50 protein-coding genes and 2 pseudogenes (2 of these 52 only partly in view) are annotated in these 57,316 nt (G+C 61.9%); 15 read left to right on the plus strand and 37 right to left on the minus strand.

Annotation, left to right across the window (positions count from 1 at the left end; all coding sequences use genetic code 11):
• The 4 genes and pseudogenes from C4J88_RS01910 to C4J88_RS01920 form a co-directional block, all read right to left on the minus strand.
• Positions 1-18, minus strand: the beginning of a protein-coding gene (locus C4J88_RS01910; protein ID WP_124406068.1) for a methyl-accepting chemotaxis protein. It extends 1,890 nt beyond the left edge of the window; only the first 18 of its 1,908 coding nucleotides appear in the window; it begins with the start codon at positions 16-18; its stop codon lies off the left edge, out of view.
• 133 nt (positions 19-151) lie between these two features.
• Entirely contained in the window at positions 152-1,024 is an 873-nt protein-coding gene (locus C4J88_RS27965) for a methyl-accepting chemotaxis protein (RefSeq protein ID WP_372237489.1), read from the minus strand.
• A pseudogene (locus C4J88_RS27970) lies at positions 1,010-2,068 on the minus strand (methyl-accepting chemotaxis protein); the annotation flags it as partial. The gene C4J88_RS27965 and the pseudogene C4J88_RS27970, both read right to left, overlap by 15 nt.
• Before the next feature lie 288 nt (positions 2,069-2,356).
• Entirely contained in the window at positions 2,357-3,547 is a 1,191-nt protein-coding gene (locus C4J88_RS01920) for a murein transglycosylase A (protein ID WP_124365514.1), read from the minus strand.
• 127 nt (positions 3,548-3,674) lie between these two features.
• Here C4J88_RS01920 and C4J88_RS01925 point away from each other — a divergent pair, with 127 nt between their 5' ends.
• A complete protein-coding gene (locus tag C4J88_RS01925) occupies positions 3,675-4,124 on the plus strand; it encodes a cytochrome c (protein WP_124406070.1) in 450 nt (149 codons plus the stop codon).
• 5 nt (positions 4,125-4,129) lie between these two features.
• On the opposite strand, the gene C4J88_RS01930 is transcribed toward C4J88_RS01925, so the two are convergent.
• From C4J88_RS01930 to C4J88_RS01945, 4 genes are all read right to left on the minus strand, one after another.
• Positions 4,130-4,525 carry a DUF1090 domain-containing protein gene (locus C4J88_RS01930; RefSeq protein WP_124406071.1) on the minus strand — a complete coding sequence of 132 codons (396 nt, stop codon included), beginning with the start codon at positions 4,523-4,525 and terminating at the stop codon, positions 4,130-4,132.
• Positions 4,526-4,564: 39 nt separating this feature from the next.
• Positions 4,565-6,226: an NAD-dependent DNA ligase LigB gene (gene ligB / locus C4J88_RS01935; RefSeq protein WP_124406072.1), complete on the minus strand. Its 1,662-nt coding sequence runs from the start codon at positions 6,224-6,226 to the stop codon at positions 4,565-4,567.
• 270 nt (positions 6,227-6,496) lie between these two features.
• On the minus strand, positions 6,497-7,687 hold the full coding sequence (gene metK / locus C4J88_RS01940; protein ID WP_124365518.1) for a methionine adenosyltransferase: 1,191 nt from the start codon (positions 7,685-7,687) through the stop codon (positions 6,497-6,499).
• Between the two features lie 19 nt (positions 7,688-7,706).
• Positions 7,707-8,702, minus strand: a complete 996-nt coding sequence (locus C4J88_RS01945; RefSeq protein ID WP_124406073.1) for a metalloregulator ArsR/SmtB family transcription factor — start codon at positions 8,700-8,702, stop codon at positions 7,707-7,709.
• A 259-nt stretch (positions 8,703-8,961) separates the two neighbouring features.
• Here C4J88_RS01945 and tkt point away from each other — a divergent pair, with 259 nt between their 5' ends.
• From tkt to fba, 6 genes are all read left to right on the plus strand, one after another.
• Positions 8,962-10,959, plus strand: a complete 1,998-nt coding sequence (gene tkt, locus C4J88_RS01950; RefSeq protein ID WP_124360904.1) for a transketolase — start codon at positions 8,962-8,964, stop codon at positions 10,957-10,959.
• Positions 10,960-11,128: 169 nt separating this feature from the next.
• Entirely contained in the window at positions 11,129-12,184 is a 1,056-nt protein-coding gene (gene epd, locus C4J88_RS01955) for an erythrose-4-phosphate dehydrogenase (RefSeq protein ID WP_124406074.1), read from the plus strand.
• A 17-nt stretch (positions 12,185-12,201) separates the two neighbouring features.
• Positions 12,202-13,365, plus strand: a complete 1,164-nt coding sequence (locus C4J88_RS01960) for a phosphoglycerate kinase (protein WP_057014011.1) — start codon at positions 12,202-12,204, stop codon at positions 13,363-13,365.
• A gap of 31 nt (positions 13,366-13,396) precedes the next feature.
• Positions 13,397-13,624 (plus strand): hypothetical protein, encoded by a 228-nt coding sequence (locus tag C4J88_RS01965; protein WP_124369295.1) that lies wholly within the window; start codon positions 13,397-13,399, stop codon positions 13,622-13,624.
• Positions 13,625-13,684: 60 nt separating this feature from the next.
• Positions 13,685-14,017, plus strand: coding sequence for an MliC family protein (locus C4J88_RS01970; protein ID WP_124406075.1), 333 nt, complete (start codon positions 13,685-13,687; stop codon positions 14,015-14,017).
• 274 nt (positions 14,018-14,291) lie between these two features.
• A complete protein-coding gene (gene fba, locus C4J88_RS01975; RefSeq protein ID WP_003177554.1) occupies positions 14,292-15,356 on the plus strand; it encodes a class II fructose-bisphosphate aldolase in 1,065 nt (354 codons plus the stop codon).
• Positions 15,357-15,415: 59 nt separating this feature from the next.
• Here the strand turns inward: fba and C4J88_RS01980 are convergent, their stop codons facing one another.
• Positions 15,416-15,709, minus strand: coding sequence for a fructose-bisphosphate aldolase (locus tag C4J88_RS01980; RefSeq protein ID WP_124406076.1), 294 nt, complete (start codon positions 15,707-15,709; stop codon positions 15,416-15,418).
• A 494-nt stretch (positions 15,710-16,203) separates the two neighbouring features.
• Positions 16,204-16,869 carry a polysaccharide lyase family 7 protein gene (locus C4J88_RS01985; RefSeq protein ID WP_124360908.1) on the minus strand — a complete coding sequence of 222 codons (666 nt, stop codon included), beginning with the start codon at positions 16,867-16,869 and terminating at the stop codon, positions 16,204-16,206.
• Positions 16,870-17,179: 310 nt separating this feature from the next.
• Here C4J88_RS01985 and C4J88_RS01990 point away from each other — a divergent pair, with 310 nt between their 5' ends.
• From C4J88_RS01990 to C4J88_RS02000, 3 genes are read left to right on the plus strand one after another with little or no spacing between them, the layout of a single operon-like run.
• Entirely contained in the window at positions 17,180-19,285 is a 2,106-nt protein-coding gene (locus C4J88_RS01990) for a bifunctional diguanylate cyclase/phosphodiesterase (protein WP_124406077.1), read from the plus strand.
• A 42-nt stretch (positions 19,286-19,327) separates the two neighbouring features.
• Positions 19,328-19,828, plus strand: coding sequence for a M48 family metallopeptidase (locus C4J88_RS01995; RefSeq protein WP_124365525.1), 501 nt, complete (start codon positions 19,328-19,330; stop codon positions 19,826-19,828).
• A 17-nt stretch (positions 19,829-19,845) separates the two neighbouring features.
• The gene (locus C4J88_RS02000; RefSeq protein ID WP_124406078.1) at positions 19,846-20,142 is read left to right on the plus strand and encodes a helix-turn-helix domain-containing protein; all 297 of its coding nucleotides are present in this window, start codon (positions 19,846-19,848) and stop codon (positions 20,140-20,142) included.
• Between the two features lie 115 nt (positions 20,143-20,257).
• Here the strand turns inward: C4J88_RS02000 and C4J88_RS02005 are convergent, their stop codons facing one another.
• Entirely contained in the window at positions 20,258-20,710 is a 453-nt protein-coding gene (locus tag C4J88_RS02005) for a GNAT family N-acetyltransferase (protein WP_124406079.1), read from the minus strand.
• A 199-nt stretch (positions 20,711-20,909) separates the two neighbouring features.
• Here C4J88_RS02005 and C4J88_RS02010 point away from each other — a divergent pair, with 199 nt between their 5' ends.
• Entirely contained in the window at positions 20,910-21,647 is a 738-nt protein-coding gene (locus C4J88_RS02010; protein WP_124360912.1) for an ABC transporter substrate-binding protein, read from the plus strand.
• A 26-nt stretch (positions 21,648-21,673) separates the two neighbouring features.
• Here the strand turns inward: C4J88_RS02010 and yccS are convergent, their stop codons facing one another.
• From yccS to betI, 10 genes are all read right to left on the minus strand, one after another.
• Positions 21,674-23,857 (minus strand): YccS family putative transporter, encoded by a 2,184-nt coding sequence (yccS, locus tag C4J88_RS02015; RefSeq protein WP_124369304.1) that lies wholly within the window; start codon positions 23,855-23,857, stop codon positions 21,674-21,676.
• A gap of 221 nt (positions 23,858-24,078) precedes the next feature.
• Positions 24,079-25,257, minus strand: a complete 1,179-nt coding sequence (locus tag C4J88_RS02020) for an NAD(P)/FAD-dependent oxidoreductase (RefSeq protein ID WP_124365530.1) — start codon at positions 25,255-25,257, stop codon at positions 24,079-24,081.
• A gap of 159 nt (positions 25,258-25,416) precedes the next feature.
• Complete coding sequence (gene dbpA, locus C4J88_RS02025) at positions 25,417-26,754, minus strand: ATP-dependent RNA helicase DbpA (RefSeq protein ID WP_256657486.1); 1,338 nt, start codon at positions 26,752-26,754, stop codon at positions 25,417-25,419.
• A gap of 130 nt (positions 26,755-26,884) precedes the next feature.
• A complete protein-coding gene (gene mdtD, locus C4J88_RS02030; RefSeq protein ID WP_124406080.1) occupies positions 26,885-28,312 on the minus strand; it encodes a multidrug transporter subunit MdtD in 1,428 nt (475 codons plus the stop codon).
• A gap of 35 nt (positions 28,313-28,347) precedes the next feature.
• Complete coding sequence (locus tag C4J88_RS02035; protein ID WP_124406081.1) at positions 28,348-29,238, minus strand: alpha/beta fold hydrolase; 891 nt, start codon at positions 29,236-29,238, stop codon at positions 28,348-28,350.
• A gap of 243 nt (positions 29,239-29,481) precedes the next feature.
• The gene (locus C4J88_RS02040; protein WP_124406082.1) at positions 29,482-30,798 is read right to left on the minus strand and encodes a TldD/PmbA family protein; all 1,317 of its coding nucleotides are present in this window, start codon (positions 30,796-30,798) and stop codon (positions 29,482-29,484) included.
• Positions 30,798-32,240: a TldD/PmbA family protein gene (locus C4J88_RS02045; RefSeq protein ID WP_124406083.1), complete on the minus strand. Its 1,443-nt coding sequence runs from the start codon at positions 32,238-32,240 to the stop codon at positions 30,798-30,800. Before C4J88_RS02045 ends, C4J88_RS02040 begins: the two co-directional genes overlap by 1 nt.
• A gap of 208 nt (positions 32,241-32,448) precedes the next feature.
• A complete protein-coding gene (gene betA / locus C4J88_RS02050) occupies positions 32,449-34,155 on the minus strand; it encodes a choline dehydrogenase (RefSeq protein WP_124406084.1) in 1,707 nt (568 codons plus the stop codon).
• Between the two features lie 160 nt (positions 34,156-34,315).
• Entirely contained in the window at positions 34,316-35,788 is a 1,473-nt protein-coding gene (gene betB, locus C4J88_RS02055) for a betaine-aldehyde dehydrogenase (protein ID WP_124360921.1), read from the minus strand.
• A gap of 110 nt (positions 35,789-35,898) precedes the next feature.
• Positions 35,899-36,492, minus strand: coding sequence for a transcriptional regulator BetI (gene betI / locus C4J88_RS02060; RefSeq protein ID WP_124360922.1), 594 nt, complete (start codon positions 36,490-36,492; stop codon positions 35,899-35,901).
• A gap of 389 nt (positions 36,493-36,881) precedes the next feature.
• On the opposite strand from betI, the gene C4J88_RS02065 reads away from it, so the two are divergent.
• Positions 36,882-38,816, plus strand: coding sequence for a BCCT family transporter (locus tag C4J88_RS02065; protein ID WP_256659121.1), 1,935 nt, complete (start codon positions 36,882-36,884; stop codon positions 38,814-38,816).
• 143 nt (positions 38,817-38,959) lie between these two features.
• Here C4J88_RS02065 and choV read toward each other — a convergent pair whose 3' ends face one another.
• From choV to C4J88_RS02080, 3 genes are all read right to left on the minus strand, one after another.
• Positions 38,960-40,138, minus strand: a complete 1,179-nt coding sequence (gene choV / locus C4J88_RS02070) for a choline ABC transporter ATP-binding protein (RefSeq protein WP_124365537.1) — start codon at positions 40,136-40,138, stop codon at positions 38,960-38,962.
• Entirely contained in the window at positions 40,135-40,980 is an 846-nt protein-coding gene (gene choW, locus C4J88_RS02075; protein WP_003194913.1) for a choline ABC transporter permease subunit, read from the minus strand. The genes choV and choW overlap by 4 nt, the downstream gene beginning before the upstream one ends.
• A 69-nt stretch (positions 40,981-41,049) precedes the next feature.
• Positions 41,050-41,997 carry a choline ABC transporter substrate-binding protein gene (locus C4J88_RS02080; RefSeq protein ID WP_124406086.1) on the minus strand — a complete coding sequence of 316 codons (948 nt, stop codon included), beginning with the start codon at positions 41,995-41,997 and terminating at the stop codon, positions 41,050-41,052.
• A 416-nt stretch (positions 41,998-42,413) separates the two neighbouring features.
• Between C4J88_RS02080 and C4J88_RS02085 the strand changes: the two genes are divergently transcribed.
• The gene (locus C4J88_RS02085) at positions 42,414-43,790 is read left to right on the plus strand and encodes an L-serine ammonia-lyase (protein WP_124406087.1); all 1,377 of its coding nucleotides are present in this window, start codon (positions 42,414-42,416) and stop codon (positions 43,788-43,790) included.
• A gap of 35 nt (positions 43,791-43,825) precedes the next feature.
• On the opposite strand, the gene C4J88_RS02090 is transcribed toward C4J88_RS02085, so the two are convergent.
• The gene (locus tag C4J88_RS02090) at positions 43,826-45,100 is read right to left on the minus strand and encodes an MFS transporter (protein ID WP_124406088.1); all 1,275 of its coding nucleotides are present in this window, start codon (positions 45,098-45,100) and stop codon (positions 43,826-43,828) included.
• 123 nt (positions 45,101-45,223) lie between these two features.
• Between C4J88_RS02090 and C4J88_RS02095 the strand changes: the two genes are divergently transcribed.
• Positions 45,224-46,117, plus strand: coding sequence for a LysR family transcriptional regulator (locus tag C4J88_RS02095; RefSeq protein ID WP_124406089.1), 894 nt, complete (start codon positions 45,224-45,226; stop codon positions 46,115-46,117).
• Positions 46,118-46,205: 88 nt separating this feature from the next.
• Entirely contained in the window at positions 46,206-46,592 is a 387-nt protein-coding gene (locus C4J88_RS02100) for a type II toxin-antitoxin system PemK/MazF family toxin (RefSeq protein ID WP_124406090.1), read from the plus strand.
• A gap of 192 nt (positions 46,593-46,784) precedes the next feature.
• Here the strand turns inward: C4J88_RS02100 and C4J88_RS02105 are convergent, their stop codons facing one another.
• The 12 genes and pseudogenes from C4J88_RS02105 to hutH all read right to left on the minus strand — a co-directional run.
• Positions 46,785-47,180, minus strand: coding sequence for a hypothetical protein (locus C4J88_RS02105; protein WP_124360929.1), 396 nt, complete (start codon positions 47,178-47,180; stop codon positions 46,785-46,787).
• A gap of 26 nt (positions 47,181-47,206) precedes the next feature.
• A pseudogene (locus C4J88_RS02110) lies at positions 47,207-48,432 on the minus strand (beta-ketoacyl-ACP synthase).
• Positions 48,432-49,160 (minus strand): 3-oxoacyl-ACP reductase FabG, encoded by a 729-nt coding sequence (gene fabG / locus C4J88_RS02115; RefSeq protein ID WP_124406091.1) that lies wholly within the window; start codon positions 49,158-49,160, stop codon positions 48,432-48,434. Before fabG ends, C4J88_RS02110 begins: the two are co-directional and overlap by 1 nt.
• Positions 49,157-49,618, minus strand: coding sequence for a hotdog family protein (locus C4J88_RS02120; protein ID WP_124406092.1), 462 nt, complete (start codon positions 49,616-49,618; stop codon positions 49,157-49,159). Before C4J88_RS02120 ends, fabG begins: the two co-directional genes overlap by 4 nt.
• A complete protein-coding gene (locus C4J88_RS02125; protein WP_124406093.1) occupies positions 49,615-50,781 on the minus strand; it encodes a beta-ketoacyl-[acyl-carrier-protein] synthase family protein in 1,167 nt (388 codons plus the stop codon). The genes C4J88_RS02120 and C4J88_RS02125 overlap by 4 nt, the downstream gene beginning before the upstream one ends.
• Positions 50,778-51,260 carry a hypothetical protein gene (locus tag C4J88_RS02130; RefSeq protein WP_124406094.1) on the minus strand — a complete coding sequence of 161 codons (483 nt, stop codon included), beginning with the start codon at positions 51,258-51,260 and terminating at the stop codon, positions 50,778-50,780. Before C4J88_RS02130 ends, C4J88_RS02125 begins: the two co-directional genes overlap by 4 nt.
• Entirely contained in the window at positions 51,257-52,006 is a 750-nt protein-coding gene (locus C4J88_RS02135; protein ID WP_124365547.1) for a class I SAM-dependent methyltransferase, read from the minus strand. Before C4J88_RS02135 ends, C4J88_RS02130 begins: the two co-directional genes overlap by 4 nt.
• Positions 52,003-53,250 (minus strand): NAD(P)/FAD-dependent oxidoreductase, encoded by a 1,248-nt coding sequence (locus C4J88_RS02140; protein ID WP_124365548.1) that lies wholly within the window; start codon positions 53,248-53,250, stop codon positions 52,003-52,005. The genes C4J88_RS02135 and C4J88_RS02140 overlap by 4 nt, the downstream gene beginning before the upstream one ends.
• Before the next feature lie 33 nt (positions 53,251-53,283).
• Positions 53,284-55,602 (minus strand): MMPL family transporter, encoded by a 2,319-nt coding sequence (locus C4J88_RS02145; RefSeq protein WP_124406095.1) that lies wholly within the window; start codon positions 55,600-55,602, stop codon positions 53,284-53,286.
• Entirely contained in the window at positions 55,586-56,269 is a 684-nt protein-coding gene (locus C4J88_RS02150) for an outer membrane lipoprotein carrier protein LolA (RefSeq protein ID WP_124406096.1), read from the minus strand. The genes C4J88_RS02145 and C4J88_RS02150 overlap by 17 nt, the downstream gene beginning before the upstream one ends.
• Positions 56,266-56,691, minus strand: coding sequence for a thioesterase family protein (locus tag C4J88_RS02155; RefSeq protein WP_124365551.1), 426 nt, complete (start codon positions 56,689-56,691; stop codon positions 56,266-56,268). The genes C4J88_RS02150 and C4J88_RS02155 overlap by 4 nt, the downstream gene beginning before the upstream one ends.
• Positions 56,684-57,316: the 3' portion of a histidine ammonia-lyase gene (gene hutH, locus C4J88_RS02160; RefSeq protein ID WP_124406097.1), read on the minus strand. It continues 909 nt past the right edge of the window; 633 of the gene's 1,542 nt are visible here — the last part of the coding sequence; its start codon lies beyond the right edge, outside the window — the gene reads right to left on this strand; it ends in the stop codon at positions 56,684-56,686. Before hutH ends, C4J88_RS02155 begins: the two co-directional genes overlap by 8 nt.

Raw genomic sequence — 57,316 nt, forward strand, 5'->3', positions numbered from 1 at the left:
GGTCAGCCGAGAAAACATGGCACACCTCCCAATCAGAAAAAGCGTTTCGCGACAGATGAACGCTAATCCGATTCGAGGTGAGGGCTGGCTGATAACTGTGTAGGAAATTTCACAAGATGCGGCGGCCTCAATCGGCCGCCGCTCAAGTCAGTCAGATGCGGAAGCGCCCGACCAGGGTTTGCAGGTAGATGCCCAGGCGTGCCAGCTCTGCACTGGACGCCGCCGTTTCTTCGCTGGCTGAAGAGGTTTGTTCGGAGACATCGCGCACATTCAACACGCTGCGGTTGATCTCTTCGGCTACCGCGCTTTGCTGCTCGGCGGCCGTGGCGATCTGCGAGTTCATCGCCTGGATGGTCGAAACGGTACGTGTGATGTTCTCCAATGCGCTGCCGGCGCGGCGGGTCAGTTCGACACTGCTGTCGGTCAGGCCGCGGCTATTGTCCATGATGGTCGCCACCTGCTGGGTACCGTTTTGCAGGCCGACGATCAGTTCCTCGATCTCCTCGGTGGACTTCTGTGTGCGCTGGGCCAGGCTGCGCACTTCGTCGGCTACCACGGCGAAGCCACGCCCGGCTTCACCGGCACGCGCCGCTTCAATGGCCGCGTTCAGCGCCAGCAGGTTGGTTTGCTGGGCCACGGACTTGATCACGTCGAGCACGCTGCCGATTTTGTCGCTTTCGCGCTTCAGGTCTGCCATGGCGATCGTCGAATTGCCGACTTCGGTGGCCAGGCGCTCGATCTGGGCGATGGCTTCGCCAACCACCTTGTCGCCTTCACGGGCCTGCAGGTCGGCGGCCACGGCGGCTTCCGAGGCTTCTTCGGCATTGCGCGCAACTTCCTGCACGGTAGCGGCCATCTCGTTCATGGCCGTGGCGACCTGGTCGGTCTCGATCTTCTGACTGTTGACCCCGGCGCTGGTCTGTTCGGTCACTGCCGACAACTGCTCGGCGGCGCTGGCGATTTGCGTGACGCCATCGCTGATGCCGCCAATCAACTCGCGCAGGCCCACGGTCATGCTTTGCATGGCGCGTTGCAGTTGGCCGAGTTCATCCTGGCGGGCGGATTCCAGGTTGTGGCTCAGGTCGCCCGAGGCTACGCGTTCGGCGACCTTGAGGGTTTGATTGAGCGGAATGATGATCTGGCGAGTGATGGCCCAGGCGGCGAAGAGACCAAAACTCAGTGCCAGCAGGGCAGCCAGCAGCAACAGCCGTTTGGCTTGCGCGGCATCACTGTCGCGGACCACGGTTTGCGAGGCGGTGAGTGTGCTGCTGCGGTCCAGCAGAATGTCGCCTTGGACGTTCATGAGTTTCAGCGCAGCGGCGCTGGCCACCTGCGAGTCGCGGTACTGGCTGACAGCGGCGCGGTAGGCTTGCAGCGAGGCGCTGGCCTGTTGCAGGTTGGTCGAGAATTGGTCAGGTAGCTGGCCGTCAAGGGCGGCGATTTTCTTCAGCGCATTGTCGATGGCATCCAGCGCAGGCTGCTCGGCCTCGACTTTGCCGCTGTAGGTGTAGCCGCGAACCTGAAACCGCGCCTGCTGGATCAGCTTGCTCAGGTCGACAATGCTGTTGAACTGGCTGACGCTATCGCCCTGTAACAGGGCCTTTTCCACTTCGCCGACTTTGAGCACCGCGTTGTCGGCGGTATCGCCGAGTTTGCTGCGCGCGTTTTCGCGATTGGCTCCTGCCTGGACCATGGCGTCGAATGCACGCTTGTACTGGTCAACCGCCGCAAGTTGGTCATCGACCAACGCGATATCGGCGGGCTGTTCAATCAGCGCCCGCGCAGTTTTCAGGCCGCTTTCCAGGTGGTCGAGAAGGCCATTGACGGTTGCCGGGCCCTGTTCGCCACGACGCATTTCAAAGTCCAGTCGCGCGATGCGCAGGTCCTTGCTCAAGTCGTTGAGGCTGGCGATGTAGCCCAGTTTGTCGCCACGGCTTATCACGCTGGAAAGCCCGGTCCAGCCGGTGAGTGTGATGATTAACGTAAGCAGCAACACCAGGCCGAAGCCTAAGCCCAGTTTGGTTTTGATGCTCACATTTCCGAGCTTTTCGGCCGACCAACGATACATGCTGCGAACTCCCCTGGAACAAGGCTTGGACTTATTCACAGGCTATCGGCATGTGCACGGGATTCTGTAGCGCCACCGATTCACTGGGGGAGGAGGCTTGCCCTAATGCCAGTCAGTTAAGGCTTTTTGTAGGAGCGAGGCGGGCGGCTAGCCCTTGCTCGCGAAGAACTCAGAGCCCCCGCGTTTATTCAGAATGAACGCGTTGCCTAGACGTTTTTCGCGAGCAAGCTCGCTCCTACAGTGGAGCACTTTCGTTTAACCGACAGGCATTAGGGCTTGCCCCGATCATCATAGAGCGTCCGTGACAGGCGCCTGAGGCAGCGCCGCACCCTTGGGCCACAACATCCAGATCTGCCCCTGTTGCTTCATGTTCCCCGCCAACTCGCCCGCTGCCTCGCCTGTGCCCCAGAACAAGTCAGCCCGCACTTCGCCGGTGATTGCGCCCCCGGTGTCCTGGGCTGCGACGGGTCTGGTGATGGCTGAACCGTCAGGTTTGGTGGTCGACAGCCACAGCAGGCTGCCCAGCGGAATCACCTTGCGGTCCACCGCCACGCTGTACCCCGCCGTCAATGGCACATTCAGCGACCCGCGCGGCCCTTCGTTGCTGTCGGGGCGGGCGCTGAAGAATACATAGCTGGGGTTGCTCGCCAACAACTCTGGAATACGCTGCGGATGCGCCTTGGCCCAGGCGCTGATGGCACCCATGCTCACCTCTTCTTTTTTCAGCTCGCCTTGCTCGACCAGCCAGCGGCCGATAGGGCGGTAGGGGTAGCCGTTCTGGTCGCCATACCCCACGCGCAGTTGACGCCCACCGGCCAGTTGAATACGCCCGGAGCCCTGGATCTGCAGGAATTGCAGGTCCATCGGATCGGTCAGCCAGGCTATCGGCTTGGCGGTCGAGCCCTGGCCGTTGATGGTGCTGGCATCGTCATACGGCTTGAGCACGCGGCCTTCCAGGCGGCCGCGCAGGCGTTTGCCCTTGAGTTCCGGGTAGATTGCTTCCAGGTTGACGATAATCAGGTCATCCGGCACGCCGTACACCGGCACATGCGCGGTGGCGGTTTCGGTCAGGCTGCCGGGGTAGACCGGCTCGTAGTAGCCGGTGATCAGGCCGTTCGGGGTGTTGTCGGCTGAACGCAGGCCGAATACATCCAGGCGCTCTTTAAGAAACCCGCGAACCGCCACGGCATTGCCCGGTACGCTGGCTGCCGCTGCGCAGGTCGCGCTCCAGATCGGGTCGGCCTTGAGGCGCTGACAGGCACTGCGCCAGGATTCGAAGCCCGCCAGCAAGTCGCTGTCGGAAACCGCCGGCAGCGCTTCCCACGGAGCGCTCACGTAAGTGGCGACGGCATGGGGTTTGGGCGCCTCTTCTTTGGCTGTCTCTTTGCCAGCGTCTTTGCCCACGTCGCAGCCGGCCAGCAGCGCGATCATCGGTAGAGCCCACGCCAAGCGGCTCCAGGGTTTCCAATTGACATTCATGCACGTAATTCCTGAAGCGATTGCCCGTGCTTTTTCGCGCTTGGGCAATCCTTATTATTAATAGGGCTATTGGTCTTTGCGGAGGGGGCGGGGATACTGACCGCCGTTTCCGTGACCCTGAGCCACCATGACTTTAAAAAATATGACCGTTGTAGTGTTGGCCTGCCTGGCCTTGTCCGCCTGCGGCGGGGTTGACCCCAATTCCCCCCTGGGCCAGCGCAAGGCGATCTTCAAACAGATGCTCAAGACCGCCGAAGGTCTGGGCGGCATGTTGCGCGGGCGCATCCCTTTCGACGGCGCCCAGTTCGCCGACGGCGCGGTCAAGCTGGACGCGTTGTCCCATCAACCCTGGCAGCACTTCCCGAACGTGCGTGAAGAGGACCACACCAGTGCCAGGGACGAGGTGTGGCAAAAGCAGGCGCAGTTCCAGCAAATGGCCCGCGACCTTGAGGCGGCCACCGGTGAATTGGTGATCGCAAGCCAGGTCCAGCCCTATAAGGCCAGCAATCTTCAACCTGCAGTGCAGAAAGTTGAAGATGCCTGCAGCGCCTGCCATAAGCAGTTTCGGGACCACTGACCGGTTTACTGGTCGAGTTCTTCCACCGCATCCTGCAGTTCTTTGCGCGATTCGGCGAGCTTGTCCTTGCGCTTGTTGATCTTGTCCGGATCGCCTTTTTTCATGGCCTTGTCGAGGTCGGCCTGACGGCGGCTGACTTCGTGCTTGGCATCCAGCACCTTGTTTTCGCGTTCTTTCTTCAGCGATGCGTCAGTGCAGTTGGCGGTGACCTCGCTCAGGGCTTTTTCCAGGCCGGCCTGTTGGGCGCTGTTGCCATGGGCCTTGGCCTGTTCAATCTGGGTGCTGATGGCCTGGCGCTTGGCGGCGCAGCCGGTCAGTTCGGGCGCTTCGTCGGCGGCCAGCACCGGCGTGGCCATGAAGCTTGCGACAGTCAGCAAGGCAAGAGGGGCAAAAAATTTCATATAAGGACTCCAAGTAGCATTCAGAGGGTCGGGCCGGACTCAGAAACCGTCTATGCCGGCTTCACGTAATGTTTCAGCCAATGCCTGGACCTGCGGGTCGCGGAAAAAGGCGCTCAGTTGCGCTGCGCGGCCCGGGCCGATGCCGTCCGAGGCCAGCCAGGCTTGGGTGTCTTTGGCGACCAGGGTATGCCAGTCGCCCTCCAGGTTGTTGCGCGCCGCAGGCGGTACGCCAAGGGCTTTGAGCCATTGTGCAAACGGGCGTTGCCGGGCGCTGTGAATACTGTCGAGCACCCGCGCGCGGGTGCGTTCGCCGAAGCCATCAATGTTAGCAAGCTCTGCCGCATCCAGGGTCAACCAATCGAGAAAGCCTGCGATTAGACCGGCCTGGATCAATACGTTCCAGGTTTCCCGCCCCATATGTGGCAAGGCCAGGCCCTGGTTGCTGCTCAGCCAGGTGAGGCGCGAGAGCAGTTGCTCCTCGCAGCCAGGGTCCAGCTGCCAGCAGCTCAAGGCGTGAAAGTCTCGAGTATCGGGTACTGGCACTTCCACTCGGGTGTTGTTGCGCAGGATCACCTCGTCGAGCCGGGGAATGACCTGGCCGGCAAGGCTGATGGATACCTGATCGCCGGGCCGGATGTCGAGGGCCTGCCAGTTTCTCAACGAACCCGCGCTGACTCGGCTGATTTGCCGGTCATCCAGTCGCACCGGTTCCAGTTCGAGAATCGGTGTGATACGCCCGGTACGCCCGATCCTGAACTGTACTTTGCGTACCAGTGCCAGCGCTTTGGTCGCAGGGTACTTCCAGGCCACCGCCCAGTAAGGTGCGCTGGCTTGCCAACGTTTGGCGGGTGCGCGCGCAGCCTGGTGCAACACCACCCCGTCGCTGGCGAATGGCAACGGATGGTTGTACCAATGTGTACGCCAGCGCGTGGCATCGCTGATGCTGTCGATGGACTGGCTATACCGCTGGCTGTCGGTGAACCCCCACCGTGCCAGCGTGGCCAGGCGCTCGGTGAAGCTCGCCGGGCCTTCGGGCCAGGCCCAGACGAACAACCCGATCCCGCCCGCCTCGGTGTCACTCAATTGGCGTCGGTTCATCAAGCCGGCCACTTTGCTACGCGCGTTGAGCCCGCCGTTTGCCGACTGTACGTGACCGTCGAGGCGCCAGTAGAGCTCGCCTTGCAGCACGGCGTCGACGGGGTCCGGCAGTTGCTGGACGATACCCGGCATCTTGCGCGCGGAAGCTGTCCAATCGTGACCGAGCAGGCCATCGCCGCGGCTGATGAGTTGGTGCAGCTGGCCCTTGCGATACACCAGGGTCACGGCTACCCCGTCGACCTTGGGTTGAATCCAGACGTCCTGGCGGGTGCTGAGCCACTCACCCACATCGGACGCGTCCAGCAGCTTCTCCAGGCCGGTATGCGCGACCGGGTGGCGTAGCGTGCCGCGTGAGCTTGCCAGCGGGTTGTAAGCCCTGGGTGTGGGTTGAAGGTCACATTTGCGCCAATGAGTCAGGCGTTGGCGGGCCTGGTCGTACAGTTCATCGCTGATGGGGGATTGACCCTGTCGATGGTAGACGTCATCCCACTGGCTGACCTGCCTGGTCAACGTGTCGATTTGCGCTCGGGCATCCTCGGGACAGTCTTCGGCCCAGGCCCAGCACGGTAGAAAGCCAATCAGGAGAACCATTGACGCGCGCATCGGGAGCATCCTTGCTCGAAAAGGGCGTTCAGCCTAAGTGATCCGCACGGCCACAAAAAAGCCCCGACCGAGCGGGGCTTTTTACCGGGTGTTTCTGCCTGCTTGAACCAGCCGTCCAACGCCTCCGGCGCGTCGTGGTTATCAGCCTCGGCCGCCCGATTTTGCTGGCCGCGTCGACTTCGGCCTCGGTTTCAACGATTTTGTTGCAATCTTTGAAAATCAAAAAGCCCCGCCGGGCGAACCTGGCGTGGCTTTGTCAGCCGCGAACGATTACAGACCGGCAGCGGTACGCAGGTCGTTGGCGCGGTCAGTTTTTTCCCAGGTGAAGGTGGTGAAGGTGTCGTCGCCGACCGTCTTCTGCGCAGGGGTACGACCGAAGTGGCCGTAGGCTGCGGTTTCCTGGTACATCGGGTGCAGCAGGTCGAGCATGGTGGTGATCGCGTACGGGCGCAGGTCGAAGATCTCGCGCACCAGCTTGACGATCTTGTCATCGCTGATCTTGCCGGTACCGAAGGTATTCAGCGAGATCGAAGTAGGCTGGGCCACGCCGATGGCGTAGGACACCTGAATCTCGCAACGCTCGGCCAGGCCGGCGGCGACGATGTTCTTGGCCACGTAACGACCGGCGTAGGCAGCGGAACGGTCGACCTTGGATGGATCTTTGCCGGAGAACGCGCCACCGCCGTGACGGGCCATGCCGCCGTAGCTGTCGACGATGATCTTGCGGCCGGTCAGGCCGCAGTCGCCCACCGGGCCGCCGATGATGAACTGGCCGGTCGGGTTGATGTGGAACTGGGTGTCCTTGCTCAGCAGCTCGGCAGGCAGTACGTGCTTGACGATCAGCTCCATCACGCCTTCGCGCAGGTCTTTGTAGGAGACATCCGGGTTGTGCTGGGTGGACAGTACGACGGCGTCGATACCCACCACTTTGCCGCCTTCGTAGCGGCAGGTGACCTGGGACTTGGCGTCCGGGCGCAGCCACGGCAGCAGGCCGGATTTACGTGCTTCGGCCTGGCGCTGTACCAACTGGTGAGAGAAGGTGATCGGCGCGGGCATCAGCACCTCGGTTTCGTTGCTGGCGTAGCCGAACATCAGGCCCTGATCGCCAGCGCCTTGATCTTCAGGCTTGGCCCGGTCGACGCCCTGGTTGATGTCGGGGGACTGCTTGCCGATGATGTTCATCACGCCGCAGGTCGCGCCGTCAAAGCCGACGTCGGAGCTGTTGTAGCCGATGTCGGTGATCACGTCGCGCACGATCTGTTCCAGGTCGACCCAGGCCGTGGTGGTGACTTCGCCGGCGATGATCGCCACGCCCGTTTTCACCAGAGTCTCGCACGCCACACGGGCGAACTTGTCTTCAGCAATGATGGCGTCCAGCACCGCGTCAGAAATCTGGTCGGCGATTTTGTCCGGATGCCCTTCAGACACGGACTCGGAGGTGAAAAGGGAGTATTCGCTCATCTCGATGTTTTCCTGATATTTACCGATGGTGAGTGTCGCCAGCCGGTCGCTGAAAATGGCGGACCTGAATCTGGAAACCATTACGTAAACCTACATAGAGGCTTTCCCCGGGAACGAGTCCCGCAGCGGTGGCCCAACGGGCCAGATCGTCCTGTTCAAAACCCAACCAGAGATCACCGCAGGCCTCCCTGGCCCAATTCTGGTTGTGGCTGCATAAATCCGTTACCAGCAGGCTACCGCCGGGGTGCAGCAACCCGGCCATTTGCTTGAGCGCGTCGGCGGGGGCGGCAAAGTGGTGCAAGACCATATTCAGCACCACGCAATCGGCCCGCAGGCGGGTGTCGCTCAGGGCGTCGGCCAGTTGCAGGCGGACGTTGCCCAACGCCTCGCGTTCACACAGCTGGCGCGCCAGTTCAAGCATCGCCGGGCTGTTGTCCAGCGCCGTCACCTGGCCAAAGCGCCGCGCCAGGTCCGGCAGGAAACCGCCGTCGCCAGGACCGACTTCCAGGGCCGTGGCCTCATTGCTGAAGCTCAGCTTGTCCAGCAGCGCCAGTACGCTTTCGCGGTACTGGGGCAAGCCGGCGATCAGGTCTTGCTGAGCACGAAATTTCTCGGCAACCCGTGCGAAAAAATCCTGGCTGGCAGCGGCGCGTTGCCCATGGACCTGACTGACGCGCGACTGTACGTCGCTCGGCAGGTCCAGGCTGTCCACTTCGTCAAGCAGGGCGGCGTGCAGTTTGCCGCCGAGCAACTCGGTGTGGGGCAGGGCGCGACGGTAAAAAATTGCATTGCCTTCGCGGCGGGTCGCCACCAGGTCGGCCTGGGCCAGTACCTTCAGATGATGGCTCATGCCGGACTGGCCGATGGCGAAGATCTGCGCCAGTTCCAATACGCCGAAGGAGTCGTTGGCCAGTGCGCGCAATACGTTCAAGCGCAACGGATCACCTGCAGCCTTGCAAAGGGCTGCCAGTTCATCGCCGTCGTCAGGACGCAGGGAGGGCACGGGTAGGTTCATAAGGCCAGCAGTCTAGTGACGGGTGGTAATCGCCGCAAGGCCAATATCAAAAAGTTTTGATATTGATCGATAAGTGGCAGTTATAAGCGGGCGCTATAACCTTTGGACGAACCGGCATCCGGGTTCTGCAAGGGATTGGCGGGCAAACCGCAGGAAAAACCGCTTCAAGTGACTATCTGTCATTGCCCGCAGGCGGTGGCTGAGGGAAAATGCCGGTCCTTTTTTCCGTTTCTTTGTTCAAGCCCCCAGGAGATCAGCGATGCCCAGCCGTCGTGAGCGTGCCAACGCCATTCGTGCCCTCAGCATGGATGCCGTGCAAAAAGCCAACAGCGGCCATCCCGGTGCCCCGATGGGCATGGCGGATATCGCCGAAGTACTTTGGCGTGACTACCTGAAGCACAACCCGAGCAACCCGTCGTTCGCCGACCGTGACCGTTTCGTACTGTCCAACGGCCACGGCTCGATGCTGATCTATTCGCTGCTGCACCTGAGCGGCTACGACGTCACCATCGATGACCTCAAGAGCTTCCGCCAGTTGCACAGCCGCACCCCGGGCCACCCGGAATTCGGCTACACCCCAGGCGTCGAGACCACCACCGGTCCCCTGGGCCAGGGCCTCGCTAACGCGGTTGGCTTCGCGCTGGCTGAAAAAGTCTTGGGCGCGCAGTTCAATCGCCCGGGCCACGATATCGTCGATCATCACACCTACGTATTTTTGGGTGATGGTTGCATGATGGAAGGCATTTCCCACGAAGTCGCTTCCCTGGCCGGCACCTTGGGCCTGGGCAAGCTGATTGCCTTCTACGATGACAATGGCATTTCCATCGACGGCGAAGTCGAAGGCTGGTTCACCGATGACACCCCCAAGCGTTTCGAAGCCTACAACTGGCAGGTGATCCGCAACGTCGACGGCCACGATCCGGAAGAAATCAAGATCGCCATCGACACCGCTCGCAAGAGCGCGCAGCCGACCCTGATCTGCTGCAAGACCACCATCGGCTTCGGCTCGCCGAACAAGCAAGGCAAGGAAGACTGCCACGGCGCCCCGCTGGGTGACGCGGAAATCGCCCTGACCCGCGAAGCGCTGAAGTGGAACCACGGCCCGTTCGAGATCCCGGCCGACATCTACGCCGAGTGGGACGCCAAGGAAAAAGGCCTGGCCACCGAAGCCGAGTGGGACCAGCGCTTCGCTGCCTACTCCGCCGAATTCCCTGAGCTTGCCAATGAGCTGGTACGCCGCCTGGCCGGTGACCTGCCGGCCGATTTCTCGGAAAAAGCCTCGGCCTACATCGCCGAAGTCGCGGCCAAGGGCGAGACCATTGCCAGCCGTAAAGCCAGCCAGAACACCCTGAACGCCTTTGGCCCGCTGCTGCCTGAGTTCCTCGGCGGTTCGGCCGACCTGGCCGGTTCCAACCTGACGTTGTGGAAAGGCTGCAAAGGCGTGTCGGCCGAAGACGCCAGCGGCAACTACATGTACTACGGCGTGCGCGAGTTCGGCATGAGCGCCATCATGAACGGCGTGTCGCTGCACGGCGGCCTGGTGCCTTACGGCGCGACCTTCCTGATGTTCATGGAGTACGCCCGCAACGCGGTACGCATGGCCGCGCTGATGAAGAAGCGCGTGATCCATGTGTACACCCACGACTCCATCGGCCTGGGCGAAGACGGCCCGACGCACCAGCCGGTCGAGCAATTGACCAGCTTGCGCACCACGCCGAACCTGGATTGCTGGCGCCCTGCCGACGCGGTGGAATCCGCCGTGGCCTGGAAGCACGCCATCGAGCGCAAGGACGGCCCTTCGGCGCTGATCTTCTCGCGCCAGAACCTGCAGCACCAGGTGCGTACCGACGCGCAGATCGCCGACATCAGCCGTGGTGGCTATGTGCTCAAGGACTGCATCGGTGAGCCGGAACTGATCCTGATCTCCACCGGTTCCGAAGTGGGCCTGACCGTTCAGGCGTACGACAAGCTGACCGCCCAGGGCCGCAACGTTCGCGTGGTGTCCATGCCCTGCACCAGCGTGTTCGAAGCCCAGGACGCCGGCTACAAGCAATCGGTATTGCCGTTGCAGGTCAGCGCGCGTATCGCCATTGAGGCGGCTCACGCCGACTACTGGTACAAGTACGTAGGCTTGGAAGGCCGCGTGATCGGCATGACCACCTACGGTGAGTCGGCGCCGGCACCTGCCTTGTTCGAAGAGTTCGGTTTCACCCTGGAAAACATCCTGGGCCAGGCTGAAGAGTTGTTGGAAGACTAAGGCGCTAACGCGGTGGCCCATTGACCACCGCCTCTACTGTAGGAGCGAGCTTGCTCGCGAAGATCGTTAACGATAACGCAGCGTTTCTGGTTTAACGCGGCGCTCTCAAGTTCTTCGCGAGCAAGCTCGCTCCTACAGTGGTTTGTGTCGCCCCTACTGCGAGAACCCCATGCCCCAACCGCGTCCCTACAAAGTTGCACTCAACGGCTACGGCCGCATTGGTCGTTGCGTCTTGCGTGCTCTGTTCGAGCGAGGGGCGGCGGCAGGGTTTGAAATTGTCGCGATCAACGACTTGGCCGACATGGCCAGCATCGAATACCTGACACGTTTCGACTCCACCCATGGCCGCTTCCCTGGCGAAGTGCGGGTCGAGGGCGATTGTCTGCATATCAATGGCGACTGCGTAAAAGTACTGCGCAGTGCCACCCCCGAGGGCATCGACTGGGCGGCGTTAGGCGTCGACCTGGTGTTGGAATGCTCCGGCGCCTACCACACCCGTGCCGACGGCCAGCGTTTTCTCGATGCCGGCGCTCCGCGCGTGCTGTTTTCCCAGCCGATGGCCAGCGAGGCGGATGTCGACGCCACCGTCGTCTACGGCATCAATCAGGACTGCCTGACCGGCGCCGAGCTGCTGGTGTCCAACGCCTCGTGCACCACCAACTGCAGCGTGCCGTTGTTGCGCCTGCTGGATCAGGCGATCGGCCTGGACTACGTGTCGATCACCACGATCCACTCGGCCATGAACGACCAACCGGTGATCGACGCCTATCACCACGAGGACCTGCGCCGCACGCGCTCGGCGTTCCAGTCAGTGATTCCGGTGTCCACCGGCCTGGCGCGTGGCATCGAGCGATTGCTGCCGGAACTTGCCGGGCGAATCCAGGCCAAAGCGGTACGGGTGCCGACGGTGAACGTATCCTGTCTGGACATCACCATGCAAACCGTGAGCGATACCGATGCGGCGCAGGTCAACCGGATATTGCGCGACGCCGCCACCAGCGGCCCGCTCAAAGGCTTGCTGGCCTACACCGAGTTGCCCCACGCCAGCTGCGATTTCAACCATGACCCGCATTCGGCAATTGTCGATGCCAGCCAGACCCGCGTTTCCGGCCCGAGGCTGGTGAACATCCTGGCCTGGTTCGACAACGAATGGGGCTTTGCCAACCGAATGCTCGATGTTGCAGAACACTATCTGCAAGTGGCTTCCAAACAACCTCAACAGTAATTCAGGAACTGCGACCCATGACCGTGTTGAAGATGACCGACCTCGATCTGCAAGGTAAGCGCGTACTGATTCGCGAAGACCTCAACGTCCCAGTCAAGGACGGTGTTGTCACCAGCGATGCGCGAATCCTGGCCTCGCTGCCGACCATCAAGCTGGCCCTGGAAAAAGGCGCGGCCGTGATGGTCTGCTCCCACCTGGGTCGCCCGACCGAAGGTGAGTTCTCCGCCGAAAACAGCCTCAAGCCTGTGGCCGAATACCTGAGCAAGGCCCTGGGCCGCGACGTACCGTTGGTGGCTGACTACCTGGGCGGCGTTGACGTCAAGCCTGGCGACATCGTGCTGTTCGAAAACGTGCGCTTCAACAAGGGCGAGAAAAAGAACAGCGACGAGCTGGCCCAGCAATACGCGGCGCTGTGCGACGTATTCGTGATGGACGCTTTTGGCACCGCCCACCGCGCCGAAGGCTCGACTCACGGCGTGGCCAAGTTCGCCAAGGTCGCCGCTGCCGGTCCGCTGCTGGCCGCTGAGCTGGATGCGCTGGGCAAGGCCCTGGGCGCTCCGGCGCAACCGATGGCCGCCATCGTGGCCGGTTCCAAAGTCTCCACCAAGCTGGACGTACTCAACAGCCTCAGCCAGATCTGCAACCAGTTGATCGTCGGCGGCGGCATTGCCAACACCTTCCTGGCCGCAGCCGGCCATCCGGTGGGCAAGTCGCTGTACGAGCCGGACCTGCTCGATACCGCCCGCGCCATCGCCGCCAAGGTCAGCGTGCCGCTGCCGGTGGACGTGGTGGTCGCCAAGGAATTCGCCGAAAGCGCCGAAGCCACCGTCAAGCTCATCGCTGACGTGGCCGACGACGACATGATCCTGGATATCGGCCCGCAAACTGCAGCCAACTTCGCTGAGCTGTTGAAAGCCTCCCAGACCATCCTGTGGAACGGCCCGGTCGGCGTATTCGAATTCGACCAATTCGGCAACGGCACCAAGGTGTTGGCCAAAGCCATCGCTGAAAGCTCGGCGTTCTCCATCGCGGGGGGTGGCGACACTCTGGCGGCCATCGATAAATATGGCGTTGCTGATCAGATCTCCTACATTTCTACCGGTGGCGGTGCGTTCCTCGAGTTCGTCGAGGGCAAAGTGCTGCCGGCCGTGGAAGTGCTGGAAACCCGAGCCAAAGGTTAAGGCGCGCGTGATCAGGAAAAAGGAGCGTCCCATGATCAAGTCGTTGGCACTGGTGATAGCAGTGGGCCTGTTAGCCGGCTGCAGCAGCACGCCAAGCGCGGCGCCCGAGGCGGATAAAGCCACGGCACCGCTGAAAAAAAACTGCTACCAGGCCGACTGGCAAGCCGAGACCATGCCGGTGATCAACAAGCGCATGGGCAATGACCGGCTGGAGAAATACGACTCCGCGCCCAACGGTCAGGAACAGGGTTGCCCTTGACGGGTCTGATCCACTAACCCACAGCAATGACGGCCTCAGGTCGCCCTGCGAGGATTGGCAATGAAAGGCGTTATCGCCCTGGCAACCCTGGCCTTGTTGGCCGGTTGCAGCAGCATGAACATGTTCGACAAGGCTGGGCCGGAAGGTAAATGGACGACGTGGACCTGCGACAGCAAGGCCGAGGTCAATTGGCGCTTCGCCAACCCGGCCCGCACTGAGGTGGATGTACGCCTCGGCGGTTCCGACCAGGTTTATCGCCTCAAGCAGGACGTTGCGGCTTCGGGCGTGCTGTACAGCAATGATCAGCTGGCGTTTCACACCAAGGGTGAGGAAGGCCTGATTTACTGGACGGCCACGGATGATTTGATTGGACGGGGCTGCAAGGCCCAATAAGGTCTCGAATGTGACGAGATCCAAATGTGGGAGGGGGCTTGCCCCCCGATTACGGTAGGTCAGCCAGCACACAGGTGTCTGGCAAACCGCTATCGGGAGCAAGCCCCCTCCCACATTAAATCCGGTTCCAAAGTGACATAGGTTGTGAGCCGGACACTGCAATAACGATTCAGCAGCACAAGGCTCAACCCCTTGATCTGCAATAACTTGAATAGCAGCCGCCGCTACGGCAGGCTTGCACGATTAACGACCCTCGACCGGGAGAGACAACACAATGGCACTTATCAGCATGCGTCAAATGCTGGACCACGCAGCCGAGTTCGGCTACGGCGTCCCAGCCTTTAACGTCAACAACCTCGAGCAGATGCGCGCCATCATGGAAGCCGCTGACAAGACCGACTCCCCCGTGATCGTCCAGGCTTCGGCCGGTGCCCGCAAATACGCCGGTGCGCCGTTCCTGCGCCACCTGATCCTCGCGGCCATCGAAGAATTCCCGCACATCCCGGTGTGCATGCACCAGGATCACGGCACCAGCCCTGACGTATGCCAGCGCTCGATCCAGTTGGGCTTCAGCTCGGTGATGATGGACGGCTCTCTCGGCGAAGACGGCAAGACCCCAACCGACTACGAATACAACGTACGCGTTACCCAACAAACCGTGGCCATGGCTCACGCCTGCGGCGTATCGGTTGAAGGCGAGCTGGGCTGCCTGGGTTCCCTGGAAACCGGCATGGCCGGCGAAGAAGACGGCATCGGCGCCGAAGGCGTGCTGGATCACAGCCAGATGCTGACCGACCCGGAAGAAGCCGCCGACTTCGTCAAGAAGACCCAGGTAGATGCCCTGGCCATCGCCATCGGCACTAGCCACGGCGCCTACAAGTTCACCAAGCCACCGACCGGCGACGTGCTGGCCATCGACCGCATCAAGGAAATCCACAAACGCATCCCCAACACCCACCTGGTGATGCACGGTTCTTCCTCGGTACCGCAAGAGTGGCTGGCGATCATCAACCAGTACGGCGGCGACATCAAAGAAACTTACGGCGTACCGGTTGAAGAAATCGTCGAAGGCATCAAGTACGGCGTGCGCAAGGTCAACATCGACACCGACCTGCGTCTGGCCTCCACGGGCGCGATGCGTCGCCTGATGGCGACCAACCCGAGCGAGTTCGACCCGCGTAAATTCTTCGGCGCCACCGTGACTGCAATGCGTGATGTATGTATCGCACGTTACGAAGCCTTTGGTACTGCGGGTAATGCTTCGAAGATCAAGCCGATCTCGTTGGAAGCGATGTATCAGCGGTATTTGAAAGGTGAGTTGAACGCTAAGGTCAATTAAGCCCGCAGCTTTACCAAGAAGCCCGCAGCGATGCGGGCTTTTTTGTGTTTGGAATTTGATCAGGCAGCGCTGGGAGTATCGAAGCCACGGTGTTCGATAACGCGGAACACGTCACTCACGTCCTGTACCAAAATACGCGCAGTGTTAGCCACATTGTTCAGGTCGCGCTCGGCGAAGTCCGGCAGGCTGGAGCAGGCCATCAGGTTGAGGTGTTCCAATGCGGCGTTGAGGCGTTCGCGCAGGCAGGCGTGGAGGTCGAGCAGTGGGGCTTCGCTGTCGATAAGAAGCACGGGGTAGTCGGTGGCGGTTTCCGTGCAGGGGCTAAAACGGCGGGGTGGAAGTTGTTGGGTCATGGCTGATATTCCTCGTATCTGAAAGGACTACCGCCATTCGCTGCGAAACGAATTGGGTGGTAGCTGTGTGCGGGTTCGCAGACCGAGGATACGAGGAACCCGGCAGACCCGAAGGTCTCCCACACACAGCCACCATAAAACAGACGACGGGCGCCTAAGCGCTCATCATTGTATTCATGATGCTTGGTTACACACGTATCGTTAGGGCTGCGAAACCCTATCGCCGATCAATGCCAGCGACGGGGCGAACTATAAGCGGCGAGTTGCCTTGCCGCAACGGTGCTGTAGGACCGGCACCGCATCCTCAGGCCAAGCAGGGCAAATGTGGGAAGGGGCTTGCCCCCGATGGCGGTGCGTCAGTCACTGCATGTGCAAGCTGATACACCGCCATCGGGAGCAAGCCCCCTCCCACAGGGGATTCAGGTGTCTGCACTTACTGGGGAATGACCCTCGCGCTCATCGGACATGGCCTACGCGCATTGAGGCCAGTCCACCTATTCATGATCAATATCCAACTTCGCAAACGTCACCTTTGCCCCTTCCTTGCTATCCCCGCTGTTGTCCTGCACATACACCCCAGCCTTGAAGTACAACGGCTTGTCGGCCCAGGCTGCGCCGATGCGTTCATTCCACTCACTGTCGGCCGCGTACACGCTGAGCAGCCCGGCTTTGTTGAGGTTGATCACATAGGTGAAGGTCTTTTCCAGTGGCACATTGGAGGCAACGATGATTACCCGGCTTTCAGATTCGTCCGGGCGCATGCGCACTTTGGCGACGATGTTGCCGGTCTGGGTTTTTTCCTTGAACTGGTACTCCAGCTTGATCAGCGGTTTCTGACTGTCGTAGGCGTGGATCTGGCCGATCACGACCTTGCCGGTGGACGGTACCTGGTTGACGGTGAGCGTGGCGCGCAAGAAGTTATCGGCTTCGGGGTAGGTCCAGTTGCGCAAGCGCCCGTCGGCGTAGGTCTCGCGCAGTTCGCTGCGCGGGTAGATGGCGTTTTCGGTGCGGGTGCCGGTGACAGGGGTCCAGAACTGCACATCGCTGCCTTCGGCCTGGAAGTACTGGTCATTGAAGCCGTTGAGCAGCTTCGGGGTTTCGATGGTCGTGGGCGGGGAGCCGACCGGAATGCTCAGGTTCCAGGTGGAAAGGTCGATCATGGTGTTGGCCTTTTACGAGGGGTGAAAGCTTTAGCCCGAGGGCTGCACAGGTTCTTTATAGGTGGTGTTAACCAAGTTGTTAACACTGACTGGCAATTTATTGGCGTCAGAGGAATGCCAAAAAGCCATGTTGCCCATGGTACGCGGGCTACAGAGCCTGACCGTTAGTCGGCTGCCTCGGCTTTGGCGCAATGATGGCATCGACGTTACTTCTGCTTTTTTATAACCGGGGCTAGAGTGAGGCCTCATTATTTGTCCGGTTTAAAGTACCCGAAGTGACCGGTGCAGTTCCTTAAGGAAGAGACGTAGCATGGATTGCGCTCCAAACCTCGGCGACGGCAGTTCAGTTCTCTTGGTGGTCGATGACTACCCGGAAAATCTCGTCAGCATGCGTGCAGTGTTGCAGCGCGAAGACTGGCGAATCATTACCGCCGCTTCCGGTCTGGAGGCCCTGGAATTGCTACTGGTCCACGACGTCGATCTGGTATTGCTGGACGTGCGAATGCCCGGTATGGATGGCTTCGAGGTGGCACGCCTGATGCGGGGCAGCCAGCGTACGAGCATGACGCCGATCATCTTTCTCACTGCCGATGCACAGTCGCCCGACGCGGTGCTCAAAGGCTATGCCAGCGGTGCGATCGACTACCTGTTCAAGCCCTTCGACCCGCATATCCTCAAACCCAAGGTGCAGGCGCTGTTGGAGCATCAGCATAATCGCCGCGCCCTGCAGCGGTTGAGCCATGACCTGGAAGCCGCCCGCGCCTTCAATGCCTCGGTGTTGGACAACGCCGCCGAAGGCATTCTGGTGGTGGGCGAGGGCAGCGTGATTGAGTATGCCAACCCTGCGATCTGCAGGCTGCTCAACGCCACGATGGCGGAGTTGCAAGGCGAGAGTTTCTTGAGCTTCCTGCAAAAACCCCATGTGCCCGCCTGGTTGGGGTTCCCGATGTATGAGGCCTATCGCAAAGGCGAAACGTGGCGCTTGCACGATGCCATCTTGCGCACCAGCCGTGGTCAACAGGTGCCGGTGGCGTTGTCCTGCGCGCCCTTGCCCGCAGAGCAGAAGGCGATGGTGGTGACGGTGCTGGACATGTCCGAGGTGCGTCACTTGCACCAGCAACTGGAGTTCCAGGCGGTGACCGACCCGCTGACCGGGCTGCTCAATCGTCGCGGCTTCTACCAGACAGTGGGCAACATGTTGTCGCGCAGCGAGCGCAATGAGCAGTCGCTGGTGTTGCTGTACCTGGATCTGGATGGCTTCAAACGAGTCAACGATACCTTGGGCCACGACGCCGGTGATCGCGTGCTGCGCTGGGTTTCCGAGCAGATGCAGGCGTGCTTGCGCTCCTACGACATTCTGGGACGCATGGGCGGGGATGAATTCACTGCCTTGCTGGAACTGGAGTTCCCGGAGCAGGCGGCGAAGATTGCGGAAAAACTGATCGAACGGGTGTCGGTGTGCCAGCAGGTCGACGGTCTGGAGGTGATGCTTGGGGTCAGCATCGGTATTGCGACGTTTCCCGACTGTGGCTCGGACCTGAGCGGCCTGTTGCGCGCGGCGGACATCGCCATGTACGAAGCCAAGCGCGCCGGCCGTCAGCAGTATCGCTATTACGACCAGGAAATGAACGGTCGCGCCCGTTCACGCCTGATGCTGGAAGACAGTGTGCGCACCGCGATCCAAAACAAGGAATTCACCTTGGTGTACCAGCCGCAGGTGTCGCTGCAGGATGGGCGCTTGCGCGGTGTCGAGGCGTTGCTGCGCTGGCAGCACCCAAGCGTCGGCGATGTATCGCCGGGTCTGTTTTTGCCGTTGCTGGAAGAGGCGCGCTTGATCAGCCAGTTGAGCACGTGGATTTACCAGCAAGTCGCCGCCCAACGCCAGGCCTGGCAAGCGGCGTTCGATGAAGAGCTGGTGCTGAGCGTGAGCCTGAGCAGCAGCCAGTTCAATATGCCTAACCTGGCCAGCCAACTGCGCCAGGTCCTCGAAAGGCACGGGTTACAGGGGCGGCAGTTGGAAGTGGAAATCAGTGAAGACTGCCTGATGAGTAACCTTGAGGAATCGACCAAGCAGCTCAAGCTGTTGCGTGGGCTTGGGGTGCGTATCGCCCTGGATGACTTTGGCTCAGGACGTTGTTCCCTGGCCCATCTGCGCGACCTGGCGTTCGACACCCTCAAGCTGGACCCGCAATTGGTGGCTCGCCTGCCAGGCTCGGCACGGGATGCAGCGATGGCGCGCAGCATCATCGAGCTGTGCGGGCATTTCGATGTTTTGGTGATCGCCGAGGGCGTAGAAACCCTTGAGCAGTCGCAGTGGCTCAAGGCCCATGGCTGCTCGTTCATCCAGGGCACCTGGGCGGCGGCGCCGCTGATGGCCGAGGACGTTGTCGGTTGGTCGCACCCTCACGCGCTTTGAATTCGCTACACTGGCGCCCGTCCGAACCACGTTGCAGACCCCATGACCGCGTTGAAATACCTCCAGGCCTATCCCGCTGCCCTTCAGGAGCAAGTTCGCCAGCTGATCGCCAAGGACCAGTTGGGCGCCTATCTGGAGCAGCGTTATCCCGAGCGGCACGCCGTGCAGAGCGACAAGGCCCTGTACAGCTACGCCCTAGCCTTGAAGCAGGAACACCTGCGCAATGCGCCGTCGATCGACAAGGTGCTGTTTGATAACCGCCTGGACCTGACCCACCGCGCCCTGGGATTGCACACCACGATTTCCCGGGTGCAGGGTGGCAATCTCAAGTCCAAGAAAGAGATCCGCATCGCCTCGCTGTTCAAGGAAGCGGCTCCCGAGTTCCTGCGCATGATCGTGGTGCACGAGCTGGCGCACTTTAGGGAATCGGACCACAACAAGGCGTTCTACAAACTCTGTGAACACATGATGCCCGGCTACCACCAGGTGGAATTCGACCTGCGGGTGTACCTTACCTGGCGCGATCTGCAGGGCAAGCCCTAATCACAAGGCGATTGACCATGGATGTGAGCAAGACCAAGAGCAGCTTCTACCGCCGCCTGTATGTGGCGTATTTGATCGACAGCGGGCTGGCCAGCAGCGTCCCTGCATTGACCGAAGCGACTGGCATGCCCCGGCGCACGGCGCAGGATACGATTGCGGCGTTGGCCGATCTGGATATTGTGTGCGAGTTCGAGCAGGAGGATGGCGCCCGTAACCATGCCGGGCGTTATCGGATTCGTGATTGGGGGGCGATTGATCGGCGGTGGATCGAGGGGAATCTTGCGGTGATCAAGCAGGTGTTGGGGTATCCCTGAGGTCTGCGGTGGATGGGCTGACGCTATCGGGAGCAAGCCCCCTCCCACATTTGACCGCATTCCTACCGGTTGAACGCGGCCCCATGTGGGAGGGGGCTTGCCCCCGATGAGGCCCTCAAGCCCGCCGCATCCCGATATGTGGAATATCATCCTCAAGGTATTCCTCACCCACCACCACAAACCCGTACCGTCCGTAATACCCCTGCAAGTGCGCCTGGGCTGACAGAAAAATCGGTGTCTCGGGCCAGATATCCCGGACCTGATTAAGGGCCTCCTCCATCATCAAATGTCCCAGCCCGGTGCCCCGCGCCGATGGCGCGACGATCACTCGACCGATCACCACATCGCCGCCCTGGGTCTCTGGGTCCAGCAGCCGCAGGTAGGCCACCAGCTCATTGTCGTTCCAGGCCATCAGGTGGTGGGTATCGCCTGACAGGTCCTGCCCGTCAATGTCCTGGTAAACGCATTTCTGTTCAACGACGAACACCTCGCCGCGCAGGCGCAGGATGGCGTAAAGCTGTTCCTTGCCCAGATCGTCGTGATGTTTGCAGACCCAATCAACCGTCATGATGTGCGCTCTTGTCAAAGGCTTGGCAGGGATAGTAAGCGCGACCGGCGCTGCTGTCTAAAACCGGCTATTTTGTGAATAGCGTCAATTTGCCATCATTCAGTGCATGCGCGGCCGACTTCTTTGTGTAATAAGCAATAGACGCTCATTGATGAGCTACTGTTATCAGGCCATCGCCTGTCCGCCAAGGATTTTAAGCATGCCGCGATTGTCTCGTGCCGTTGCTTTGATTGCAGTGTTGCTGCTGGCTCAACCGGTGGTGGCGCAGCGTCTGCGTCTGGTGGCGGATGGCTGGCCACCGTTTACCGATGTCACCTTGGTCAACGGCGGGCTGGCCACGGATATCGTCAGCACCGCGCTGGCTCGGGCGGGGTATGCCAGTGATTTTGAGCAGGTGCCTTGGGCGCGCGCGCTGAAGGGTGTAGGCGATGGGCGCTACGACGTGCTGATCAACGCGTGGTACGACGATGCCCGCACGCAGCTGGGGCAGTTTTCCGAGCAATATCTGGTCAACCGTGTGCGTTTTATCAAGCGTCGCGACGACGCTATCGATTATCAGAGCCTGGAACAGTTGCACGACGAAAGCATTGCCGTGGTGCGCGGCTATGCCTATTCGGCGGCATTCGACCAGGATGCGCTGTTACAGAAAGTCCCGGTGCATAACTTTGCCATGGCCGTGCGCATGCTGGCGGCGGGCCGTGTACGGCTGACGCTGGAAGACGAGTACGTGGCGCGTTACTACCTGGCGCGGGAGTCACCGAGGGTGCGCAATGCCGTGGAGTTCCTGGGCAAGCCGCTGAGTGAGAACAGCCTGCATATCCTGGTCAGCCTGAAGAACCCCGAGCATGCGCAGATCGTGGCCGGCTTTGATCGGGAGATTGCCAGGATGAAGGCCGATGGCAGTTATGCCAAGTTGATGAAGGCGCATGGGATGTAGTGTTCTTGCTTGCCCCCGATGGCAGTCTAAGCCGCGCGGGTATCCTTGATCAGATGCGCCGCCAACGTGCGCAACGGCCCCAACTGCCGACAGATCAACGCCAACTGCGTTTGCACCAGCCGCTGGCCTTCGTCGATCTCATCCGGCATCTGCTCAAGCTGCGCCGCCAGTGCTTCCTCCTCATCACTCTGAATCGCAATCGGCTGTTTATTCGCCAGCCCACTGGCGATCTCGTCGATGCTCAACGCCAGGGCGTGCCCGGCACCGTCGATCAACTGCTCCCGCACCTCGGCCGGCAGCTGGGTGTCGCGGTGTGCGCCAAGGCCCGACAAGTAGCTGAGCAGGGTGTGCGACAGCACCAGGAACCTGAAGCCCACATCCGCTTCCTTACGGAAATGCCCCGGTTCCATCAGCATGTTCGCCAGGGTGGTGGACAGCGCCGCATCGGCGTTGTGCGCGTTGCGACGGGCCAGGCGGTAGGCCAGGTCGTCGCTCTTGCCAGCGGCGTACTGCTGCATGATCTGGCGCAGGTAGATGCTGTTACAGGTCAGGGTATTGGCCAGCACTTTGTTCAGGCGCCGGCCTTGCCAGTCCGGCAGGAACAGGAACACCGCCAGGCCCGCGATCAGGCTGCCGAGCAGGGTATCGAACAGGCGTGGCAGGAACAGTCCGTAGCCATCGCCTACTTGGTTGAAGCAGAACAGCACCATCAGGGTGATCGCTGCCGTGGCCAGGGTGTAGCGCGTGGTGCGATTGATAAAGAACACCAGGCCGGCAGCGATGGCGAACATCGACTGCACCACCGGGCTGGGGAACAGGTCGAACAGCGCCCAGGCCACCGTGAGGCCGATGGCGGTGCCGATGATCCGCTGGCCGAGCTTGCGTCGCGTCGCGCCGTAGTTCGGTTGGCAAACAAATAGCGTGGTGAGGATGATCCAGTAGCCCTGGGATGCGTGGATGGCATGCAGCGTGGCGTAGCCGACGGTGAGTGCCAGGGACAGGCGCAGGGCGTGGCGAAACAGCAGCGAGGTCGGCGTGAGCTGGGTGCGCAGGCGCGTCCACATTTCCTTGAGGTTGCGCGGGGCGCGGTCCAGCAGGTTGCTGTCGGTGGCGTCGGCCAGGGCGTCGGGGTTGCTCGCGTCGCCGAGCAGGCGGTCGAGGGTGGACAGGTTGGCGGCCAGGGCGCGCAACGAGCGCAGTAAACCGCGCCAGGCCGGGTTGCTCTGGATGCGCAGGTGTTCCAGGGAGGCGTTCAAATCGCCCAGGGCTTCGGCGAAGCTGTCGTCATAGATGAACGGCTGGCGCAGCTGGATCGACTCGGCCAGGGCCTGGCACGCCTTGCCTTGCTGGCGCAGCAGGCGTTGGCAGCGGAACAGCACGTCGCTGTGGAAGAAGGCTTCGGCCAGGGCGTTATACGGGTAATGGGACGAACTGGCGCGCTCGTGGATGTCTTGCGCCAGGAAGTACAGCTTCAGGTACCGGCTGACCTTCGAGCCTGGGCGACCATTGCCGACGCGGTGCAGGATGATTTCCTTGGCGGCATTCAAGGCGGCGACGACCCGGCCATTTTGCTGGGCCAATTCCAGGCGCCGCGCCTCTACGTCCAGCTGGCGGATCGGTTCGAACAGCGACGACTTGAGTTTGAGGTAACGCCCCAGCTCGCGGAACAACCGCGCCAGGCTCTGCTGCACCGGCTGGTTGGAAAACAGCGCCTGCCACAGCACCGACAGCACGCCGTACCAGGCCGCACCCGCCACCAGCAGCAAGGGCTCGTGCCAGAAATCACTGACGGCACCGCCGCGCTGGTCCACGCCGATCATGGTATAGACCGACAGAATCAATGTGGCCGAGGCAATCGCGCCATAGCGTTCGCCGAGCGCGCCGAGCATGGTCAGGCCGAACGTGGCCAGGGCCAGGGAGGCCGCGAAAATCCAGGGGTAAGGGAACAGCAGTTCCACCGACAGCGCCGCGATGCTGAAGCACACCAGCGTCACCGCCAGGGCGTTGAGGCGGCCTTGCCAACTGTCATCGGTCTCGGCCAGGGCGCTGGCGATAATCCCCAGGAACAGCGGGATCAACAGCGTCATTTCATCCTGATACCAGCACAGCGCCATGCTGCCGGTCAGGGCGATGAATACCCGAATGCTGTAGCTGAATTTATCCAGTGCCCACAGGCGCCGCAGGGACTGCTTGAACGAGGTCGATGACATGAAGTCGGGAGTCTTCCGGGACGATGCCGCTAAATTGAGCTATCAAGGACGCCACGGCAAGGGTGGTGATCACATCCACCCGCAAAATATTTCCCTGGCTCACCACAGACCAAATGTGGGAGGGGGCTTGCCCCCGATAGCAGTGGACCAGTCAACTCATCAGGTGACTGACACATTGCTATCGGGAGCAAGTCCCCTCCCACATTTTTTACCGTGTTGAGTCAGACGTACTGCGCAGCCGCATAGCCTGACGCCCAGGCCCACTGGAAGTTGAACCCGCCCAAGTGGCCGGTTACATCCAGCACTTCACCGATAAAGTACAGCCCTGGGCTTTTCAGCGACTCCATGGTCTTGGATGACACTTCCCGCGTATCCACCCCGCCCAATGTCACCTCGGCGGTGCGATAGCCCTCCGTGCCCGCCGGTACCAACTGCCAGCTGCCGAGCATCGAAGCGATATCGGCGATTTCGGCGTGGGTGTACTGCTTCATCGGCTTGGACGCGAACCAGGTCTCCGCCAGCAGATTGGCCATCTTCTTGGTGAAAATCTCGCCCAGCAGGGTTTTCAGCTCGCTGTTGGGGCGCTCGGCCTGTTGCTGTTGCAGCCAGGCGTGGGCGTCGTGGTCGGGCAGCAGGTTGATTTCCACGGTGTCGCCGGATTCCCAGTAGGAAGAAATCTGCAGGATCGCCGGCCCGCTCAGGCCGCGATGGGTAAACAGGATGTTCTCGCGAAAACTCTGGCCGTTGCAGCTGACCAGGCAGTCCACCGAGGTGCCCGACAGCTCGCCGCACAAGTCCTTGAGCTGATCGGTGATGGTGAACGGCACCAGTCCCGCGCGGGTCGGCAGCAGCTCATGGCCAAATTGCCTGGCCACTTGATAACCGAAACCGGTGGCGCCGAGGGTCGGGATCGACAGGCCGCCCGTGGCGATCACCAAGGACTCGCAGCGCAGTTCGCCCAGGGTGGTCTGCAACTGGTAGCCGTGGTCGACCTTGGCGATGGCTTCAATCGAGGTGTCCAGGTGCAGGCTCACGCCGGTCTGGATGCATTCGTCGAGCAGCATGCCGAGGATGTCGCTGGACTTGTTGTCGCAGAACAGCTGGCCAAGTTTCTTTTCGTGGTACGGCACGCCGTGCTTGGCTACCAGCCCGATGAAATCCCACTGGGTATAGCGCGCCAGTGCCGACTTGCAGAAGTGCGCGTTGTGCGAGAGGAAGTTGGCCGGCTCGGTGTACAGGTTGGTGAAATTGCAGCGGCCACCGCCGGACATCAGGATCTTTTTGCCGGCCTTGTTCGCATGGTCGATCAGCATCACCTTGCGCCCCCGCCCCGCGGCGGTCAGCGCGCACATCAAGCCTGCGGCGCCGGCGCCAATGATCACAACTTCGGTCGAGCGCACAGCAATGTCCTCATACAAATTCTGAATTGGAATACAGTCAAATGTGGGAGGGGGCTTGCTCCCGATAGCGGTGTATCAGTAACAGATGTACTGACTGACACACCGTAATCGGGAGCAAGCCCCCTCCCACATTGGATCTTCATTGGATCAACGGTTGTGTTACAGAATCCGCACGCGCAACGAACGGCCTTTGATCTTGCCGTCGTTCAAACGCTGCAGTGCCTGCTTGGCGACCCCGCGTTCCACGGCGACGAAGGCCTGGAAGTCAAAGATCGCGATCTTGCCGACCTGGGCACCCGGAATGCCGGCATCGCCGGTCAGTGCGCCAAGGATGTCGCCTGGGCGAACCTTGTCTTTACGCCCAGCGGCGATGCACAGGGTGCTCATCTGCGGCAGCAGCGGGCCGCCGCTCTGCGGCTTGAGGTTGTCCAGTTGGTCCCAGTTCAAGGGCGACTTTTGCAACTGCTCGATGGCTTGGGCACGGTGCGCTTCGGACGGCGCCACCAGGCTGATGGCGATGCCGGTCTCACCCGCGCGACCGGTACGGCCGACACGGTGGATATGGATTTCCGAGTCGCGGGCCAGTTCGACGTTGATCACCATGTCCAGTGCGTCGATGTCCAGGCCACGGGCGGCCACGTCGGTGGCTACCAGGACCGAGGTGCTGCGGTTGGCGAACATGGCCAGCACTTGGTCACGGTCACGCTGCTCGAGGTCGCCATGCAGGCCAACGGCGGAGATGCCTTTGGCGGTCAGGTGATCCACGGTTTCCTGCACTTGCTGCTTGGTAAAGCAGAACGCCACGCACGAAGCCGGGCGGAAATGCGCCAGCACCTTGGTCACGGCGTCCATGCGCTCTTCCGGCGAGATCTCGTAGAAACGCTGCTCGATCTGGTCGTCGGAGTGGAAGGCTTCGGCTTTCACCTGTTGCGGCGCGCGCATGAACTTGGAGGCCAGCTGCTTGATGCTCACCGGGTAGGTGGCCGAGAACAGCAGAGTCTGGCGGCGTGGCGGGGTCTTGCTGATGATGTCTTCGATGGCGTCGTAGAAACCCATGTCGAGCATGCGGTCGGCTTCATCGAGGATCAGCGTGTTCAACCCGTCCAGTACCAGCGAACCTTTGCGCAAGTGCTGCTGGATACGGCCCGGAGTGCCGACGATCACGTGGGCACCGTGCTCAAGGGAGGCGATCTGTGGGCCGAGGGACACGCCACCGCACAGGGTCAGCACCTTGATGTTGTCTTCGGCGCGGGCCAGGCGACGGATTTCCTTGGCAACCTGGTCGGCCAGCTCGCGCGTCGGGCACATCACCAGGGCCTGGCAACCGAAGTAGCGCGGGTTGATCGGGTTCAGCAGGCCGATACCGAACGCGGCGGTCTTGCCGCTGCCGGTCTTGGCCTGGGCGATCAGGTCCAGCCCCTTGAGGATCACCGGCAAGCTCTGCGCCTGGATCTGCGTCATCTCGACATAACCCAGCGAGTCGAGGTTAGCCAGCATGGCGGCGGACAGGGGCAAAGTATTAAAAGCGGTGGCGATGGTGGTCACGGGACTGGCTCTGCAAAACAAAATGTCGCGCAGTGTACCAGTCTCGTGGGAATTTCCCCGCAAGTTCTAGACGAGCCGCCGGTCAATGCTCCAGGTCGTGCTCGCGGCTGACCACGCGTTTGCCGTCTTTTGGCGACAATTGCAGGAAGATCGCCGCCGCCAGCATGGCCATGATGCCCACCGTGAGGAACGTCAGCTGGAACGCGCCCAGTACCGTGTTCACCCCATCGTTGCCGGTCTCCAAGGTAAACCCGCCGAGCAACGCACCGGCGCAGGCCACGCCCAGGCTCAGGGACAGTTGCGCCACCACCGACAGCAAACTGTTGCCGCTGCTGGCCTGGGCGTCGTCGAGGTCGATCAGCGTCACGGTGTTCATCGCGGTGAATTGCAGGGAGTTGATCGCGCCCAGCACCGCGAGCATGCCCAGCAGCACGGGATAGGGCGTCTGTTCGCTGACCAGGCCCATGCTCGCCAGCATGGCGCCCAGGGCCAGGGTGTTGCCGGTGAGCACCACGCGATAACCCAGGCGCTCGATCAGCGGCCGCGCGATGGACTTGGCAAACATCGCCGCCGCCGCGAGCGGCAGCATGCTCATGCCGGCTTCCGACGGTGAATAACCCAGCGCCACCTGCAACAGCAAGGGCACCAGGAACGGCAGGGCGCCGCTGCCCAGGCGTGCGAACAGGTTGCCGAGGATGCCCACGGCAAAGGTGCGGGTCTTGAACAGCACCGGGGAGAACAGCGGGTTATCGACATGCCCGGCGCGCAGCCAATATGCCGCCAGGCACGCCAGGCCACCGAACAGCAGCAACATCACCCGCAAGTGCGGCAAGTGCAGTTCGCCCAGGCCTTCCATGGCGATGGTGATCAGCACCATCGCCGCGCCGAACAGCACGAAACCCAGGCCATCGAAGCGCGTGCGCTCGCTGCCGCGCAGGTCGGGGATGAACTTCCACACGGCATAGCAACCGATCATGCCCACCGGCAGGTTGATCAGGAAGATCCAGTGCCAGGTCAGGTATTGCACCATCCAGCCGCCCATGGTCGGGCCAAGCAACGGGCCGAGCAGGCCGGGGATTGTGATGAACCCCATGATCCGCACCAGCTCGGAACGGGGATAGGCGCGCAATACCACCAGGCGCCCGACCGGCAGCATCAGCGCCCCGCCCAAACCCTGGATCACCCGCGCACCCACCAGCATGCTCAAGCTGCTCGACAGCGCGCACAGCAATGATCCGATGCTGAATAGCAAAATGGCGCCAAAGAAGATTTTCTTGGTACCGAAGCGATCGGCGATCCAGCCTGACGCCGGGATCAGCAAGGCGACGGTCAGCATGTAGGCAATGACTACGCCCTGCATGCGCAGCGGGTTTTCCGCCAGGTCCCGGGCCATGGCCGGCAAAGCCGTATTGAGGATCGTCCCGTCCAGCGACTGCATGAAGAAGGCAATCGCTACCACCCAGGGGAGCCAGCGGGCGGTCTTGGCGTCGAGAGGGGCACGATTCGGCATGGGAACCCTTTTGTTAGCAGGCTATGTGTCGGCGATTATGCGCCATCCGTCGCTGCTTTTCCCACTGGCGGTTCGTCTAAATCCGACATTGAAGCGTGCTCGCCCACCAGAAAATCCAGCAAGACGCGATGCACTGCCAGCGCCGCCTCGCGGGATTCCAGGTCAAGCAAATGGCCAGTATGTTCGGCCACGGCGAAACTGCTGCGCCTCACGTAACTGCCGAACAGTTGTGCATCGGCGGCGGGGGTGTATTCGTCCAGCGTGCCGTTGAGAAAGTGCACCGGCGTTTCAATCTGCCTGAGCGCCGGCAGGTAGTTGCCGTCGCCCAATGCCAGCACCTGATGGATATGAAAGCGTGCCTGGCGATACTCGGTGGTGGCCATGTTCGCCAGATGGCGGTGGTTGTTGCGCTTGAGGCGGGGCGACAAGTATTTCCCGACCGTCTCGTTGAGCAGATGGCCGACGGCGGATTTGTCATCGGCCTCGATCAACACGCGTACGCGCTCTACGTACTCGAGCATCGCCTGGTTGAGGTTGGGCGCCAGGGCCATCACCACCGAGCTTTCGATGGAGGGCGGGTTATGGGCCAGGGTCAGCAGCGTGGAGATGCCACCCCATGAGGCCGAGATCAGATGGTTGACCGCAAAGCGCTGCACCAGCGCCCGCAGGATCTGCACTTCGTCATCCTTGGTGACCAGGTCGAGGTCGGTATTGTGCTCGCGGGAATAGCCGGAGAAGGGCAGGTCGAACAGCAGCACATTGAAATGCTCGGCCAGGCATTTACTGGTGCGGGCAAAGGAGCGCGTGGTGGACAGGGCGCCATTGACCATCAGCACGGTTTTTCTGTGTGGGTCGTTGCCCAGTTGCTCTACGTGGACGTTGTAGTGCTTGTACAGCTTGTCTATGACAAAACTTGCCTGGGTCATCGCAACACTCCCTGTCGTGTGGCGGTATGCCATTAGCTTTTATAACGGGGTTTATTGCGGGCGACAACAGGCTGCCCGGAGTATGGGATTGAACGGTAGGATCTGGCTTATCGGAGTGTCCGAAATCAACACAGGACAATGTGGGAGGGGGCTTGCCCCCGATAGCGGTGGACCAGTCGAGAAATACTTGGCTGATCCACCGCCATCGGGGGCAAGCCCCCTCCCACAGGGGATTTTTCTGGATTACAAGGTCAGTGTCAGGCGTTTGACCAGTGCGCCTGGCAGGAGGTTGGACGCTGTGTTGCGCTGGCCATACGTACTCGCCGACAGCAGCAGTTCCCGGTCAGCGGTCAGCGCTTCCAACTGCGAGCCCAGCAGGCTGAACACGCTGTCGTCAAAGCGCATGGTGCTGACCGGCGCCTTGATCTCGCCGTCTTCCACCCAGAACGTGGCGAAGCGGGTCATGCCGGTCAGGCGCGCCGCTGGCAGGTCGGAGTAGTTCAGGTACCACAGGTTGCTGATGTACAACCCGGTGCCCAACTGCTTGAGGATATCGGCCTGGGCCAGGTTACCGGCGGCCATTTGCAAGGCGCTGGGGGATTCGTCGCTGCTGGCGCCATTGGCGCTCAGGCCATACTCGGCGGCGCTGCGCGAGTTGACCAATTGGCCGTCGGCCTGGCCGGCATGGATCAACGTGACGTCACTGCGCGGGTAGCCTTCGGTGGAAAATGCCTGGCTCAGTGAACCGCTGATCTGCTCGGTCACCGTTACCAGCGGGCTCAGGTGTTGTTCCCCGGCATACAGGCGTTGCAGCGAACTGCCCTTGCTGGCGATGGCCTGGGCGGAAAAACCGCCCCAGGTCACGATGCTGATGATTTCTTCGAGTGCCGCCGGAGCGAGGTAGGCGCGGTATTGTCCCGGTGCCAGCGGGTGCAACGGTCGGCCGAGGAATTCAAGCTGGTCGCGGGCCTGCTGGACGCGCCGGGCGAACTCGGCACTGTCCCAGGTGTGCCCGGCGTAGCTGGCCTTGACCGCTTCGCCATTGGCGTGGAACAGGCTGAAGTCGAAGTTGAAGCTATTGGCCTGGTGCCAGCCGAACGCGCCGTCGGAGCTGGCAAAGCCACGGCTGATCGGGCCAGCGGCATAGAAGCCGACCAGGTCCACGCCTTCGGCGGCCTGGCTGATGTCTTGCAGCACCTGGGTCAGTTCCGGCAAGGGTCGCAGTTGTTCGTTGTGGCTTTGCCAGGCGTTGTGGTTCAGCAGCAGGTAGGGGTCTGGCGGCAGCAACGGCAAGGTTTCGCGCAACTGTTGCAGGCCTGTGGCGAGGCGTTGGCGGTCCAACTGAGGATCACCCGCCAGGGTGATGCCGAGGTCGGCATGGCGACCGGCGTTGATCAGCTTGAGGTTGAGGCTGGCCTGCTGCACCTGGCCGGCCTGGCGTACCTGGGCGTGGTTGAAACGCACGAACTCGGACGCTTCAGCAGCAAAGCCGAGGTGAAACTGTTCCTGCTCGGTGACGGCCTGTTTGAGCCAGTCCACCAGTGCCTTGAAGTCGTTCATCAGGCATCTCCCCCAAATACGTCGACGTTACTGAACACACACGCCGGCGAAGCATGGCCGACGCGGATCACCTGGTTAGGTTCGCCTTTGCCGCAGTTCGGTGTGCCCAGCACCTTGAAGGTACTGGCATCGCCGACCGCGCTGAGCTTGCGCCAGAACTGCGCGGAAATGGCGCGGTAGTTGGGGTTCTTGACCACGCCCTTGAGCTCGCCGTTTTCGATCAGTTGGCCCCATTCGCAGCCGAACTGGAATTTGTTGCGCGCGTCGTCGATGGACCAGGAACGATTGGTCGACATCAGGATGCCGTGTTCGATACCGCCAATCAGCTGGGCCAGGCTCTGGTCACCCGCCTCGATATTGAGGTTGGCCATGCGGTCGATCGGCGGGCGGTTCCAACTGCTGGCACGGCTGTTGGCCACACCGCCCAGCCCCGCGCGAAATTGCGACAGTGCGCCGCCCAACGGCTTGAGCAGCAGCCCTTCGCGAATCAGGAACTGTTTGCTGGCGCGGCTGCCGTCATCGTCATGGCTGTAGCTGGCGAGCTGTTCGGGGATGTCCGGGTCGAACGTCACGTTGAGCAGGTTGGAGCCGTATTGCAGATGGCCGAAGTCGCTGGCCTTGACGAAGCTGGTGCCGGCGTAGTTGCGCTCGTCGCCGAGAATGCGGTCCAGCTCCAGCGGGTGGCCGATGGACTCGTGGATCTGCAGGATCATCTGGTCGGGCATCAGCAACAGGTCACGCGGACCCTGGGGCGTGTTCGGTGCCAGCAGCAGTTGCAGGGCCTCGTCGGCCACGCGTGGCGCGGCGCCGATCAGGCCGAAGCGGCTGATCACGTCAAACCCGCCTTGCTGGCCGAAGTTGCTGCCGCCAAGGGTGCGGGTCTGGCTGTCGTTGCCATCGAAGGCGGTGACGTTGACGCCGGGAAACACAAAGCGCTGGGCCTGGCGCAATTGCGCGCCAGCGGTGTTGAGGTAGATCTGTTCGACCGTGGTCTGGCCGAGGCTGACGTCCCAGCTCACCAGGCGCTCATCCCTGGGCACGGCGGCCGACTCATCGCCGAGCAGTTGGTAGCAGTCGCTCAGGGACGGGAAGGGCTGGTCGAAGTCGGGAGACAGGTAGTCGGCAACGTCACTCGACACCGCTTGCTCGCGCAGGTCGAGCAGCGCGTGGGGCTTGATCCGCCGGGCCTGCTGTTCGGCACGTTCGAGGGCGGCTTGCAGGCCGGCCAGGGACATATCATTGGTCGCGGCGTAGGCTTCGACGCCGTTGAGGCGCACGGTGAGCATGGCGCCTTCGTCATGGCTCAGGTGTGGCGGCTCGGCGACGTTCTTGCGCACCGACAGGTACCGGCCGGATTCGCGCACATAGCGCAGGGAGAAGAATTGGGCGGTGGTGCGCAGGGCACTGAAGTGTTGTTTGAGCGTGGCGTGGTGTTCGAACATGGGGCCTTCCTTGTGGGCAGCTCAGCGCGGGGCAGGCCAACAGAGTAGGCCGGGGCTGGGGGCTGATCAAGGAGGGGAAGGTGATCGTTCCTACGCTCCGCGTGGGAATGCATCCTGTGACGCTCCGCGTCACGACCTCAAGAGCAGACGCAGAGCGTCCAGGGCGGCATTCCCACGCGGAGCGTGGGAACGATCGGTTGGCGGTGTATCAGTTATTGCGCAGCGGCCCCACTTCACGCAGCGGCTTGCCACGCACTGGCGCATCGCCTGCCACGTAGTAGTCGGCGGTGCTGCGCGGTAGCGGCTGGCGGCCACGGATCTTGTCGGCGATTTTCTCGGCGATCATGATCGTCGGGGCGTTCAGGTTGCCGGTGGTGATGATCGGCATGATCGACGCATCCACCACACGCAGGCCCTGCATGCCATGCACGCGACCCTCGCCATCGACCACCGCCATCTCGTCGGTGCCCATCTTGCACGAGCAGGACGGGTGGAACGCGGTCTCGGCGTGCTCGCGGATGAACTGGTCGAGCTGTTCATCGGTTTGCACCTCGATACCCGGGCTGATTTCGCGGCCACGGTATGGGTCCAGCGCCGGCTGCTGCATGATTTCACGGGTCAGGCGGATGCCGTCGCGAAATTCCTGCCAGTCCTGCTCGGTGGCCATGTAGTTGAAGAGGATGCTCGGGTAGTCCCGTGGGTTCTTCGACTTCAACTGCACACGGCCACGGCTCGGCGAACGCATGGAGCCCATGTGTGCCTGGAAACCGTGTTCTTTCACCCCGTTGCTGCCGTTGTAGTTAATCGCCACCGGCAGGAAGTGGTACTGGATGTTCGGCCATTCGAATTCCGGACGCGAACGGATAAAACCGCCGGCTTCGAACTGGTTACTGGCGCCAATACCCGTGCCGTTGAACAGCCACTCGGCACCGATGGCCGGCTGGTTGTACCAAAGCAGCGAAGGGTACAGCGACACCGGCTGAGTGCACGCATATTGCAGGTACAGCTCAAGGTGGTCCTGCAGGTTTTCGCCGACGCCTGGCAGGTCGTGGACCACCGGGATGTCGAGGCTTTCCAGCAGTTTGGCCGGGCCGACGCCGGAGCGTTGCAGCAGCTGCGGCGAAGCGATCGCGCCGCTGCAGACCAGCACTTCTTTACGCGCACGGGCTTCGACACGCTCTTCAGCGGCGCCGATCAGGTAACGCACGCCGACCGCACGCTTGCCTTCGAACAACACTTTGTCGGTGAGGGCGTGGGTAACGATGGTCAGGGTCGAACGCTTCTTGGCGACGTCCAGGTAACCGCGTGCGGTGCTGGCGCGACGGCCGTTCGGCGTAACGGTGCGGTCCATCGGGCCGAAGCCTTCTTGCTGGTAACCGTTCAAGTCTTCGGTACGCGGGTAACCGGCCTGCACGCCGGCTTCAACCATGGCGTGGAACAGCGGGTTGTTGCCGGCTTTCGGCGTGGTCACGCTGACCGGGCCCTCGCCACCGTGGTAGTCGTTGGGGCCGATGTCGCGGGTTTCGGCTTTGCGGAAATACGGCAGGCAGTCCAGGTAGGTCCAGTCTTCCAGGCCCGGCAATTTCGCCCAGTTGTCGTAGTCCATGGCGTTGCCACGGATGTAGCACATGCCGTTGATCAGGGAAGAGCCACCCAGGCCCTTGCCACGACCGCATTCCATCCGGCGCCCGTCCATGTGTGGCTCAGGATCGGTCTCGTAGGCCCAGTTGTAGCGACGGCCTTGCAGCGGGAACGCCAGGGCGGCGGGCATCTGGGTACGGAAGTCGAGGCGGTAGTCCGGGCCACCGGCTTCCAGCAACAGGACGGTGAAGCCTTCGTCTTCGGTCAGACGGGTCGCCAGGGTGTTACCGGCAGAGCCGGCACCCACAATGATGTAGTCGTATTCTTGGGACATTGAATGCACCCTCTTTGAAGTGTGGTCAGGTCGGGCCTCATCGGGGGCAAGCCCCCTCCCACATTTGACTGTATTTACACATCTGAACCTGTGAATACAGTGAGTGTGGGAGGGGGCTTGCCCCCGATGGCAGCCTCAAAGGCAATACAAATCCCGGGTCTTAAAACACCGAGGCGTAATCGCCCAGCTCAACCTGTACCGATTTGATGCGGGTGAAGTTATTCAGCGAGCTGATCCCGTTTTCACGGCCCACACCGGATTGCTTGTAGCCGCCGACCGGCATCTTCGCGTCGGATTCGCCCCAGGCGTTGATCCAGCAGATACCCGCTTCCAGCTGGTGAATCACACGGTGCGCGCGATTCAGGTCTTTGGTCACAAGGCCGGCAGCCAAACCGAAGTCGGTGTCGTTGGCGCGGCGGATCACTTCTTCTTCGGTTTCATAGGTGAGGATGCTCATCACCGGGCCGAAGATCTCTTCACGCACGATCACCATGTCATCGGTGCAGTCGGTGAACACGGTCGGTGCGACGAAGGCGCCCTTGGCCAAGTCGCCGTCGGTCAGGCGGTCGCCGCCGCACAGCAGGCGTGCGCCTTGCTCTTTGCCTTTGGCGATGTAGCCCAGCACGCTCTCCATGTGCGCGAAGCTGACCAGTGGGCCGAAGTTGGTGTTGTCATCTTGCGGGTCGCCCACACGGATGCGCGCAACACGTTCAAGAATCTTGGCTTCGAACGCCGCTTGCAGGTGCTTGGGCACGAACACACGGGTGCCGTTGGTGCAGACCTGGCCGGAGCTGTAGAAGTTGGCCATCATCGCGATGTCGGCCGCACGGTCGAGGTCGGCGTCTTCGAACACGATCAGCGGCGACTTGCCGCCCAGTTCCATGGTCACTTCCTTGAGCGACGAGCTCGACGCGCTGGCCATGACTTTCTTGCCGGTGTCGGTGCCGCCGGTGAACGAGACTTTCTCGATGCGTGGGTGTTCGGTCAGCCAGGTGCCGACTTCACGGCCGCTGCCGGTCAGTACGTTGAATACGCCGGCTGGAACGCCCGCCTCGGTGTAGATCTCGGCCAGTTTCAGGGTGGTCAGCGAGGTGACTTCGCTTGGCTTGAAGATCATCGCGTTGCCAGCGGCCAGGGCCGGTGCGGATTTCCACAGGGCAATCTGGATCGGGTAGTTCCACGCGCCGATACCAGCAACCACGCCCAGCGGCTCGCGGCGGGTGTAGACGAAGGACGTGTCGCGCAGCGGAATCTGCTCGCCTTCGATGGCCGGCACCAGGCCCGCGTAGTACTCCAGCACGTCGGCGCCGGTGACGATGTCGACGTACTTGGTTTCGGAGAAGGCTTTGCCGGTGTCCAGGGTTTCCAGGGCGGCCAGCTCATCGTTGCGCTCGCGCAGGATGTCGACGGCGCGACGCAGGATGCGCGAACGCTCCATGGCGGTCATGGCGGCCCAGATCTTCTGGCCTTTTTCAGCGCTGACCACGGCACGCTCGACGTCTTCCTTGGTGGCGCGTTGCACTTGGGCGAGAACTTCACCGTTAGCCGGGTTGATGGCTTCGAAGGTGGCATCGCTGCCAGCGTCGCTGTAGCCGCCGTCAATGTAGAGTTTTTGCAGGTCGAAACGGGCCATAAAGTCCTCGCAAGTGCATAAGTGGTTGGCGTTACCCGTCGAACAGTGGGCCATGGGGATGTGGCAATACTGCGCGGCGGACGTTCAGGGGTTGAGCGTTTATAAGGGCTCTAACTCACCTGCTTGGCCAATTGGAAATCCATGTAGTCGTAAGCGATCCGTTGCGCCTGCTCCGTGTCGAAAGCGTCTCCCGACAAGGCGCCGCGCAACCACAAACCGTCGATCAGGGCCGCCAGGCCTCGAGCTGCGCTGCGTGCCTCGGGTAACGGCATCGCACGGCGGAACTGGCAGCACAGGTTGGAATACAGGCGGTGATCGTTGATCCGCTGCAACCTGTGCAAAGACGGGTGATGCATGCTGGTGGCCCAGAAGGCCAACCAGGTTTTCATTGCCGGGCCGTTGACCTGGCTGGCGTCGAAGTTGCCTTCGATGATCACCCGCAGATGCGCCCGTGGGCTGTCATCGTTCAGGGCACGCCGGCGTTCCTGGACGTTCTCGATCAGCGCGTTCATCAGGTAACGCATCGTCGCTGCGATCAGGCCGTTCTTGTCCTGAAAATAGTGACTGATGATGCCATTCGAGACACCCGCCAGACGGGCGATCAGCGCAATGCTGGCATCTCCCATCCCAACCTGATCGATGGCCGTCAAGGTGGCTTCGATCAACTGCTGGCGGCGTATGGGTTGCATACCGACCTTGGGCATGTAGCACCTCTCCTTAGGCCTGCTGACGGGCGATCACGTCCATCGGCTTGAAGGCCAGTCTATTTTGTTTTGATTGAACGTTCAATCAACAAAGAATAAGCTCTGCGACAAATGGTCGCTGCCTACAGATATTTCCTACCTGGGAGCCGCGCCCCCTGACACCTGCGAAAACCCCTGAAACAGGCCGTATCAGGGCCTGGCTACCGCTTCGGCGGGGTTGGGGATTTTCGGGGTGTCTTTATAACACCCGTCCGTCGACTGCCGAAAAATCGATGTCCCGGGATAACCGTTGCCTTGTGTTTCTCTCTCGCACTGCCCGGAGCATCTGCGCCATGAGTTCTGCCTCTCTTATAAAGACCCCACCGGAAAAGGTCCGGGTCAACGGTTGGGTGTTCTACACCTCCACCGCGCTGATTCTGTTGTTGACCGCCATTCTGATCATCGCCCCGCAGGAGGCCGGGCGCATGCTCGGCGTCGCCCAGGCCTGGCTGTCGAAAAGCTTCGGCTGGTACTACATGGTGGTCATCGCCGCCTACCTGGTGTTCGTGGTCGGCCTGGCGTTTTCGTCCTACGGCAAGTTGAAACTGGGCAGCAAGGACGACACCCCGGACTTCAGCTACGGCGCCTGGGCCGGCATGCTGTTTTCGTCGGGCATCGGCATTTCGCTGCTGTACTTCGGCGCCTCCGAGCCCCTGGACCACTACTTCAACCCGCCCGAAGGCACGGCCGCCAGCAATGGCGCGGCACGTCAGGCGCTGCAACTGACCTTCCTGCACTGGGGCCTGCATGGCTGGGCGATCTATGCGCTGGTCGGCCTGGCCGTGGCGTACTTCGCGTACCGCCACAACCAGCCGCTGGCCCTGCGTTCGGCGCTGTACCCGCTGGTGGGCGAGCGTTGGGTGAAGGGCGCGGCCGGCCATGCGGTGGACGGTTTCGGCATGTTCGTGACCCTGCTCGGCCTGGTGACCAACCTGGGGATCGGTTCGATGCAGGTGTCGTCCGGGTTGGAAAACCTGTTCGGCATGGCGCACAGCAACACCAACCTGCTGATCGTGATCATTGTGATGAGCACGGTGGCGACCATCGCTGCGGTGTCGGGTGTGGAGAATGGCATTCGCCGCCTGTCCAACCTCAACATCGTGTTGTTCAGCGGTTTGCTGATCTTCGTGCTGCTGTTCGGCCCCACCCTGCACCTGCTCAACGGCCTGGTGCAAAACACCGGTGACTACCTCAACGGCATCATTCTGAAAACCTTCGACCTCTATGTGTACGAAGGCGACGCCGACAAGACCGAGCGCTGGATGGGCCTGTGGACCCTGTTCTACTGGGCCTGGTGGATTTCCTGGGCGCCATTCGTGGGCATGTTCATTGCGCGCATTTCCCGTGGCCGCACCGTGCGCGAACTGGTCGCCGGCGTGCTGCTGATCCCGCTGGGCTTCACCCTGGCGTGGTTGTCGATCTTCGGTAACTCGGCGTTGGACCTGGTGCTGAACCATGGCGCGGTGGAGCTGGGCAAGACTGCGCTGGAACAGCCGTCCATGGCCATCTACCAGCTGCTTGAGCATTACCCGGCGTCGAAAGTCGTCATTGGCGTGTCGATCTTCGTGGGCTTCGTGCTGTTCTTGACGCCTGCGGATTCCGGCGCGGTGATGATGGCCAACCTGTCGTGCAAAGGCGGCAACGTGGATGAAGATGCGCCGCACTGGCTGCGGATCTTCTGGTCGGCGGTGATCACCCTGGTGACCATCGGCCTGCTGTTCGCCGGCAACTTCGAAGCCATGCAGACCATGGTGGTGCTGGCGGGGTTGCCGTTCTCGGTGGTTCTGATTCTGTTCATGTTCGGTTTGCACAAGGCCATGCGCCAGGATGTGGCCATCGAACAAGAGCAGGCGCAGTTGGCTGAACGCGGGCGCCGGGGGTTCAGCGAGCGCCTGACCGCGCTCGACCTGCAACCGAGCCAGGGCACCGTGCAACGCTTTATGGACAAGCACGTCACGCCGGCATTGGAAGAAGCCGCCACAGCGTTGCGCGAGCAGGGATTGGAAGTGCAGACCTTGCTGGGCAAATCCAAACGCTGCATCGGTGTGCGGATCGAGATGGAAGAGGGCAACCCGTTCGTCTACGAAGTCAGCCTGGATGCTTATTCCTCGGCGCCCACTGACCTGCCCGAAGAAGAACGCACCCGCTACTACCGCGCTGAGGTGTACCTGCACAACGGGCCGCAGGAATACGACCTGATGGGCTTCACCCAGGAGCAGATCACCCGTGACGTGCTCGATCAGTTCGAAAGCCATCGGCAGCTCCTTGGCCGGGTTTACAGCTGAAGCCAGGCAATGCGCTAAATGTGGGAGGGGGCTTGCTCCCGATAGCGGTGTGTCAGTCAGCACATTTGATGCTGATACACCGCAATCGGGAGCAAGCCCCCTCCCACATTGACCTGGTTCCTTCAGTTGTTTTGCGGTGTTGGTCAGCCCAGGTTCTTGCCTAGGAGGGCGTGATACAGCTCGCTGTCGCCCAGGATCCCCACCACTTTGTTGTTGTCATGCAACACCAGCTTGTTCCCCGTCTGATAGCGGATCTGCAAGGCGTCACGCATGCCGATATTGGAGTCCACCAGCGTCGGCACCCGGCCCAAGCCCTCCACCGCTTGCCCCGGCGCCCAGTTCTGCAGGTTCATCACCACGCCATTCTGGCGTGCGCCCTGGATGGTGTTGCCTTCGGCCAGGTCCAGCCAGGAGTCGGCGCCTGGGTCCAGGCATACCGAACCGTTCACCCGCGTGCAGTTATCCAGCGTGCGCATCAGGCTGCGGCCGCACAGTACGTTCAGTGGGTTGGTGTGGGCGACGAAGGTGCGCACATAGTCGTCCGCCGGGTTCAGCACGATTTCTTCCGGCACGCTGTACTGGATGATCTTGCCGTCTTTCATGATCGCGATGCGGCTGCCCAGCTTGAGGGCTTCGTCGAGGTCGTGGCTGACGAACACGATGGTCTTGCTCAGCTTGCGTTGCAGCTCCAGCAGCTCATCCTGCAGGCCCTGGCGGATCAGCGGGTCGAGGGCGGAGAAGGGTTCGTCCATCAGCAGGATATCGGCGTCCATCGCCAACGCACGGGCCAGGCCCACGCGCTGTTGCATGCCGCCGGACAGCTCATCGGGCTTCTTGTTGCGCCATTGGCTCAGGCCCACCAGCTCGAGTTTTTCATCGACCAGGGTGCGCCGTTCCTTCTCCGGACGGCCCTGCATTTCCAGGCCGAAGCTGATGTTCTCGCGCACCGTCAGCCAGGGCATCAGGGCGAACTTCTGGAACACCATGGCGATGCGTTTGGTGCGCATCATTTTCAGCTCGGCGGGGGTGCAGGACGCGATGTCGATCTGGCGACCTTCATGCTCCACGAACAATTGGCCACGGCTGACGGTGTTGAGGCCGTTGATGCAGCGCAGCAAGCTGGATTTGCCGGAGCCCGACAGGCCCATCAGCACGCAGATCTCACCTTTCTCCACATCCAGGCTTGCGTTTTCAACGCCGACAATCTGCCCGGTTTTCTTCAGGATTTCGTTACGGCTCATGCCCTGGTCCAGCAGCTTGAGCGCTTCGCGTGGGTCTTTGGAAAAGATCACGTCGACTTTATCGAATCGGATAATGCTCATGCATCACCCCCTACTTTGGCGTCGGGTTGTTTGCAGATACGGTCGAGCATGATGGCCAGCAACACGATGGCCAGCCCGGCTTCGAAGCCCAGGGCGATGTCAGCGGTGTTGAGTGCGTTGACCACCGGCTTGCCGAGGCCATCGGCGCCGACGAGCGCCGCGATCACCACCATCGACAACGACAGCATGATGCATTGGGTAATACCGGCGGCAATGCTCGGCATCGCGTGGGGCAGTTCAATGCGTGAGAGCAACTGACGGCGCGAGCAGCCAAAGGCTTTGCCGGCATCCATCAACTCTTGCGGTACATCGCGGATGCCCAGGTAGGTCAGGCGGATCGGCGCGGCAATCGCGAACACTACCGTGGAAATCAAGCCGGGCACCACACCCAGCCCGAAGAGGGTCAGGGTAGGGATGAGGTAGACGAAGGTCGGTACGGTCTGCATCAGATCGAGTACCGGCCGCATCATGGTGTAGAACATCGGCTTGTGCGCGGCAACAATGCCCAGCGGCACGCCGATGACCACGCAGACCAGGGTGGCGAACAGCACCTGCGCGAGGGTTTCCATGGTTTCCTGCCAGTACCCCAGGTTGAGGATCAGCAGGAAGGAGGCGATGACAAAGACGGTCAGGCCCCATTTGCGTTGGATAAAGTGAGCCAGCAGCGCAATCAGACCGATCAATGCCAGCGGATTGAACCAGGTCAGCGCAAACGTCACGCCGTGGATCATCGTTTCCAGTGTCGATGCGATTGCGTCGAAATAGTTGGCACCGTGTTGGGTCAACCAGTCGACGAAGGCAGCGATGTACTGGCCTAGTGGGATTTTCTGTTCAGTCAGCATGGTAGTGAATGTCCACATGCGAAGAGGGAAACATCCCGGGGCAGCGCACCGCCCCGGGGTCAGCGGGTGCTATTTGGCGAGGTAAGCTTTAACGGCATCGAGCCCTGGTTGGCCATCAACGGTGGTGACACCGGCCAGCCAGGTGTCGAGGACTTGCGGGTTCTTCTGCAGCCAGGCCTTGGCGGCAGCATCGGGCTTCATTTTGTCGTCCAGGACGTTGCCCATCAGGGTGCTTTCCATGTTCAGCGTGAACTGCAGGTTTTTCAGCAGTTGGCCGACGTTGCTGCATTCCTGGGTGTAGCCCTTGCGGGTGTTGGTGTAGATGGTGGCCTGGCCGTAGTTGGGGCCGAACGAATCGTCACCCCCGGTCAGGTACTTCATCTTGAAACGGGTGTTCATCGGGTGCGGTTCCCAGCCGAGGAACACGATGGCCTGGCCGCGCTTGGTGGCGCGCTCAACCTGGGAGAGCATCCCGGCTTCGCTGGACTCGACCACTTTGAAACCGGCCTTCTTGAGGCCGAAGGCATCCTTGTCGATCAGCGTCTGGATGGTGCGGTTGCCGTCGTTACCCGGCTCGATGCCGTAGATCTTGCCGCCCAGCTCATCCTTGAATTTGGCGATATCGGCGAAGTCTTTCAGGCCCTTGTCATACAGCGCTTCGGGCACCGCCAGGGTGTACTTGGCGTTCTCCAGGTTGGCGCGTACGGTTTCCACGGTGCCGGCATCGCGGTACTGCTTGATGTCGTTTTCCATGGTCGGCATCCAGTTGCCGAGGAAGATGTCCATGTTCTTGCCGTCAGCCAGGGACTTGTAGGTCACGGGGACCGAAATCATCGTGGTGCGCGGCTTGTAGCCCAGGCCCTTGAGGATTTCGCTGGTGGTCGCGGTGGTGACGGTGATGTCGGTCCAGCCGACATCGGAGAAGTTGACGGTCTTGCATTGTTCCGGTTCTGCAGCGTGCGCCATGACCGGCAGACTCAGCATGGCGGCCAACAACAACGAGGGTGAACCTTTCATCGGGGTAGACTCCTGTGTTTTTTCTGGCGGCATTCGCCGCGCTTTATAGGTGCTGCTATTGGAGTATGCGTCGGACAGCTCTGGCACGGTGCCTTGCAAACGAGTCGAGACTGATCATGTACCAGTGAAAATCTGACGCCTACAGGGGGCGTCGTATCCAGTACAGGGAGGGTCGCATCCAGTGTCGGTGACGTCGCTTACAGATTTTTACCACAGTGAAACTGCAGTTTTTACTCATCTGCACCGTTAAAAACGGCCAAAACAGGCGATCGCACGTTAGCGACGCTGGTGAGCATGGGTGCGTCGGTGTGAGACGCCGTGACGGCGGATAAAAGCTGGATGATGCCGCCATCTGGGCGATCTGAGCGTAGCACCTCGTTCAAGCCTGGCCGCGCTTATCGAGGAGTTTCAGGTTAATGGCTATCAGCGTTTTCGACTTGTTCAAGATCGGCATCGGGCCCTCCAGCTCTCACACCGTCGGCCCCATGCGCGCTGCGGCGTTGTTCGTTCAAACGTTACGCGAACGTGGCCTGTTGGAACAGGTTCGGCGTGTCGAAGTGCAACTCTACGGTTCCTTGTCGGCCACCGGCATCGGCCATGGCAGCGACACCGCCAGCATTATGGGGCTGATGGGCGAGTGGCCGGACGCAATCGACCCGTCCCAGATTGGCGTGCGCATTCACACGCTGCGCGAAACCGAGACCCTGTTGCTCGACGGTCGCTTGCCGGTGCCGTTCATATGGTCACGGGACATGCGTCTGCTCGACGAAAACCTGCCGTTCCATCCCAACGCCATGACCCTGGTGGTGTTCGATGCTGACGGCGAGTTGCACCGCGACACCTACTACTCGGTGGGCGGCGGTTTTGTGGTGGATGAAGCCCAGGCCCAGAGCGGCGTGGCGGACATGGACCGCACCGAGCTGCCGTATGACTTTTCCAGCGCCGCAGAACTGTTGCAGCTGTGCAAGACCCACAACCTGCGCGTCGCCGAACTGATGCTGGCCAATGAGAAGGTCTGGCGCTCCGAAGAAGAAATCCGCAGTGGCCTGATGACCCTGTGGCGTGCCATGCAGGCGTGCGTGGAGGAAGGCCTCAAGCATGAAGGCATCCTGCCTGGCGGCTTGAACGTGCGCCGTCGCGCGGCCAAGTTGCACCGCAGTCTGCAGGAGTTGAACAAGCCCAATGTGATCGGTTCGACCTTGAGTGCCATGGAGTGGGTGAACCTGTTCGCCCTGGCGGTCAATGAAGAAAACGCCGCCGGTGGACGCATGGTGACGGCGCCCACCAATGGCGCAGCGGGGATCATCCCGGCAGTGCTGCATTACTTCATGAAGTTCAGTGAAGAGGTGACGGAGGCCAACGTGGTCGACTACCTGCTCGGCGCGGCGGCGGTGGGCATTCTGTGCAAAAAGAACGCCTCGATCTCCGGCGCCGAAGTCGGTTGCCAGGGCGAAGTCGGTTCCGCCTGCGCCATGGCCGCAGCGGGCTTGGCCGAAATTCTCGGCGCCACCCCCGAGCAACTGTGCAACGCCGCAGAAATCGGCCTGGAACATAACCTGGGCCTGACCTGCGACCCGGTGGGCGGCTTGGTGCAAGTGCCGTGTATCGAGCGCAATGCGATTGCGGCGGTCAAGGCGATCAACGCCGCACAAATGGCCTTGCGCGGCGATGGGCAGCATTTTATCTCCCTGGACCGGGTGATCCGCACCATGCGCGATACCGGTGCAGATATGCATGACAAGTACAAAGAGACGTCGCGGGGCGGGTTGGCGGTGAGTGCGGTTGAGTGCTGAGACCGGGTCACCTGCATCGGCAGACGCAGGTGATCTCAGGCCTTCACATGGCCCAACGGCGCCAACTTCGCCAACCTCAACGCCACCAGCAACGCGCCGATCAGCAACGCCAGGATAAATGCGCCTATCCCGTTCCATCCGGCAAAGTGCCAGAAGAATCCGCCCGCTGTGCCGGCAATGCTTGAACCTGCGTAATAGCAGAACAGATACAGCGACGACGCCTGTCCCTTCGCCTTCACCGCACGACGGCCGATCCAGCTGCTGGCTACCGAGTGGGCGCCGAAGAAGCCGAAGGTAAAGATCAGCATGCCCGGCACCACCAGCCATAGCGGGGTGAAGAGTGTCAGGGCCATGCCGGCGAGCATCAGCACAATGGTGCCCCACAGCACGCGGCGGCGGCCCAGGCGGTCGGCGAGGGAGCCGATTTTTGCCGAGCTGTAGATGCCCGACAGATACACCAGCGACAGCAGGCCGACCACGGCTTGGCTCAGGTCATACGGATCGGCCAGCAGACGATAGCCGATGTAGTTGAACAGCGTGACAAACGCGCCCATCAGCAGGAAAGCTTCAAGGAACAGCCACGGCAGGCCCGCGTCCTTGAAGTGCATGACAAAGCCGTCCAGCAGGTTTCGCGGCTTGAGGCTGCTGGCGCGGAAGTTGCGCGATTCGGGGAGGATTTTCCAGAACACCGTTGCGGCGATCAGCGCCAGGGCGCCGATGATCAGCATTGCGGTGTGCCAACTGACGAAGTCGATCAGCACGCCGATGATCAAGCGCCCGCTCATGCCACCAATCGCATTGCCGCCGATGTACAGGCCCATGGCCAAACCGATGTGCTGCGGGTGGATCTCTTCGCTCAGGTAGGTCATGGCCACGGCGGCCAGGCCGCTCAAGGACAAGCCCACCAGCGCCCGCATCAACAGGATGCCTTCCCAGCCCGGCATTAAGCCGCTGGCAATGGTGGCCAGCGCTGCGCAGAACAACGCGGCGACCATCACCGGCTTGCGCCCCAGCCTGTCGGAAACCGGCCCGGTAATCAGCAGGCCGAAAGCAAGCATCGCCGTGGCGACCGACAGGATCAGGCTGCTTTGTGCGGCATTGATGGAAAACTCGTGGGACAGCGCCGGCATCATCGGCTGCACGCAATACAACAGGGCAAACGTGGCAAAGCCGCCGGAGAACAGCGCCAACACCGTGCGCATGAACATCGGCGTGCCTTTTTCGATGTACTCGTCGTTGAGCTGCGCGACGACCTCATCCAGGGCAGTGGGCGGGGCTTCTTGAGCGTGTGCAGCAACAGCAAATTTCACGGTGACCTCGGGGAGGAAAGACTGCCACGGCCGGCAATACGAAAAAGAATATAGCTGGCTAATGATTCTTTCCAATATATTGTTCGACCCGTTTGATAGCTTTAGCGACCTAATGAGGTTTGCATGGAATTACGTCACCTGCGGTACTTCATCGCCGTCGCCGAGGAGCTGCATTTTGGCCGCGCCGCGCAAGTGCTGGGCATCTCGCAACCGCCGTTGAGCCAACAAATTCAGGCGTTGGAGCAAGACGTGGGTGCGCGCTTATTTGAGCGCACCAATCGTCGGGTCGAGCTGAGCGAAGCAGGGCGACTGTTTCTGCACGAGGCGCGCCTGGTGCTGGCGCAGGTCGATAAAGCGGCAGACGTCGCGCGACGTGCGCAGTTGGGGGAGCTTGGAGAGCTGAAAATCGGCTTCACGTCGTCGGCGCCGTTCAACGCCAGCATCCCGCAGGCGATCTTTGCGTTTCGCCAGGCGTTTGCGGCGGTGCATTTGAGCCTGGAAGAAATGAGCAGCACCCAGGTGGCCGAATCGTTGCTCGATGAGTCGATCCAGGTCGGGCTCATGCGACCGTTGCCGTTGCCGGATTCCCTCAGTGTGATCGAGCTGATGCGCGAGCCGTTGGTGGCGGTATTGAGCGCCGGGCACCCGTTGGCCCAGGGCAGCGAAGGCGGCTTGCACCTGGCGCAATTGGCTGACGAACCCTTTGTATTTTTCCCGCGCAGTTATGGCAGTGGTCTCTATGCACAATTGCTCAATCTGGCCCGCGACGCCGGGTTCAGCCCGCACTTTGCCCAGGAAGCAGGCGAGGCGATGACCATCATTGGCCTGGTGGCGGCGGGCTTGGGGGTGTCGGTGCTGCCCGCGTCTTACCAGCGTATCCGCATCGATGGCGTGGTGTACCGCACCTTGCTGGACCCGGAGGCGGTGACGGCGGTGTGGCTGGTGCAGCGCAAGGGCGCGCAGTCGCCGATGGCGCAGGCGTTTGTGGAGTTGTTGACGCGTAAGGCGCAGGTGTAGGCCGGGTCACATATCAGGTAACGCAACCGGCTTAGTTATTCGAGAGAAACTTGCGCAAAATCGCTGTTTTTCAAGCGAGTGAATATGGATGGCACTTCTCTATCAGCCCAAGGAGGGCAGCGTGTTGATTTGTGATTTTCGTGGCTACGAGGTTCCGGAAATCACCAAGATTCGGCCCGTTATTGTGGTACGCAAACATCGGACTAATAAGCTGCTCGTCACGGTGGTCCCTCTGAGTACCACCGCCCCACAGCAGGTGTTGGAGCATCATTTGCAGCTTGATAGCCACCTTCAGGGAGCGAGCCCGATCTGCTGGGCAAAATGCGACATCGTTGCGACAGTTAGCTTGGGCCGACTGGACCGAATCAAGAGTAAAGATCGTCATGGCAAACGAACTTACAAAATCGCAGAACTCACCGGTGACCAATTCTTGGCAATAAAGGCGGCGGTGCGCAGTGCGCTTGGGTTGCGATAAAGTAAGACGGCATTCTGCCACTGATTGCAGGCCGCCTGTTTTCAGGCATACTGGCCGAGTTCCCGAAAGGGGCTTGTGAGACTCTGAGGATCCTGGGCAACCAGCCATCGCAGAGCCAGGCAGGAAGCGGCGATGACAAGCCAACCTGTTTGAGAAGAGGGCGCCGAAAGGCGCCCTTTGTCGTTTCTGGCGTTACTGCATTCCCGCCGAGCGCAACCCGGCCATGATGTCGCGGTCCAGCATGCTGATCCAACGGTTGTAGTTGCGATGGATCTTGCCGTCCTTGTAGCCCAGGTCGCGGCTGTCGCGGTAGGTGATGGCGTAGCTGTTGCGGGTGTAGCGAATATCGATGGCTGCATAAAACTGGTTGCGCACGGTGATCTCGGCCTGCACCAGTTGCGGGCTCAGGCGTTGTACCGTCCACTCGCGTTTTTGCAGGGCGGCGACGATCACCTGTTTCATTTTTTCTTCGCTGACCTGAGTGGTGGCCGGCAGTTCGTGCTGGGTGTTAAGTACCGGTTTATTGGTGCAGCCGGCGGTGGTCAGCAGGGCCAGGGTGATCAGGGTAGCGCGTAGCAGGGAAGACATTCCGTTTTCTCCAATTGATTAAAAAGTCAGGACCAGCGGCGGAAGATCAACGAGGTGTTGACGCCGCCGAAGGCAAAATTGTTGTTCATCACGTAGTCGTGATGCATCTCGCGAAAGCCACCTTGCAGGTAATCCAGCTCGCCGCATTGCGGGTCGACGGCGTCCAGGTTGAAGGTGTGCACGTATTGGTCGCGGTTCATCATCTCGATGCTGAACCATGACTCCAGCGCCCCACACGCGCCCAAGGTGTGACCAAGGAAACTCTTCTGCGAACTGATGGGCATGCGAGGACCGAACAGGCTGCTGGTGGCCAGGGTTTCGGCGATGTCGCCCTGGTCGGTGGCGGTGCCGTGGCCGTTCACGTAGCCGATGGCGGACGGCTCAATCCCGGCATCCTCCAGCGCCAGTTCCATGGCGCGACGCATGGTTTTCTGCTCCGGACGGGTAGTGTGCTGGCCGTCGGCATTGCTGCCGAAACCAACCAGTTCAGCATGAATATGCGCACCCCGCGCCAACGCGTGTTCCAATTCTTCCAGCACCAGCATGCCGCCGCCTTCACCGATCACCAGCCCATCGCGGCCGCTGTCGTAGGGGCGCGGGCTGGTTTGGGGCGCGTCGTTTTTCAGGCTGGTGGCGTAGAGCGCGTCGAACACCATGGCCTCGGTGGGGCACAGCTCTTCGGCGCCTCCGGCCAGCATCAAGGGCAGGCGGCCGAACTTGATCGCCTCGTAGGCATAACCGATGCCCTGGCTGCCGCTGGTGCAAGCGCTGGAGGTGGGGATCAAGCGGCCGGTCAGGCCAAAAAGATGCTGATATTCGCCGCCGTGGTGTGCGGCATCATGCGCACATAGGAGTTGGCATTCAGCCCCTCGGCCACCGAGTTCAGCAGCATGTTGCCGAACGCCTTGATCTCATCGGTGCTGCCGGTGGACGAACCACACGCCACGCCCATGCGCCCGTCCTTGATCGACGCGTCACCGAGCAAGCCGGCATCCTGCAACGCCTGCTCCGCTGCCCACACCGCCAGGCGCGAGACACGGCCCATGCTGCGCAGCTGTTTGCGCGTCCAGTGCGCGGGCACGACGAAATCATCGATCGGCCCGGCCAAGCGCGTGTTCAATTCGGTGAAACGGTCCCACTCATCCATACGCCGGATGCCGCTGCGGTTGGCGCGAAAGTTGGCGGCGATGGTGTCCCAATCGCTGCCCAGGGAGGTCATGCCGGCCATGCCGGTGACGACGACGCGCTTCATCAGCACAAGCCCCCGTTCACGGCCAACACCTGGCGCGTGATATAGCCGGCCTCGGCCGACATCAGGAAGTTCACCGCCCCGGCGACTTCTTCCGGGGTGCCCATGCGCTGCGCCGGGATCATCTTCATCAGCTCCTGCACCGGTACGTTTTCATCCAGCATGGCGGTGTCGATCAAGCCCGGTGCGACACAGTTGACGGTGATCTTGCGCTTGCCCAGCTCGATGGCCAGCGCCTTGGCTGCGCCGATCAGGCCCGCTTTGGAAGCGCTGTAGTTGACCTGGCCACGGTTGCCGATCAGCCCGGAAACCGAGGTGATGCACACGATGCGCCCGGCGGCACGCCGACGAATCATCGGCATCATCACCGGGTGCAGCACGTTGTAGAAACCGTCGAGGTTGGTGCGCATCACCACGTCCCAGTCCTCTTCCGACAGGGCCGGGAAGGCGCCGTCGCGGGTCAGGCCAGCGTTGAGCACCACGCCGTAATAAGCGCCGTGCTGCTCCACATCGGCTTCAAGGATTGCCTTGCACGCGGCGCGGTCTGCCACATCGAACTGCAGCACCCGCGCCTGGCGGCCCAGGGCTTGGATCTCGACCTGTACCGCGTCGGCTTCGGCACGCCCGCTGCGACAATGCAGCACGATGTCATGCCCGGCCTGGGCCAGGCGCAGGGCAATGGCGCGGCCGATGCCACGGCTGGAGCCGGTGACCAGTACGGATTCAGTCATGGCGTTTCGTCCTTCGTTTCAGCTAAATAGTTGGCCGCCTGGGGCGGTCGAAATACGTTCAAGCGTGCGCTGGCCTGGATTGCGTCGCCAGTGAGGTGGCATTCGAACACCCCCATGCCATTGTCGTCTTCCAGGGAGCGCAGGCCGTGGATGTTCAGCTCGGCGCCGACCGGGAAGTGTTCCACGTTGCACTCGAATTTACGCGTGCCCAACAGGAAGCCCAGTTCCACCGGCAGGCCTTGCTGGCGCGCGCGACAACCGGCATAGGCGGCGACGCTTTGCGCCATCAGCTCGATACCGACCCAGGCCGGCAGGCTGCCGTCTGCGCGGTTGAACAGGCCACCAGGCTTGACGGTGAGGCGGGTATGCACCTGCTCTTCATCGAACGACAGCACCTGGTCGATCAGGATCATGTCGCCCGCGTGGGGCAGCAGTTCGGCGAGTGGCCAATCGATCATGGGGCCTCTCCAATAATCAGGCTGACGTTGTTGCCGCCGAAGGCAAACGAGTTGCTCATCAGGTAGGGTTTTTCCAGGGTGTCGCCCTTGTGCGCCCACTGCAACGCGGGCAGCGCCGGGTCAATGTGGCCGTCCCACACATGGGGCGGGACAAGGCCGTGAGTCAGGCTCAACCAGCAGAACGCCGCTTCCAGTGCGCCCGCCGCGCCGAGGGTATGGCCGCTCATGGGTTTGGTCGACGAACAGGCCACGCCGCCCGGAAACAGGCTGGCGACCGCCTGGCTTTCCATGGCGTCGTTGTGTTGGGTGGCGGTGCCGTGCAGGTTCAGGTAACCGATCTGCTCGGGCGTAAGTTTCGCGTTGGCCAGGGCCTTGCGCATCGCCTGCAACGCCCCCTTGCCGCTGGGCTCGGGCGCGGAGATATGGTGCGCGTCGCAACTGGCGCCGCTGCCCAGCAGGGCGACCGGCGCCGCCTCGCGACTCATCACGAACAACACCGCCGCTTCGCCGATATTGATGCCGTCGCGGTTCACCGAGAACGGATTGCAGCGCTCGGCAGACACCGCTTCCAGCGCGGTAAACCCGTTCAGCGTCAGCCTGCACAGGCTGTCGACGCCGCCGCAGAGCACCGCATCGCACACGCGCAAGTCGAGCAGGCGCTGGGCGCTCATCAATGCGCGGGCGCTGGACGTGCAGGCGGTGGAAATCACATAGGCCGGGCCGCTCAACTGCAGCCAGTCGGCGAGGAAATTCGCCGGAGCGCTGAGTTCCTGCTGCTGGTAGTCGTAGTCGCCAGGGAACGCGTGATCGCGCAGGTAGTGGGCAATGCCGCGACTGGCTTCGTCGATGCCCGAAGTGCTGGTGCCCAGCACAACGCCCACCCGTGAGGCGCCGTAGGTGTCGATCACCTGACGAATCTGCGCCTCGATCTGCAACGCCGCTTCCAGCAGCAACTGGTTATTGCGGCTGCTCTGCTGGCCCAATTGCGCCGGAATGGTCGCCAGTTCGCCGCGCACCGCTGCGACCGGCACCACACGCTCCGGCACCCAGCCGCTCTCGGCGCGCATGCCGCTGCAGTCACCGGCAAACAGGCTGCGGCTGACCTCGGCCTGGCCGCGACCGAGGGCACAGATTACGCCGAGCGCATTGAGGTAGGCAGTCATCGGCCGCCCCCCAGCGGAGTAATGCGATAGCTCAACGGTTGGCCCGCCATGTTCACGCTGAACACCTCCGAGGACTGATAGACGATTTGCCAATGGCCCGGCAGCGTTCGCGTGAGGTCCCTGGCCTGGGCCGAAGGATACAGCGCACGCACGTCATCCGCCGAGGCCAGGGCAAACAGCAGCGCGGCGAACAGCGCTCGCGCCTGGGGATTGGGCGGCAGCAAGCCGTCGGCCTGCCATTGCCCGTCGATCAGCTTCTGCCGGGCCTGGGGAATGCCCAGCGGATCCATCATCGACCAGCGAATCGCCGCGCCTTCACGCTGGATCACCAACAGCCAGTCCTGGCTGCGCTCGCCCTCCAGGCGTTGCACATGCAATTGCATCGGCAAGGCCAGCGCCGGGATTTTCTCGGGTAACGGTGCCTGGCTGGCGCACGCGCTGAGCAGCAACAGGCAACCCATCAACAGCCGGCGCATCATGAGCTCGCGGCCTCTAACGGCTTGCGCGCCACACAGTTGACCAGGGTTTCCTCACGCTGGCCCACCGGCGGCGCCTTGCGCAGGCCCCAGCGTTCCAGCAGGCCGAAATCGCTGGAACGGCTCCACCACAAATAGGGGTACGAGACGTTCCCCGCGCCGAATTCAAAGCCTTGCTCGCGCAGCATCTGCAGATACTCCTCGGCGCTTTTTTGTACGTGCATCGGGTGGCGGAACAGCCAGCGAATTACCCAGGTGTCGATATAGGCTTCGGTGGACTCGGCAAACAGCAAATAACCGCCCGGCTTGAGTACCCGATAAAACTCCTTGAGTGCGCGATGTTGCTCGACCAGGTGGTGAAAGGTCTGGTGGCAAAACACGATATCGACGCTGGCGTCGGGAACGTCGAGGGTGGCGCAGTCGCTGGCGATCAACTCCACGGCCAGGCCCTGGCGAGCGGCTTCTTCGCGGCTCAGCGCCAGGCTGTGGGGGTCGGCATCCAGGCCGATCAAACGCGAGGGCGCAAACACCTGCTGCAGCAAGTTGAAGGATTTGCCCTGGCCGCAGCCGGCGTCGAGCAACACCGGCGCCACCGGCAGCGGTTCGCTGAACAGGCTGCGCAGGTCGTTGATCGCTACGCGGAGCACATGGTGCTGCCAGGTGTGGCTGCGCAGGAACCAGAAGCCGAACCGGGTTTCTTCGACGTAGTTCTTACTCAGGTAGTTTTTTTCAACGGCAGGGCTGGTCATACCGTCTCACTCGCGCAGATTTGCGACAACATGCGCAGGCGCCGCTTGGGCTCGCTGACGAACGGGTTGCGTTCATCCCAGGCGTAACCGGCGAGAATCGAACTGATCATGCGGCGAATCTCCGGCGAACTGCCGGCGTGGAAAATCACATCCTGGAACGTCCCGGCGTACCAGCCCTCGACGTAGCAGCGGAAGGTGTCGACGCCGCGCTTCAACGGTTCGGCGAACTCGGTTTGCCAGTCCACCGTTTCGCCTTGCAGTTGGCGATGCAGCAAGCCGGCGGCCATGCTCGCCGAACGCATGGCGATGGTCACGCCGGAAGAGAACACCGGGTCGAGAAACTCCGCCGCGTTGCCCAGCAGCGCAAAGCCCGGACCGTGCAGGGTTTTGACGTTGGCCGAATAGCCGCCGATGCTGCGCGCCGGGGTGTCCCACACGGCGTTTTGCAGCACGCCGGACAGGCTCGGGGTTTGCTCGATAAACCCGCGCAGGCAGGCGTCGAGGTCGCCGTCGTGGCCGTCGAAGTGCTCCTTGGCCGCGACCACGCCCACTGAGCAACGGCCGTTGCTGAACGGGATGGTCCAGAACCAGATATCGCGCTTCTCGGGATGGGTGGTCACCAGAATCTTGGTGCGGTCGAAGCCTGGGTGTTCGATGCGGTCTTCGACGTGGGTGAACACGGCCTGGCGCAGCGGAAAATTCGACGGGGCTTCAAGGTCCAGCAGGCGCGGCAGCACGCGGCCATAGCCACTGGCATCCAGCACGAATTTGGCCTTGAGGTGGTACTCGCTGCCATTCTCGCGGCGTACGTGCAGGTAACGACACTCGCCGGAAAAGTCCACGCCGACGATGCTTTCGCCGTAACGGATTTCCACACCCTGCAATGCCGCCTGATCGGCCAGCAGCTTGTCGAACTCGGCGCGCTGCACCTGGAAGGTCGTCGGCTTGCCGTTGCTGAAGGTGTCACCGAAATCGAACGCGCTGTAGCGCTCGCCCCAGGCGAACGCGGCACCGGTTTTCAGTTGAAAGCCGGCCGCCTGCACGGCGTCGAGCATGCCGGCTTCTTCGATAAAGTCGATGCAGTGCGACAGCAGGCTTTCGCCAATCGAGAAGCGCGGAAAATGCTGGCGCTCGATAATCAATACATCATGCCCTTTGCGCTTGAGCAGCGCGGCCGCGATGGCCCCGGACGGCCCGGCACCGATCACCACCACTTGGCGACGTTCCATTTCAACTGTGGGCACGAAGGCTCCTTGCCGCTTTGGCGATAATCACATTCATAAGGCGTGTTTCTGTTGCCCGGCCCAGGGCGCCAGCATAAAGCTGAATGCCAGGCCGAGGCTGACCGACAGGCCGAAATTGCTCACTGCCGGGGTACTGGAGACGGCCAGCAGGCCGAACGATAACCAAGTGGTCAGCGCGGCCAGTAAGGTTCCCAGCAGGCTCACGGCAGCGCCGCCGATCTGTTCGCGCATCAGGATCGCATAATCGACGCTGATAGCCGTGACCAGCAGCAGGCCGAACAGGCTGAACAGGGTCAGCGGCTGGCCCAGCCAACCGAGGCTGGCCAGGCTGCACAGCGCCGCCAGCAGCGGCAGCGCGACGATGCGCAAGGCGCCGATGAAGCCGAAGGGCAGCATCAACAGCACCACGATCAGCACACAGGACAGCAACTTCAACTCGGCGGCGCTGATTTGGGTATCGGCAAACACGCGGTTCAAGTCACCCAGGCGATCCACCAGTTGCACGCCGGGCAAATCCACGGCCTGCACCCGCAGCAAGGCCGGGTTGTTCAGGCCTTGCAGGCTGACCATCGCCGCCACGCCGCCGTCTACCGGGCCCAGCCACAGCGTACGCCATGGCTCGGCCAGCGGGCCTTTGAGCGCGGCGTCGATGTCTTCGGTGGGCAGCGCCTGCAACTGCGCGACCTCGGCCTGCAGCGCGGCGGCGGGCACGCCGAGGTCCAGCAGCGGTTGCCAATGCTGCGCGAGTGTATCCAGCGCCGCGCGCAGTTGCTGCTGCTCGGCGGGCAGGTTGACCAGTTGATTCAGCGCCAGGTAACCCTGCAGCTTGTCCATGTTCACCAGTTGATCCAGGCGCTGGCCCAGCGCCGCTTGGCGTTCGAGTAACTGCTGCTGAGTCTCGGCGCGCACCAGAAAGAACTGGCTGGTGGGCTGGAACCCGGTGATGCGCGCCACGGCCTGGGCCTCCTGCAGCAATTGCGGCGGTGCGCCGATCCACTGGCGGATATCGTTTTTAGTGTTCAACTGCCACAGGCCACCGGCGCAGAACAACAGCACCCACACCAGCAGCACCGAGCCTGGTACGCGCTTGATCAATGCCGCCCGCCATTGCCACAAGCGTTCGGCGATGCGCAGCGGCCATTGCGCCGGGCGCAGTTCCACACCGCTGAGCAGCGCGGGCAACAGGCACACGGCCGATAGATAGGCGCCGACCAGGCCGGCTGCGGAGAACACCGCGATTTGTGTCAGCGCCGGGAACGGCGTCCAGGCCAGGGCCAGATAGCCGATGCAACTGGTGGCCAGGCTCAGGCTCAGCCCTGGCAGGGTCAGGCGTAATGCCGGCCAACTGCGCCAGGGTTGCAGGCTCCAGCTTTTGGACAGGTAGTGCAGCGGGTAATCCACCGCCACGCCGATCAGGCTCGAGCCCAGCACCAGGGTCATCACATGCATATGGCCGAACAGCGCCACACAGGCCACGGCGCCAAACAGCATTCCGACCACGACCGGCACGAACGCCAGCAGCACCCGCCAGCGCCGGAACGCCAGCAACAGCAACAGCAGGATGCCCACGGTTGCGCCGCCGCCGACCCAGGTGATTTCCCGCGTGGCTTGCTGCTGCCCATTGGCCGCATAGAGCAAGCCGCTGGCGGCGAGCAGTTGCACACCTTGCTTGCCTGCCTGGGCGCGGCTGGCCTGGAGCAGATCGGCCACTTGCAGCGGCAGTTTCATATCGAACGCATTGCCGGTGGTGCGCGCCCGCAGCAGCACCCAGCTTTTGCCGTCGGCATCGGCGATCAGCGCGCCGCTGCCGATATCCAGCTGTACCGCCCCGTGTTGCGGCTGGCTATTCTGGATGCGCCCGGTCAGGCCCAGCCAGTCGTCCTGGCTCGGCACCAGGCTGAAGCCGGTGAAGGGGTCGAACAGCGACTGCACACGCTGCTGGATGAAGGCCTCAGGCTGTTCGATCAGTTGCTCGCGGTCCTTGGCCGCAAGCATCGCCAGGCGGCCGCGCAGCAGCTGTTCGCGCAGCGCCGGCAAGTCGGCTTGCAGGTTCCATTGCACCTTTTCAAACAGGCCGCTGGCTTGCCAGCGCTCGGCCAGTTGCTGCGCCACGGCCAGCGCTCGTTGGCGGTCGGCATGCCCCACCAGCACCAGCATCTCGCGGTTCAGCGGCTCCTGCATGCGCTGCTCGGCTTGCAGCTCCAAGGCGTCCGGCGTACTGCCGGGCACCAGTTCCATCAGGTTGGCCGACAACGGCGCACCCGCGCGCCACTGCCAGCCGGCCAGGGCCAATACGGCCACCAGCAGGATCAGGAACAGGCGCGGCAGCAGGCGCTCACTGGGCAAAGTCATGTTGCTCGGCAATGCTCAATGGTTGGTCGGCGCTGCTGTCCTGCATGCGCAGCAGCGTGCTGTCGCCCTGGGTTTCCAGCAGCTCAATGGTATTGACTAGCTCGCCGCCGTCGATATTGATCTGGGTAAAGACTTGCTTGAGCAGCAGCGAACGCGGGATCAGTGTCAGCTTCCATTGCCGGGCTTGCCCTTGCAGTTGCAGTTCGAAGTCACGTTGCAAGCCACTGCTGTCGCCCTGCAGCACCGCAAGGAACAGGCGATTCTGCTCGGCGCCGGCGCTCTTGTTGGGCAGCAATTGCCAGCCGTTGGCGTCACGCCGGGCGATGCCCTGGGCGCTGATGCGGTAGTCCTGTTGCAGCGGGGTCTTCAACAGCCACAGCAAGCCGTAGTCCTTGGCCAGCACGAAGGTGCCTTTGCTGACCAGCGGCTGGGGCAGGGCGCGCAGGTGTTTTTCCTGGATGAAGTTGCCGTGGATCACGCGGGGTTTGGCCAGTTGATTGCTGAGCTGTTGCAGGTCGAAGGCGTGGGCGCTGAAGCTCAGCAACGCGGCGGCCACTGTAGGAGCGAGCTTGCTCGCGAAAAACCTGAGGGCCCTGCGGGGCGTCAGGTGCTGCGCGTTATCGTTGGCGATCTTCGCGAGCAAGCTCGCTCCTACAGGGGATCTCATTTCAAGGCCCTTTCTACGGCGTCGGTGAATATTTTGGGGGAAGCGAGTTGCATCTCGCGGCTGGCGATCTCTACCGCCACTTGCACGGTGCTGGCGCGGGTCAGGCGTTCGCCGCTGGCGAGGTCGGTGATCAGGTAATTCACCTTCAAGCGGTTCTCCCACTCCACCAAACTGGCGCGCACGTTGAGGGTTTGGCCGAAGGTCGCGCCGCGCACATAGCGCAGCTGCATGTCGATGATCGGCCAGGCGTAGCCGGCTTCGAGCATCGCGATGTAGTTGTGGCCGATTTTGTCCAGCAGCGCGCAGCGCGCCACTTCCAGGTATTTCACGTAATGCCCGTGCCACACCACGTTCATCGAGTCGATATCGAAAAACGGCACGAGGATTTCAGTGTCGCTGTGCAATACGCCGGGACTACGCATGCAGCCTCCAGTGTTGCGCGGCAATACGTTGCAGGCACAGGCGCAGTTCGCCTTCCAGGGCGCGGTCTTCAATGACCGGCGGGAAATCCTTGGCCAGCGCGTCATGCATCGCCGCCAGCGCCGGTGGCAACGGCCGGGCATCGTCGGCCTGGGCGCGCAGCCATACCCCTTGGTTGGCGGCGAGCAAGGTGGCGGCGGCGACCTGTTCGGTCAACTCCAGTACGCGGATCGCATCGCGGGCGGCGATGGTGCCCATGCTCACTTTGTCCTGGTTATGGCACTCGGTAGAGCGCGAAAACACGCTGGCCGGCATGGTGTTTTTCAGCGCTTCGGCGGTCCAGGCGCTGGTGCCGATCTGCACGGCCTTGAAGCCATGGTTGATCATCGCGCGGTCGGCCGGCGCGCCCGACAGGTTACTCGGCAGGCCGTGGTTGTAACGCACGTCCACCAGCAGCGCCAGTTGGCGGTCGAGCAAGTCGGCGACGTTGGCCACCAGGGTCTTGAGGCTGTCCATGGCAAAGGCGATGTGCCCGCCGTAGAAGTGCCCGCCGTGCAGCACGCGTTCGGCTTCGGCATCGATGATCGGGTTGTCATTGGCGCTGTTCAGCTCGATTTCGATAAACGA

The organism is Pseudomonas sp. R4-39-08 (assembly GCF_003852275.1).
Lineage (GTDB): Bacteria > Pseudomonadota > Gammaproteobacteria > Pseudomonadales > Pseudomonadaceae > Aquipseudomonas.

Bases quoted from the DNA above. Each gene is read 5' to 3' on its own strand.
- tkt (WP_124360904.1), top strand. From the start codon at position 8,962: ATGCCCAGCCGTCGTGAGCGTGCCAACGCCATTCGTGCCCTCAGCATG.
- yccS (WP_124369304.1), bottom strand. From the start codon at position 23,857: ATGTCATCGACCTCGTTCAAGCAGTCCCTGCGGCGCCTGTGGGCACTG.
- C4J88_RS02005 (WP_124406079.1), bottom strand. From the start codon at position 20,710: ATGACGGTTGATTGGGTCTGCAAACATCACGACGATCTGGGCAAGGAA.
- C4J88_RS02045 (WP_124406083.1), bottom strand. From the start codon at position 32,240: ATGTTCGAACACCACGCCACGCTCAAACAACACTTCAGTGCCCTGCGC.
- C4J88_RS02150 (WP_124406096.1), bottom strand. From the start codon at position 56,269: ATGAGATCCCCTGTAGGAGCGAGCTTGCTCGCGAAGATCGCCAACGAT.
- C4J88_RS01990 (WP_124406077.1), top strand. From the start codon at position 17,180: ATGGATTGCGCTCCAAACCTCGGCGACGGCAGTTCAGTTCTCTTGGTG.
- C4J88_RS02080 (WP_124406086.1), bottom strand. From the start codon at position 41,997: ATGAAAGGTTCACCCTCGTTGTTGTTGGCCGCCATGCTGAGTCTGCCG.
- C4J88_RS01960 (WP_057014011.1), top strand. From the start codon at position 12,202: ATGACCGTGTTGAAGATGACCGACCTCGATCTGCAAGGTAAGCGCGTA.
- C4J88_RS02155 (WP_124365551.1), bottom strand. From the start codon at position 56,691: ATGCGTAGTCCCGGCGTATTGCACAGCGACACTGAAATCCTCGTGCCG.
- C4J88_RS01980 (WP_124406076.1), bottom strand. From the start codon at position 15,709: ATGACCCAACAACTTCCACCCCGCCGTTTTAGCCCCTGCACGGAAACC.
- C4J88_RS01925 (WP_124406070.1), top strand. From the start codon at position 3,675: ATGACTTTAAAAAATATGACCGTTGTAGTGTTGGCCTGCCTGGCCTTG.
- choV (WP_124365537.1), bottom strand. From the start codon at position 40,138: ATGAGCATTATCCGATTCGATAAAGTCGACGTGATCTTTTCCAAAGAC.
- C4J88_RS01985 (WP_124360908.1), bottom strand. From the start codon at position 16,869: ATGATCGACCTTTCCACCTGGAACCTGAGCATTCCGGTCGGCTCCCCG.
- C4J88_RS01945 (WP_124406073.1), bottom strand. From the start codon at position 8,702: ATGAACCTACCCGTGCCCTCCCTGCGTCCTGACGACGGCGATGAACTG.
- metK (WP_124365518.1), bottom strand. From the start codon at position 7,687: ATGAGCGAATACTCCCTTTTCACCTCCGAGTCCGTGTCTGAAGGGCAT.
- C4J88_RS02040 (WP_124406082.1), bottom strand. From the start codon at position 30,798: ATGAACGACTTCAAGGCACTGGTGGACTGGCTCAAACAGGCCGTCACC.
- C4J88_RS02125 (WP_124406093.1), bottom strand. From the start codon at position 50,781: ATGACTGCCTACCTCAATGCGCTCGGCGTAATCTGTGCCCTCGGTCGC.
- C4J88_RS02145 (WP_124406095.1), bottom strand. From the start codon at position 55,602: ATGACTTTGCCCAGTGAGCGCCTGCTGCCGCGCCTGTTCCTGATCCTG.
- choW (WP_003194913.1), bottom strand. From the start codon at position 40,980: ATGCTGACTGAACAGAAAATCCCACTAGGCCAGTACATCGCTGCCTTC.
- C4J88_RS01930 (WP_124406071.1), bottom strand. From the start codon at position 4,525: ATGAAATTTTTTGCCCCTCTTGCCTTGCTGACTGTCGCAAGCTTCATG.
- mdtD (WP_124406080.1), bottom strand. From the start codon at position 28,312: ATGCCGAATCGTGCCCCTCTCGACGCCAAGACCGCCCGCTGGCTCCCC.
- C4J88_RS02130 (WP_124406094.1), bottom strand. From the start codon at position 51,260: ATGATGCGCCGGCTGTTGATGGGTTGCCTGTTGCTGCTCAGCGCGTGC.
- C4J88_RS02105 (WP_124360929.1), bottom strand. From the start codon at position 47,180: ATGTCTTCCCTGCTACGCGCTACCCTGATCACCCTGGCCCTGCTGACC.
- C4J88_RS02000 (WP_124406078.1), top strand. From the start codon at position 19,846: ATGGATGTGAGCAAGACCAAGAGCAGCTTCTACCGCCGCCTGTATGTG.
- betI (WP_124360922.1), bottom strand. From the start codon at position 36,492: ATGCCCAAGGTCGGTATGCAACCCATACGCCGCCAGCAGTTGATCGAA.
- C4J88_RS01995 (WP_124365525.1), top strand. From the start codon at position 19,328: ATGACCGCGTTGAAATACCTCCAGGCCTATCCCGCTGCCCTTCAGGAG.
- C4J88_RS02100 (WP_124406090.1), top strand. From the start codon at position 46,206: ATGGCACTTCTCTATCAGCCCAAGGAGGGCAGCGTGTTGATTTGTGAT.
- C4J88_RS27965 (WP_372237489.1), bottom strand. From the start codon at position 1,024: ATGCAAAGCATGACCGTGGGCCTGCGCGAGTTGATTGGCGGCATCAGC.
- C4J88_RS02095 (WP_124406089.1), top strand. From the start codon at position 45,224: ATGGAATTACGTCACCTGCGGTACTTCATCGCCGTCGCCGAGGAGCTG.
- fabG (WP_124406091.1), bottom strand. From the start codon at position 49,160: ATGACTGAATCCGTACTGGTCACCGGCTCCAGCCGTGGCATCGGCCGC.
- C4J88_RS01920 (WP_124365514.1), bottom strand. From the start codon at position 3,547: ATGAATGTCAATTGGAAACCCTGGAGCCGCTTGGCGTGGGCTCTACCG.
- C4J88_RS02085 (WP_124406087.1), top strand. From the start codon at position 42,414: ATGGCTATCAGCGTTTTCGACTTGTTCAAGATCGGCATCGGGCCCTCC.
- C4J88_RS02120 (WP_124406092.1), bottom strand. From the start codon at position 49,618: ATGATCGATTGGCCACTCGCCGAACTGCTGCCCCACGCGGGCGACATG.
- ligB (WP_124406072.1), bottom strand. From the start codon at position 6,226: ATGCGCGCGTCAATGGTTCTCCTGATTGGCTTTCTACCGTGCTGGGCC.
- C4J88_RS02035 (WP_124406081.1), bottom strand. From the start codon at position 29,238: ATGACCCAGGCAAGTTTTGTCATAGACAAGCTGTACAAGCACTACAAC.
- epd (WP_124406074.1), top strand. From the start codon at position 11,129: ATGCCCCAACCGCGTCCCTACAAAGTTGCACTCAACGGCTACGGCCGC.
- betA (WP_124406084.1), bottom strand. From the start codon at position 34,155: ATGTCCCAAGAATACGACTACATCATTGTGGGTGCCGGCTCTGCCGGT.
- C4J88_RS02010 (WP_124360912.1), top strand. From the start codon at position 20,910: ATGCCGCGATTGTCTCGTGCCGTTGCTTTGATTGCAGTGTTGCTGCTG.
- dbpA (WP_256657486.1), bottom strand. From the start codon at position 26,754: ATGCTGGCTAACCTCGACTCGCTGGGTTATGTCGAGATGACGCAGATC.
- betB (WP_124360921.1), bottom strand. From the start codon at position 35,788: ATGGCCCGTTTCGACCTGCAAAAACTCTACATTGACGGCGGCTACAGC.
- C4J88_RS01965 (WP_124369295.1), top strand. From the start codon at position 13,397: ATGATCAAGTCGTTGGCACTGGTGATAGCAGTGGGCCTGTTAGCCGGC.
- C4J88_RS01970 (WP_124406075.1), top strand. From the start codon at position 13,685: ATGAAAGGCGTTATCGCCCTGGCAACCCTGGCCTTGTTGGCCGGTTGC.
- fba (WP_003177554.1), top strand. From the start codon at position 14,292: ATGGCACTTATCAGCATGCGTCAAATGCTGGACCACGCAGCCGAGTTC.
- C4J88_RS02135 (WP_124365547.1), bottom strand. From the start codon at position 52,006: ATGACCAGCCCTGCCGTTGAAAAAAACTACCTGAGTAAGAACTACGTC.